Genomic DNA, 56268 nt, shown 5'->3' on the forward strand with positions numbered 1-56268 from the left:
GCAACTCTCGGGGAACTGCCGGTCCGGCCGATTTGCCTCAGCCGCATTCCCTGCCGCCTAAGCCGGCAAGGGGTTCCTCCGGCGCGCAGCCGTGGCTCCAGCTAGAGCCTGGAGCCCGTGGAACAGTCAGGTGGATTCATGTCTCCCTCCTGGTTTCCTTGCGCGTTGCACCGAAGAGACATTGGCGATCCCTGGGGATTCTACCTGTTTCTCCCGATGCGCAGCTAATGTGCGCAGTCTCGATCCGGCCGTCAAGATGTGGGCCTGGCCGTTCATCAAAAGTGATCGAAGCGCCGGGCTGGAGCTCGAATTGTCAGGAGACCGTTCGGCCTTTGTTCTTTTTCGCTTGCAGGCGCGGCCCAAAAGCATAAAACGGACCTTGCGCGGATGCGGCTGCGCCATCGACAATGTCGCGTGGTTTCCTACATGTAGCCGAGCCGGCCCGCGCCGGACACTGGCACAGAGCAAGACAAGGCGGCGACGGGGCATGCCCGACCACAAATCCATTTCCATTCGCGGCGCCCGCGAACACAATCTCAAGAATGTCGATCTCGACCTCCCCCGCGAGAAGCTGATCGTCATGACCGGCCTGTCCGGCTCCGGCAAGTCGTCGCTCGCCTTCGACACCATCTACGCCGAGGGCCAGCGCCGCTATGTGGAAAGCCTGTCGGCCTATGCCCGGCAGTTCCTGGAGATGATGCAGAAGCCGGATGTCGACCAGATCGACGGGCTCTCGCCGGCGATCTCCATCGAGCAGAAGACGACGTCGAAGAACCCGCGCTCCACCGTCGGCACGGTCACCGAAATCTACGACTATATGCGCCTGCTGTTCGCCCGCGTCGGCGTGCCCTACTCGCCGGCCACGGGCCTTCCCATCGAGAGCCAGACGATCAGCCAGATGGTCGACCGCGTGCTGGCGCTTGAGGAAGGCACGCGCCTCTACATCCTGTCGCCCATCGTGCGCGGGCGTAAGGGCGAGTACCGCAAGGAACTGGCCGAACTGCAGAAGAAGGGCTTCCAGCGCGTCAAGATCGACGGCGCCTTCTACGAGATCGGCGACGCTCCCGCCCTCGACAAGAAATACAAGCACGACATCGATGTGGTGGTCGACCGCATCGTCGTGCGCCCGGACATGGCCACGCGTCTGGCCGATTCGCTGGAGACCTGCCTGGCGCTTTCGGAGGGCCTGGCCGTGGCCGAATTTGCCGACAGGCCCCTTCCCGAGCACGAAACGGCGGAAGGCGGTTCCGCCAACAAATCCAAGAACGAAACGCATGAGCGCATGCTGTTTTCGGAAAAATTCGCCTGCCCCGTGTCGGGCTTCACCATTTCCGAAATCGAGCCCCGGCTTTTCTCCTTCAACAACCCGGCCGGCGCCTGCCCCGCCTGCGACGGGCTGGGCAGCCAGCGCGCCATCGATCCCGATCTTGTCGTGCCGGACGAGAACATTGTCCTGCGCGAGGGGGCGATCGCGCCTTGGGCGAAATCGACCTCGCCTTATTATCTGCAGACGCTGGAAGCCCTCGGCCGCGAATACGGCTTCAAGGTCGGCCAGCGCTGGAGGGACCTCGGCCAGGAGGCGCGGGACGCGATCCTGCACGGCACCGGCACGAGGAAGATCGATTTCGACTATGACGACGGGCTGCGCAGCTACCGCACGACCAAGCCTTTCGAAGGCGTAGTGACGAACCTGCAGCGCCGCTGGAAGGAGACCGAATCGGCCTGGATGCGCGAGGAGATCGAGCGCTACATGTCGGCCCACCCCTGCCCCGCCTGCGGCGGCCACCGGCTGAAGCCGGAAGCGCTGGCGGTCAAGGTCGGCGGCCGGCATATCGGCGAAGTCACCGCCATGTCGATCAGGGCCGCCAATAGCTGGTTCGAAGCGCTCCCGCAGAGCCTGAACGACAAGCACAACGAGATCGCCGCGCGCATTCTCAAGGAGATCCGCGAGCGCCTGCGCTTCCTCAACGATGTCGGCCTCGACTATCTGACGCTGTCGCGCAATTCCGGCACGCTGTCGGGCGGCGAGAGCCAGCGCATCCGCCTCGCCTCGCAGATCGGCTCCGGTCTCACCGGGGTGCTTTACGTGCTGGACGAGCCGTCCATCGGCCTGCACCAGCGCGACAACGACCGGCTTCTGGCGACGCTGCGCCACTTGCGCGACTTGGGCAACACGGTGATCGTCGTCGAGCACGACGAGGATGCCATCCTGACGGCAGACTATGTGGTCGATATGGGCCCCGCCGCCGGCGTTCATGGCGGCAGGATCATCGCCGAGGGCGCGCCGGCCGACATCATGGCCAATCCCGCCTCGCTCACCGGCCGCTATCTGACCGGCGACATGGCCATCCCGATGCCCTCCGCCACCCGCGAGATCTCAAAAAAACGGCGGGTCCGGGTCGTCGGCGCCCGCGCCAACAATCTGAAGAACGTCACCGCCGACATCCCGCTCGGCACATTCACCTGCGTCACCGGCGTTTCCGGCGGCGGCAAGTCGACATTCCTCATCGAAACGCTCTACAAGGCGGCCTCGCGCCGCATCATGGGCTCGCGCGAGCATCCTGCCGAGCACGACCGGGTCGAAGGGCTGGAGCATCTGGACAAGGTCATCGACATCGACCAGTCCCCCATCGGCCGCACGCCGCGCTCCAACCCCGCCACCTATACGGGCGCCTTCACGCCGATCCGCGACTGGTTCGCCGGCCTGCCGGAGGCCAAGGCGCGCGGCTACCAGCCCGGCCGCTTCTCCTTCAACGTCAAGGGCGGCCGCTGCGAGGCCTGCCAGGGCGACGGCGTCATAAAGATCGAGATGCACTTCCTGCCCGACGTCTATGTCACCTGCGACGTCTGCCACGGCAAGCGCTACAACCGCGAGACCCTGGACGTCACCTTCAAGGGCAAGTCCATCGCCGATGTCCTCGAAATGACCGTCGACGAAGGCGTCGAGTTCTTCTCCGCCGTCCCCGCCGTGCGCGACAAGCTCGTAACGCTCGCCCGCGTCGGCCTCGGCTACATCCACATCGGCCAGCAGGCCACCACGCTGTCGGGCGGCGAGGCCCAGCGCATCAAGCTTTCCAAGGAACTCTCCAAACGCGCCACCGGCAAGACGCTCTACATCCTCGACGAGCCGACGACAGGCTTGCATTTCCACGACGTAGCAAAACTTCTTGAAGTCCTCCACGAGCTCGTCGACCAGGGCAACACGGTCGTCGTCATCGAGCACAATCTCGAAGTCATCAAGACCGCCGACTGGATCCTCGACCTCGGCCCCGAAGGCGGCGACGGCGGCGGCGAACTCGTGGCGGAGGGCTCCATCGACGACGTGATGGCCGAGGAGCGCAGCTATACGGGGCAGTTCCTGCGCGAGCTCCTGGAGCGCCGGCCGGGGCGGAAAAGAGAGGCGGCGGAGTAGGTTTTCCTGCACAACGGCAGCGGGGCGTTATGGCAAAGAAACTCGGACTTTGCGAGTGTGGCTCAGGTAAAGCCTTTACGAGTTGCCACGGGCACTATCTGGCGAATATCGACCTTATGTCGCCAAGCAAACGGTCATTAGAAAGAATCGCCAACAACGAGAGCTTTCAGCAAGCAATAGCAGCCGGTCGGCGGCGTGAGTACGGATGCGGCAGCCCGATGCATACTTGGGTACGGGATGGCGTGCGGCATGTTGGAGTTGGACGAACCGTGTTCAAATCAAGTGGATGGGCGAGTTTTGGCGACTTCCTCCTTTCATATGTGTGGCTGAAGTTCGGAAAAGAGTTCTGGGCGGAACAACAGGCGCTTCCCCGCAAGGGGGGAGATAGGGGCTGCGCTGTCCGTGCCAAACTTGAGCACGGGAGGTTGGCGGGGAGGGTGATGCAGGGCCTATCTCCCCCCTTTGCGGGGGAGATAGCAAAATCATCTTAGCGGAGCTAAGTGTTAGATTTTGCAAGAGGGGGGATCGGGCGCGGGCCGTCGCGACCAACGGTCATCACCGCTTCCCCGCAGCCGCCAGGATCTCCATGCACACGCCATCAAGATTGCGCACCACGTCGTCGTTCCAGAACCGCAGCACCGTAAATCCGCTGCGGCGGAAATGCGCGTCGCGCCTTGCATCCGACGCCGATTGCGCATGCTGCCCGCCATCCACCTCGACGATCAGCTTCAGGCTGAAGCAGACGAAATCGAGGATGTAGCCATCGAGCGGATATTGCCTGCGAAAGGTCAGCCCCTCGAGCCGGTCGCGGCGCAGCGCCTGCCAGAGCAGGTTTTCCGCTTTGGTTGCGTCCTTGCGCATAGTCCGGGCGCGGCTGCGGTGGATGTCCGGCGGTTGGTAGCGCATCGGTTTCCAAGGTCCCCCTCAATCCCCCCTCTGGCGATTTCTAACACTTAGCCTCCGCTTTGCTCCAGCTAAGATGTTGAAATCGCTTTCTCCCCCGCAATGGGGGGAGATATCGCCGGCATCGGCCTCGCTGCTAGTCGCCAAGGTCCGCGATTTGCGGAGACGACGGCGCAAGGCGCCTATCTCCCCCTTTGCGGGGGAGAAAGCAAAATCAACATCTTGGCGAAGCCAAGTGTTAGATTTTGCCAGAGGGGGGATCAGCGCTGCCTTGAATCCATGAGAGGGAATCGCCCGCAACCGCGTGGATTGAATCCGCGACCTCCAAAAGAACTTGGCCTCCTATCTGATTGTCTTCACTGCACTTGGAATCTTTTCTCAAAAATTTCTCGCCCATTTTATCCACCCCCTCCCCGCCCCGAGCGATAATCCCCGCCACCTGCACGAAAGGAGGCGGCCATGGACGGAACTGCGGCAATCGAGCGAAATCGCGTGGCGCTGAAGCGCATCGTCGCATCGCTCGTCGCCATGGCCGGGCCGGTCGTGGGGCCTCATTCCGAAGCGCGAGCCGGTCCTGAGCTTGTCGAAGGGGAGCCTCGGACCCTGCCCCGCCATCTCTGGCGCGCCATATTGCGCCTGCTGCGTCCGGCCGAAGCCGCCGCCCGGCGGCTGATCATCGCGGCCGCGCGGGGTCTTGTCGTCTCCCTGCCGCCCCCGCGCAAGGCGAAGCCGAAGCCCGCGAGCTCGGCGCCGCTGCTGCGCAGTCTCGGCCTCGCCGTAATGATGTCGCCCGCCGATCGCGCCCGCGCCGCCGCGGCAGCCAGGCGGGCGGCCGCTCCCGCCCGTCAGCGCGCCTTGAGCCTGCCGCTCTTCGACCCGCTGCGCCATCGACCGCGCCCTGAGCTTGTCGAAGGGGCCAAAGGATCGAAGGGCCAGAATGCGCCCGCGCGCGCCGTCCCGCGCATCCTGTTTCCCGGCCTCGCCGAGCCCTCTCCCCTCCCGCCGCCGCCATCCCGCGACGATCCGGTAAGCGCTGCGCGTCTCGGCCGGCGCCTGGCGGCAATTGCCGCGGCCCTCGACGATCTGCCGGGCCAGGCCGCGCGCTTCGCCCGCTGGAAGGCGCGCCGCGATCTGGGGCTCACGCGCCGCATCTCGCCGCTCAGGCCCGGCCGCCCGACCGGTCGCCGGCTACCCCGCTTCGACCCCTCCGCCCGCCGCCCGCGCAAAATCCGCGAGGTCGACGAAATCCTGGCGCACGCCCATTCGCTGGCCCTCTACGCACTGGAGAGCCCCGACACGTCATGAGGCGGGCAGCGCGAACGCGCAGGATCATCCCCCCTCTGGCAAATTCCAAGGACTTAGCGTTGCTAAGCCCAGGAATTTGCTTTCTCCCCCGCAGCGGGGGGAGATAAAGCCGGCATCGACCTCGCCGCCAATCTCCCACGTTCGAGTTTGGCGCGGAAGGATCAGCGCGCGCTATCTCCCCCCTTTGCGGGGGAGAAAGCAAAATCAACATCTTGGCGAAGCCAAGTGGTAGATTTTGCAAGAGGGGATCGGGCCGTGCGCCCCACGGCGACCGCTGCTGTCAGGAGCCGACGCGTCCCGGGTGGACAAAGCACTGCGGCGGCCGCATCTTCGGCGCGTAATTTTGAGGAGCGATGACATGCAATCTGGCACCATCCGCGCCGGCATCGGCGGCTGGACCTTCGAGCCCTGGGAAGGCACCTTCTATCCCGACGACCTGCCGAAGAAGCGGCAGCTCGAATATGCCAGCAGGCAGATGCCGACGATCGAGGTGAACGGGACCTATTATGGCTCGCAGAAGCCTGCCGTCTATGCCAAATGGGCAAGCGAGACGCCCGACGATTTCGTTTTCTCGCTGAAGGGAAACCGCTTCGTCACCAACCGCAAGGTCCTTTCGGAGGCTGCCGAATCGCTGGAGAAGTTCCTGGGCTCCGGCATCACCGAAATGGGTCGGAAGCTGGGCCCGCTGGTCTGGCAGTTCGCGCCCACCAAGAAGTTCGACCCGGAGGATTTCGAGGGTTTTCTCAAGCTTCTGCCTTCGAGCCGGGATGGCATCGCCCTGCGGCACGTGCTGGAGGTCCGCCACTCTTCCTTCGTCGTGCCGGAATTCGCCGCGCTTGCCCGCAAGTACCGGGCCGCGATCTGTTACGCGCATCACTTCGAATATCCCGAGATCGCCGACGTCACGGCCGATTTCGTCTATGCGCGGCTGCAGCGCGGCCAGGACGACATACCCACGGCCTATACGCCGGCGGACATGGACGCCTGGGCCGACCGTGCCAGAACATGGGCACAGGGCGGCATGCCGGGCGATCTGCCGCTGGCGGACGAGACCACCGGGATCGAAAAGCGCCCGCGCGATGTCTTCGTCTATTTCATTCACGAAGGAAAGATCCGCGCGCCCCACGCCGCGCGCGCCTTCATGGAGCGCGTCACAAGCGCCTGAGGCTTACCTTGCCGCCTTGCGCTTGCCTTGATGGATCGTGGCGAGCACGGCATCGGCGGCCAGTTCGCCGGAGGGCTTCGGCGTTGCGAGCGCGGCGGCAACCTGGGCGAAGCCCTCGCGCTGCGCAGCCCGCATCGGCGTGTCCTCCCACAATTGCCCGATCTGCCGTGCCAGGTAGGATGGCCGCACGAACTGGTCGAAATATTCCGGCACCACCGGCCAGCCGGCGATCAGATTGGGCAGCGAGGCGGACCAGACCGTGATCATCGATATCAGCATGCGTGCGAGCGGATCGGTCTTGTAGCAGCTGATGAAGGGCACGCGCGCCAGCGCCAGCTCCAGCGCGACCGTTCCCGAACAGGCAAGCGCTGCGTCCGCGCCGGCAAAGGCGCGCCATTTGCGTTCCGGCTCCAGGATGATCTCCGGCCTGACCGCCCAGTCTTCGGTCGCCTTCTCGACGATGGACGCGACATGCGGCACCGTCGGCAGGAGAACGTCGAAGCGGTGGCCGGCCCCGTGCAGTTCGGCAACGGCCTTGCCGAATGGCTCGATCAGCCGCTGGACCTCTCCCCGGCGCGAGCCGGGCAGCACCAGCAGCGTCTTGCGGCTGGGCGACGGCTTTTCCTTGCGCGTGAGCTGCTCATGGGCGGCGGCCAGTATGTTTTCGTCGGCGTTCAGCCGATGTCCGACATAGCTTCCTGCCGGCCCGCCCAGCCGTTCGAGCTCCGCCGGCTCGAAAGGCAGCAGGCACAGGACATGGTCCACATGGGGCCGCATCTGCGCCGCCCGGCCCGGCCGCCACGCCCACACGCTGGGGCACACATAATGCACGATCGGTATCGAAGGATCGGCCGCCCGCACCTTGCGGGCCACGCGCAGGCCGAATTCGGGGCTGTCTATGGTCACGAGACAGTCGGGCTTTTCGGAGACAACGGTCCTTGCGGTCTGGCCGATACGGCGCCAGAGGCGCGGCAGATCGCGAAGGACTGCCGATATCCCCATCAGCGCGATCTCGTCGGCATCGAACAGGGACACCAGACCCAGCGAGCGCAAATTGCGCCCTCCGACGCCGGTCAGGACCACGTCCCGGCCCGTCTTCCGCGCCAGCGCCGCCACGAGATCGGCGCCCAGCAGGTCGCCCGATTCTTCGCCGGCCACGACGGTGATGCGCAGGGGCTTCTTGGCGCTCATGCCGCGGGCTCGCCTTCCAGACCGACCAGGTAGAGCCCCAGCTCGTCGGCAAGCCGGATCGTCTCGGCCATGTCGAGGATCAGGCTGCGGCCGGCTTCCACGGCAACGCCTCCAAGCCCGGCCGCCCTGGCGGCGGTCATCGTGCGGGGGCCGATGGAGGGCAGGTCGGCCCGTTCCTCCTGCCCCGGCTTAGCGCACTTGACCAGCGCGCCGCGCGCCTTGCCGGCCAGCCGGCCGTGTCCGCGCAAATCCTTCATGCGCTCCAGCAGCCCGTCCGTTCCCTCGATGCCCTCGAGCGCCACAGCGCGCCCGCCGATGGCGATGGCCGCCTGGCCGATATCGAGCGCGCCGATGGCGCGCGCCGCCGCAAAGGCGGCCGCGATATCCTTCCGGTCGCCGCTTCCGGGCTTGATCTTGCCGAGTGTCCCGGCCGGCGCCAGCAGGTCCGGCACCACCTCATGCGCCCCCACGACCTGGATGCCACTGCTTTCGATATAGCCGATGGTGGCGCGCAGCAGGCCGTCGTCGCCCCGCGCATAAGCGGCGATGAGCCGGGGTATCTGCAGAAGCACGGATGGCGGGAACCGCAGGCGCGAGAGCGGCGGGCGCTTGGCCACGCCGCCAGCCATCACCAGATGCGTCACGCCGCGCTTGCGCAATTCGGGCAGGACGAAGCCCAGCCTGTCGACCGCCGCAGTGAGAAGATCGTAGCGCGCCGGCGCATCGGCGATGTCGGCCTCGCCGGCGATCGCCACCACCACAGGCCGATGGCCGGCCGAAGCAAGGGCATCAATCACATAGGCGGGTAGAAGCCCGCTGCCGGCCACCACGGCGACGCGGCCACCCGTGCCGAAACTTGCCTTGCTAGTCCTCGCCGTCATCGTCATCGTCGATGGCCCTTCCGCGCGGCGGCACCGTGAAGTGGCGCTTTTCCTTGCCCTCCACGAAGTGCAGCATGTCTGCCACGACCGCAGAGCCAGGGAAAGCGGCCGCGACGCGGCCGATATTGGCGGCAAGCGGCTGATCCGGATCGAACAGCATCCGGTAGGCCTTGCGCAATTGCACCAGCTCGGAGCGCGGCATGCCCGACCGCTTCATGCCGATCACGTTGAGCCCGCGCAGCTTGGCCCGGTCGCCGACAGCCATGCCGTAGGGGATGACGTCGCCGACCACCGCCGCATAGCCGCCCAGGAAAGCGTGATGGCCAACGCGCACGAACTGGTGGACCGCCGCATAGCCGGACAGGATAACGGCGTCCCCGATCTCGGCATGTCCGCCCAGGCCCGCATAGTTCGCCATCGTCACCTTGTTGCCGACAATGCAGTCATGGGCGATGTGGGTATAGGCCATGAGATAGCAATCGTCGCCCACCGCCGTGTGGCCGCGCCCGGTTTCCGTACCCCGGTGGATCGTCATGCCTTCGCGGACGATGCAGTTGCGGCCCACCGACAATGTCGTGCGGCCGCCCTTGTACTTGAGGTCCTGCGGCGGGCCGCCCAACACGGCGGTGGGATAGACCCGGCACCCCTGCCCGAGCGTCGTCTCGCCCAGGATGGTGACGTGGCTGACAAGCTCCACCTGATCGCCGATGACGGCCTGCGGCCCGACATGGCAGAACGGCCCGATGCGCACTCCGGCACCGAGCTCGGCGCCCTTTTCGATCACCGCGCTTGGATGAATGACGGTTTCCAGTGGCATGGCGTCTAGTCAGCTCGGCTCTTTCGCCGACATCATGGCCGAGATCACGGCCTCTGCGACCTTGCCGCCATCGACCTTCGCCTCACAGGCGAACCGCCAGATGTTGCCGCGCTGCTTCTGCTTGACGACATGGATTTCGAGCCGGTCGCCCGGAACCACGGGCTTGCGGAACTTGGCATTGTCGATGGTCATGAAATAGACCACCGAAGGCTGGCTGTCGCCGGAATTGTTGATGCAGATCGCCCCGGCGGTCTGCGCCATGGCCTCGACGATCAGGACGCCAGGCATGACCGGCTGGCCGGGGAAGTGCCCCTGGAAATGCGGCTCGTTGAAGGTGACGTTCTTGACGCCGATGGCGGAACGGTCGCCGTCGACCTCGATGATGCGGTCGACCAGCAGAAACGGATAGCGATGCGGCAGCAGGCGCAGCAGATCCAGAATTTCAAGACTATCGAGCGTCGAGCCATCGGCCATTGTGCTACTTTCCCTTCCTGGTTCCCTCGGCGAGCCGGCGCAGCGCCGTCAGTTCGCGAAATGCCTGCCGCATGGGCTGCGCAGGCGATCCTGCCCAGCGCTCGCCCGCCGGAATGTCGTTCATGACGCCGCTGGAGGCGGCAAGCTGCGCGCCGTCTCCGACCGACAGATGGTCGGCAATGCCGACACGGCCCCCAGCATCACGTAATTGCCGAGCTTCACCGAGCCGGAAAGCCCGCACTGGCCGGCCACGACGCAGGCCCTGCCAATGCGCACATTGTGCGCGATCTGCACCAGATTATCGATCTTGCTGCCTTCGCCGATCACGGTATCCGTCAAAGCGCCGCGATCAACGGTCGTGTTCGCGCCGATCTCGACATCGTTCTGGATGATCACGCGGCCGAGCTGGGGGTTTTTCTCCAGCCCCGCCGCCCCGGGCAGAAAACCGAACCCGTCCTGACCGATCTGCACACCGGGATGGATGATCACGCCGTCGCCGATCACGGCGAACTGGACGGTGGCGTTGGGGCCTATATAGCTGCCGCGGCCGATCTTGCAGCCGGCGCCGATGACGGCATGCGGCGCGATGATGGTCCCGGTGCCGATCTCGGCGCCTGCCCCGATCACCGCCCCGGCCTCGATGATGGCGCCCTCCTCGATGAGGGCATCGGCGGCAATTGCCGCACGGTCGGAGACGCCTGTTTCGCCGGTCATCGGCTGCGGCCTGCTGGCGGCGGGAAAGAGAAGCCGGGCCACCGCCGCGAACGCATGCTGCGGCCTCGGCGAAGCAAGCACCGCCACGCCGTCCGGCGCCCTATCGGCGAATTCTTCCGGGCAGATGACGGCGGCCGCGATCAGGCCGGGGATGATATTGGCGTTGCGCTTGCCTTCCACGAAGACCAGCGCGCCCTGTCCGCCTTCCGTGGCGGCCGCCAGATGGGTGATTTCAACGTCCGAAAGCTCCGGCCTGGCAAGAGTTGCGCCGGTCAATGCCGCGATCTCGCCCACGTTGATGCGGCGCGCGGGGACAAAAAAGTCGGGTTCTTTCATGAACGCCTTCTCGTCCGGGCTGCATCGAGCTGCCCGGACAGTCTGCTATGCCTTAGCGGGCCCAGGGCCTAGAACCGCGTGGAAATACCGAAGTTCCAATGCTGAACCCGGTCCGTGTCTTCCTTCACGACGGGATGCGCATAGTCGACGCGCAACGGACCGAAGGGCGAAGCCCAGATCAGGCTGGCGCCAACCGATGCACGCCATTCCATATCTGTGCCCCCGACATTAGGGCTGGTATAGTCCGAGCCGTAGAGTGTTGCTGCGTCAGCAAAAAAAGCGCCGCGCATGCCGAAGCTCTCCGGAATGATCGGCATGGGGAACTGTGCTTCAGCCGAAGCATGGAAATACGTCGTTCCGCCGAGATAGTCACGGCTGCTCCCGGCAGTCTCATACGGGCCTATGCCGTTATACTTGAAGCCGCGGATCATCCTGTCGTTGCTGTTGAACTGGTCGAAAACCCGGAGCGGATCATCGCCGAAGCCAACGATATGTCCGCCACCGACGGTGACGAGACCGACGAGGTCGATCTCCTCCGAGATCATCTGATAGTAGTTCGCACGCGCCGTGAGCTTGACCCATTTGGCATCGCCGCCCAGGCCGGCGACTTCCGTCGTGAAGTTGGCGTAGATGCCTTCGCGCGGCAACTTCATGTCATCGATCGTGTTGTAGATCAACGACCCGCTGACAGACGACTTCTTCCAGGTCCCCTGCCCGATCGCCTGCTGGATCGCCGTGGAAACCGTCGTGCCGGCGAAATCGCTGCCCTTCGTATATTCTTCCTGCGAATAATTATACGCAAGCTGCGCCGTCAGGGCCTCCGTGATCGGTAGACCGAAACGCACCGTGGCGCCCGTTGCCTCGCGATCATAGATGTTCTTCCCGTCGGAATTGTCCACGCTGCGCGTATTGCGGAAGATGTCGAAGCCGGCTGCGATACGGCGTCCCAGGAAGTAGGGTTCGGTAAAGGAGAAGGTATAGTCGCGCGAGTCCTTGCCGCCGGCGGCGGCGACGCGGATGAACTGCCCGCGCCCCAGGAAGTTGCGCTCGGTGACCGACCCTTCGACCGAGAAGCCGCCATTGCTGGAGGACGAAGCGCCCGTAGCGTAACCCGCGCCGATGGAGAACTCACCGGTCGACTTCTCCACCACGTCGACGACCAGGACGACCTGGTCAGGCTGGGACCCCGGCACTGTGGTGATGTTGACGGTCTGGAAGAAGTTCAGATTGTCGAGCCTGCGCTTGGCGCGCTGGATCAGCACCTGATTGAAGGCATCGCCTTCACTGACGTCGAATTCGCGCCGGATGACATAGTCGCGGGTACGGTCGTTGCCGCGAATCTCGATCCGCTCGATATAGGCGCGCGGCCCCTCGTCGATCGAATAGACCACGGAGATCGTGCGGTTCTCGAAATCGCGGCTGCCGCGCGGCGTGACCTGCGCGAAGGCGTAGCCGCGCCCGGCGACTTCCTCGGTAAGGCCGATGATCGTGTCTTCGATGTCCTCGGCGCTGTAGAGGTCGCCGCTGCGCGTCTCGATACGGCCCTGGAGAGTGGTCGCATCAATGCCCTCGATGGTCGAATCGACCGACACGTCGCTGAACCTGTAGCGCTCACCCTCTTCGATGGTGAATCTGACCGTGTATTTGTTGTCGGCCTCGTTGAGATCGGCCGATGACGAGATGACGCGGAAATCCGCGAAACCGCGATTGTAATAGAAGCGGCGAAGCGCTTCTTCGTCGGCACGCAGACGGTTGTCGTCATAGATGTCGTTGCGCATCAGGAACGACAGGAAATTCGACTGCTTGGTCGAGATCACGTCCCTCAGCCGGCGGTCGCCAAAGGCCTCGTTGCCGATGAACTCGATGGAACCGATCTTGGTGCGGTCGCCTTCCTGGATATCGAAGACGACGTTCACGCGCCCGTCGCTCAGCTCCTGGATGCGCCCGGTGACGGTCGCCGCGTCACGGCCAATGCGCTGGTAAGCTGCGCGAATGGCCTCTTCGTCGGCCTGCAGAAGCTGGTTGGAGAAGGCTTTGCGCGGCTCCAACTGCACGGCCCGTGCAAGATTGGCGTCCTTGATCTTCTTGTTGCCCTGGAACAGCACCTGGTTGACGATCGCATATTCGTCGACCGTCACGACCAGCGTGTTTCCGGACTGGGTAATCGACACATCGGCGAAGAGGCCGGTGCCGAAAAGGCGCTTCACTGCCTCGTTCACGTCGGCATTGCTGAAGGACTGGCCTGGCGAGATGCCGACCTGGCTGCGAATCGTATCGGCATCGACACGGCGGTTGCCGCGGACTTCAATTCGGCTGACCGTCGCCGCCTCGGCGACCGATACGGATGCAAGCTGGACAGCGATCGCCCCCGATACCGCTAGACCGGCCGTCAGCGCCACCGCCGAAACGGCGCACATCAATCTGGAAGCTGCCTTCATTGGGCTTTAAAACCTTCTATTCTCGTTGTCCCCACGGCGAGAAATCCGGACAAACGGGCAATGGCTACCGTAATAGCCGGATTTTCTCTACACGCAAGGCTTCTGGTTAATTTGCGTTTACGAAACATCCATCCGTGACTTTCACGTCACGCCAATCGTCGAACGTGGTAAACACCGCCTCAACGACCGGCCCCGGATGCCCCCTCACGCAGTCCCCTGTCCGCCACACATTATCTCCTCAGCATCCAAACAGATCGTTCCAGAAAACGAAACCCATGAACGCGAGGACTACAAGCATTCCAACACGATAAACCGCCTCCATCACCACTTCCGGCACCGGCCGGCGCATCACCGCCTCCATGGCGTAGAACAACAGGTGCCCGCCATCAAGCGGGGGGATGGGTAAAAGATTGAGAATTCCGATGCCCACGGACAGAAGCGCGACGAGCTGGATCAGCCACCCGAAGCCCAGGCTCGCTGCCTTGCCCGCCATGTCGGCAATCTTCACCGGACCGCCAAGCTGGCAGCGGTCCTCGCGCCCAACGACAAAGCGCTTGAGGAACTGGCCGGTGCGGGCGATCACGTGGCCGGTCTCCTCGACCCCCGCCACAAGGGCGCCCACCGGACCGAACTCGTCGACACGCCTGGCGCTTTCTCCCTCGTCATTGATGACGCCTATGACGCCGACCTTGATCGTATTGCCGAGCGCGTCTTCCTGCTCGGTCACCCGCGGCACGGCGACAAGCTCGACCTCGCGGCCATCGCGCATCATCACGAAGGTCAGCGGATCGCCTGCCCGGCCGGATACGATGCGCTGGACGTCGCGGAAGGTCTCGACCTGCGTCCCGTCGACCGAGACGAACCGGTCCCCCGGCAGGATACCGGCCTCCTCGGCGGCACTTCCAGGCTGGACCTGGGAGACCGTCGGCTCGATCACCACGCGGCCATAGAGGCCGAACATGACGGCGAACACGGCTATCGTCAGCAGAAAATTGAAAAAGGGCCCGGCAAACACCGTCGCGGCGCGTTTCCACACCGGTTGCGTGTGGAAGGCGATGCGCCGCTCCTCATCGGGAAGCGCAGCGGCGGCATCGGCGTCCGGCTTGCTCGTCGCCGACATGTCGCCGACGAACTTGACATAGCCGCCGAGCGGGATCGCCGACAGTTTCCAGCGCGCACCGCGCCGGTCGTTGAAGCCGAACAGTTCCGGCCCGAAGCCGATGGAGAACGCCCGCACACCGATCCCGCACCAGCGCCCCACGAGGTAGTGGCCCATCTCGTGCACGAAGATGACAACGGTAAGAACGAACAGGAACGGCACGATGGTGCCGAGAAGGAATCCGCCGGTGCCGGCAAGGAATTCGGAAATGTCGGTCAATGCGTTTCCGTTCTCCCGGAGTCTATCGTTGCCGCGTCAGCTTTCCCGCCAATCCGGGCAAATCCAAGGCCGGGCCTGGTGCCATACGGGAGACTGCCGGGAGCACGCCCGAATCCGGCGCGCGGGAGGGATGTAGCATCTTATCGCACCGGTAGAAACCGGTTAGAACGGCGATAGCGGCTCAACGGCCGGCCCCAGCACAAGCGTTGCGGCGTAAAGGAGGACCGCGGCGGGAACCAGCCCGTCCACGCGGTCCATCACCCCGCCATGCCCGGGAATGATCGCGCCCGAATCTTTCACCCCGTTCCTGCGCTTCACGGCCGATTCGAACAGATCCCCAGCCTGCGAAACGACCGACAAGGCGAGCGACACAAGTCCCCCCGCCACGAGGGCGCCCAGGCTCGCCCCGGCAACGGACGCCGCCACGGCCAGCCCGCCGGCAAGGCCGAAAGCCGCGCCGCCTATCGCCCCGCTCCACGTCTTGCCCGGCGAGATCGAGGGCGCGAGTTTCGGCCCGCCCAGCGAGCGGCCCGTGAAATAGGCCATGATGTCGGTCGCCCACACGACCACGAAAAGCAGGATCACGAGAACCAGCCCCTCCTCCCTGAGGAAGGACAGGGCGATGGCCGGCAGTCCCGCATAGAGCAGACCCCAGAGCGGCCAGAACGTCGCGCGGGAGAGCGCCCGGGCGACGAGGAGCCAGGCAAGGCCGGCCCCGAGAGCCGCGATCGTGATCCCCAGCGGCGCCCCGGTCAGCAGAACCACCGCAACAATTGCAAAGGCCGGCCAGCCATAGAACTCACCGCTGGCATCGTCCTTGCGCATATCGAGCCATTCATGGAATATTCCGGCGCCCATGGCGACGGCGAAAACACGAAACCAGAAGCCGCCGAACCACGTCGCCGCCAGAACCACGACGATCAGGACGATGGCCGAAAGGACGCGCAGTTGGAGATTGCTGCGCTTTCCGGCCCCGCCAGCGCCGGTCATGACACCGCTTCTTGCGCGGCCACACCGCCAAAACGCCGGTCGCGCTCCTCGAAGACCGCAATCGCCGCGGCAAGGTCCTCGCGGCTGAAGTCCGGCCAGTAGAGCGGCAGGAATACGAATTCGGCGTAAGCGGCCTGCCACAGCAGGAAATTGGAAAGCCGCTGCTCGCCGCTCGTGCGGATGATGAGATCGGGATCGGGAATGCCTGCGGTATCGAGGCGGGCCGAGAACGATTCGGCCGTCACGCTCTCGGGATCGATCTGCCCGTCGCGCGCCTCGCGGGCGATCTCCCGGGCGGCGCGCAGGATCTCGTCGCGCGCCCCGTAATTGAACGCGACCACCAGGTTCATGTTGGTGTTCCGCTCGGTCAGGCTCTCGGCCTCGGTAAGCAGGGCCGCGATGTCGGGCTCCAGATCCGCGCGGCTGCCCACGATGCGCACCCGCACGCCGTTCTGGTGCAGTTCGGCCAGGTCACGGCGAATGAAACGCTTCAGCAAGCCCATGAGATCGTTGATCTCGGACTTCGGGCGCGACCAGTTCTCGGATGAGAAGGCGTAGACCGTCAACCAGCCGACACCCAGTTCTCCGGCAGACCGCACGGCCTTGCGCAGCGCCTCGACGCCGGCACGATGGCCGGCCGCGCGCGGCAGACCGCGAGCTCGTGCCCAACGGCCGTTGCCGTCCATGATGATGGCCACATGTGCCGGCTTCACTGGACTTGGCTCCCTCTACCCCGCAGAAACGGCGCCCGAACGTTCGACGACGCCGTTGCGCGCCGCACCGGCGTCGCGCATGGCGAACTTGCGACCCTCAGACCTGAAGGATCTCCGCTTCCTTGTCGACCAGAAGCTTGTCGATGGCAGCAATGGTATCATCCGTCAGTTTCTGCACGCGGTCGGACTGTACGTGCAGGTCGTCTTGACTGATCTCGCCGTCTTTCTCGGCCTTTTTAAGGTGCTCCATCCCGTCGCGCCGCACATGACGGACGGCGATGCGGGCGTTTTCGGCATATTGGTGCGCGATTTTCACCAGTTCCCTGCGCCGTTCCTCGTTGAGTTCGGGCAAGGGAATGCGCAGCGTTGCGCCGTCCACGATCGGATTGAAGCCGAGATTGGACTCGCGGATGGCCTTGTCGACCGCCTGGACCATGCTCTTGTCCCAGACGGAAACAGAGATCATTCGCGGTTCGGGGACCGAAACCGTCGCCACCTGATTGATGGGCATCGATGCGCCGTAGGCTTCCACATTGATCGGATCGAGAAGGTTTGCGGAAGCACGCCCTGTCCTCAGCGAGGCCAGATCGTGCTGAAATGCGCTGACCGCGCCTTCCATGCGCCGGCTCAGATCCTTGAAATCAACCCCTTCAGACATTGCTGCCTCCCTTACGCTTTGGCCTTTTGAAGATCCGCAAGATCGTCATCGACGACAGTACAATGTCCCGCGCCCCGCAAAATGGCTCCAAACCCACCTTCCTCGTGGATCGAGAAGACGATTATCGGAATGTTGTTCTCACGCGCAAGCGCAATCGCCGCCGTGTCCATGATCGACAGGCCGTCCCGCATAACACGCTCGTGGGAGATGCGTTCGTAACGGGTGGCCTGCGGGTCCTTCTTCGGGTCGGCGGTATAGACGCCGTCGACCTGCGTCCCCTTGAAAAGCGCCTCCGCCCCGATCTCCGCCGCGCGCAGCGCAGCCGCGGAATCCGTGGTGAAGAAGGGATTGCCTGTGCCGCCGGCGAAGATGACGACCTTGCCCTGGTTCATGTAGCTGGTGGCCTGACGCTGGGAGAAGCTCTCGCAGAGCTCCGGCATGGCGATGGCCGAAAGCACCACCGCCTCGACACCGATCTTGACCAGCGAGGTCCGCAGCGCCAGCGAGTTGATGACCGTGGCCAGCATGCCCATGTGGTCGCCCGTCACCCGATCGCCACCCTTGGACGCAACGGCGACGCCGCGGAAGATATTGCCGCCGCCGATCACCACGCCGACCTCGACGCCGAGCGACCGCGCATCGGCGATGTCCCTGGCGATGCGGTCGACGACCGAGACATCGATGCCGAAGCCCTGCTCACCCATCAGGGCTTCGCCGGAAGCTTTCAGTACGACGCGCCGAAATCGTGGTTCCACTCTACCCTCGTCTCCGTTGACCGTCCGTCCCGGGACGCGCCCGCGCATCCCGGCTTCCTTCGTCGCCTACACGAAGGGCACCGCGTTGTCACGCGGTGCCCCTTGATATGCCCCGACAAGCGGCGCTTACGACTTTGCGGCAGCGGCCACTTCGGCGGCGAAATCAGACGCGGCGCGCTCGATGCCCTCGCCGAGCGCGAATCGGACGAAGCCGGTGACCTTCGCCGGCGCGCCGATCTCCTTCTCGGCTTCCTTCAACGCCTGCTCGACGGTCACGTCGGGGTTGACGACGAATGCCTGCTTGAGAAGCACGACTTCCTCGAAGAACTTGCGCATCCGGCCCTCGACCATCTTCTCGATGATGTTTTCCGGCTTACCCGACTGGCGCGCCTGATCGGAGAAAATCTCCTTCTCACGGGCAACGGCCGCCGGGTCGACATCGGTGTCGTTGAGCGCAAGCGGGTTCACCGCCGCAACATGCATCGCAACCTGGCGGCCGAAAGCGGCGGCAGCTTCCGCGCTGCCTTCCGTTTCGACGGCGACCAGCACGCCGATCTTGCCGAGATTGTCGGCGACCGCGTTGTGCACATAGCTCGCCACGGCGCCCTTGCTCACCGAAAGCTTGGCCGAACGACGCAGGGCCATGTTCTCGCCGATCGTGGCGATGGCGTCCTTGACGGTCTCCTCGACGGTCTTGCCGCTGCCGGGATAAGAAGCGGCCGAGACCGCCTCCACCGAACCGTCCGTCGACAGGGCAACGGTGGCGATGTTGCGCACCAGGTCCTGGAAGGCATCGTTGCGTGCGACGAAATCGGTCTCCGAATTCACCTCGACGACGACAGCGCTGTCGGTGCCGGTCGCAACGCCGATCAGGCCTTCGGCCGCCGTGCGGCCGGCCTTCTTGTCGGCCTTGGACATGCCCTTCTTGCGCAGCCAGTCGACGGCCGCTTCGATATCGCCGCCGGTCTCGGCCAGCGCGGTCTTGCAGTCCATCATGCCCGCGCCAGTCATCTCGCGCAGTTGTTTGACCTGTGCTGCTGAAATGCTCATCGTCGCCTCTTCATATCCGATTGGTCAGCGGCCGGGTGACAGCACCACGGCCGCTTTTCATTTGGCGGGGCCGTGCGGCCCCGGAATGGAGGGAAAGGTCGAAAGACCGTTCCCGCTAAGCCTTGCTCGCGTCCTCGGCCGGCGTCTCGGAAGCCGCCTGTTCCGCCGGGACAGCTTCCTCGGCGGGCGCTTCAATGGCCGTCTCGACCGGAGCTTCCTCGGAAGCGCCTACATCCATGCCCAGCGAGCCCTGCTGGCGCTCGATGCCGTCGATGGCCGCCCTGGCGAACAGGTCGCAATAGAGCGAGATAGCGCGCGACGCATCGTCATTGCCGGGGATCGGGAAGTCGACGACCTCCGGATCGCAGTTCGAATCGGAGATCGCGATCACCGGGATGCCCAGACGGCGGGCTTCCTGCACTGCGATGGCTTCCTTGTTGGTGTCGATCACGAACATCATGTCCGGCGTCGAGCCCATGTCGCGGATACCGCCCAGCGCGCGCTCCAGCTTGTCGCGCTCGCGCTCGAGGTTGAGCCGCTCCTTCTTGGTGAATCCCGAGGCGTCGCCCTGAAGAAGCTCGTCCAGCTTGCGCAGGCGCTGGATCGAATTGGAGATCGTCTTCCAGTTGGTCAGCATGCCGCCGAGCCAGCGCGAGTTCACATAATACTGGGCCGACCGCTTGGCCGCATCGGCAACGATGTCGGAAGCCTGGCGCTTGGTGCCGACGAACAGAACGCGGCCGCCCTTGGCCACGGTGTCGGAAACCGCCTTCAGCGCCTGGTGCAGCAGCGGAACGGTCTGGCTGAGGTCGATGATGTGGATGTTGTTGCGGGCGCCGAAGATATAGGGCGCCATCTTCGGGTTCCAGCGGTGGGTCTGGTGGCCGAAGTGAACACCAGCTTCAAGGAGCTGGCGCATGCTGAAATCAGGCAATGCCATTGTCGTTTTCCTTTCCGGTTAAGCCTCCGCGGATCACAGGCGGTCTTGCCGCCACCGGAGGATCCGGCCGGATGTCTCCCGACAGAACCCAAAAATCCGCGTGTGGAATGGGCGCGCATATAGAGGCTATTTCCGATCAATGCAAGCAAAGCCCGCCGACAGCGCCCGATTGCCGCGCCTGCCCGCGCAGATGGCCTATTGCGGCGGGCAGCTGTCGTCCGTGTCGAACAGCGCCAGGTCCGCCAGCTTGGCCGTCATGGAATACTCGTCGTAGCGTATCAGCATGTCCCGCTGCACGCCGCTTTCATGCAGCTTGAAGCTCACGATGTAGTCGCTGACCTCTTCTCCGCCCGATGTCTCGCCGTCGAAATAGGCCGCCGTCACCGCTCTGAACTCTTCCTCGGCCAGCTTCCCAAGCGCCTCGGCCTCGGGATCGTTTTCTGCGACAGGCTTGGGCTTTCCCACCACGACGGAGGTCATGATGGCGCTGTCGGTAAACTCGGTCCCGTCGAATATAGGGCTTTGAAAGAAGTTCTCGCCCTTCTCCGCCTTGTCCAGCAGCCTGTTGAGAAATGCCGTGGGGAAAAGCGTCGGCCCGAAACTGTGCTCGACCTTCTCGGGCTGTTCATAGGCGACGGTCGTTCCGCCCTCGCCCAGCGTCGCCGTCCCCTTGACCTCGCTCTCCAGCGCCTTGTCGATGAACGATTTCGTGACGAAGCGGAATGTCCGGCCGTCGGCGTCCTCGAAGCTGGTCACCTGCTGGTCGATGAGGCGTTCGCCCTCGCTCATGCCGATATTCATGACGATGCGCGACTTGAGCGTGTAGCCCGAGCACTGCGAACCGGAGAACTCGAACACCCAGCGGCCGGATAAATGCTCGATTTCCGAATCGTCATTGGTCTCGGCGAGCGCGAGATTGTAGACTGCCCGATGGGCCTGCAGCTCGCGCGCCCCGGCATCCAGCGGAACGAAAACCGTACACACGGGTGCGAGCAAGGCAATGGCAAGGCGCGGTGGACGCATGTATGGACTCCCGTTGCTGGACGGATAAACCGGATCAGGCGTGCATCTTCCCACGCGCATTATCTGTCGTGAAGAAAGTGCCGCGATCTTGCAAGGTCAAACACGAGGAAAATTCCATGGGCAATGCCATTGAAAAGAGGCTTCTGGAACTCGGCGTCGAACTTCCCTCGCCCGCCGCGCCGGCCGCCAACTACGTGCCGTTCGCCGAAAGCGGCAAGTTTCTGTTCACCTCCGGCCAATTGCCCATCAAGGATGGCAAGCTGATGGCGATGGGGCTGCTCGGCCGCGAACTGGGCACGGAAGCCGGCAAGCTCGCCGCCAAATGGTGCGCCGTCAACGTGCTGGCACAAGCCAGGGAAGCCCTCGGCGACCTGCAGCGCATAAAGCGGATTGTGAAGATCACCGTCTTCATAGCCTCGACGCCCGACTATACCGAACAGCATCTGGTCGCCAACGGAGCATCGGATTTCCTGGTCGCCGCCCTTGGCGACAAGGGCCGCCATGCGCGCTCCGCCGTCGGCACCGCTTCGCTGCCCATGAACGCACCGGTGGAAATCGAAGCCGTCGTCGAGGTGGAATAGCCATGGCGGCTCCCGACTGGCTGACCGCGCGGCCGATTGCCCATCGCGGTTTCCACGACCTCAATCGCGAGCGCTGGGAGAACACCCTGCCGGCCTTTCAGGCGGCCGTCGATCGCAGCTATGCCATCGAGTGCGACGTGCACCTGAGCAAGGACGGCGTTCCGGTTGTCTTCCACGACGGGGAACTTCAGCGCCTGACCGGCCAGCCCGGCCATGTATGGGACAAGACCGCCGCCGAACTGCGGCAAATGCGGATCGGCGGCACCAGCGACACCACTCCCAGCCTCGACGACATGCTCGACCTCGTTTCAGGACGCGTGCCCGTGATCGTCGAGCTCAAGGGCTCGCAGCACAGCGAAGGCCTCGCCGCCGCCGTGGCCGCCCGGTTGAACGCATATCGCGGGCCCGCCGCCATCATGTCGTTTGACCATCGCCTGGTGCGGCGCTTCCCGTTGGAGGCGCCCGGCATCGTCGCCGGACTGACCGCCGAAGGACGCGGCGCAAGGGACATGGAGGCCTATTTTTCCATGCTTGCCAACGGCCTTTCCTTCGTTTCCTATAGTGTCGATGATCTGCCGAACCCGTTTGTCACTTTCGTGCGGGAACGCTTGGCGATGCCCGTCATCACCTGGACCGTGCGGGACGAGGCAGGGGTGGAAATCACCAGACGGTACGCCGACCAGATCACCTTCGAAGGCTTTGCCCCCTGAGGCGAATGTCGAAACACACGGCAACGGACAGGAAGCACGATGAACTCGCACGAGCGCGAAGCGACCTTGCGTGTCGCCACCAGTCTCGACGCATTCACGCCCGATGAATGGGCGCTCCTGGAGGGTGCTTCGAAGGCGCGGGGCGCAAACTACAACCCGTTCCTTTCCCACGCCTTCCTGAAGTCGCTGGAGGAAAGCGGCTGCGCGTGCGCCGCCACCGGCTGGCAGCCGCAGTTCCTGCGCCTCGACGACGCGTGCGGACAACTGCTGGGCGCCGCGCCCGCCTATCTGAAGTCCCACAGCCAGGGCGAATATGTGTTCGATCACGGCTGGGCCGACGCCTTCGAGCGCGCCGGCGGGCGCTATTATCCGAAGCTGCAGGTGTCCATCCCCTTTACGCCGGCGACCGGACCGCGCCTTCTGGCCCGCCGCGACGGCGATGCGTCTTCCATAAAGCATGCCCTGGCGGCCGGCCTGAAGACGCTCGCTCAGCGCCTTGGCATCTCGTCCGTCCATGCGACCTTTGCCGAAGAAGCCGACATGGAAGCGCTGCAGGCCGCCGGCTATCTGACGCGGACGGACCAGCAGTTCCACTTCTTCAATCGGGGCTACGCATCCTATGACGACTTCCTGGCAAGCCTTGCCTCGCGCAAACGAAAAGCCGTGCGCAAGGAACGGCGCGCTGCGGTGGAAGCCGGTATCGAGATCGACCGTCTCACCGGCTCCGACATCACTGAGGCGGCCTGGGACGATTTTTACGCTTTTTATATGGACACCGGCAGCCGCAAATGGGGCCGCCCCTATCTCAACCGGCGCTTCTTTTCCCTCGTCGGCGAGCGCATGGCCGACGACATCCTGCTGGTAATGGCCCGCCGCAACGGCCGCTATATCGCCGGCGCCATCAACTTCATCGGCAGCGATGCGCTCTACGGCCGCAACTGGGGCTGCATCGAGCACCACCCCTTCCTGCATTTCGAGGTCTGCTATCACCAAGCCATCGAGTTCGCCATCGAGCGCGGCCTGGCCCGCGTCGAGGCGGGCGCGCAGGGCGAACACAAGCTGGCGCGCGGCTATCTGCCCGTCGTCACGCGCTCGGCCCATTTCATCGCGCATCCCGGCCTGCGCCGCGCCGTCGCCGACTATCTCGAGAACGAGCGACAGGATGTCGAGATGATCGGCGAAATCCTCGCCGGCCATGCCCCTTTTCGCAAGGACGGCTAGCCTTTGGCCTTGACCGCGACGCGCGCGGCCACCAAAACAACGCGCGCAAGATGTATTTGCCTAGGGGATGACGATGAGCGGCAGCGCATACGATCAGGACAACGTTTTCGCCAAGATCCTCCGCGGCGAGCTACCGGCCCAGAAATTGTACGAGGACGACAAGACGCTCGCCTTCATGGATATCATGCCGCGCGGTGACGGGCACTGCCTGGCAATTCCCAAGCAGCCGGCCCGCAATCTTCTGGACGCGGACACCGACAGCCTCGCCGCCCTGATGGCCACCGTCCAGAAGGTCGGCCGCGCCGCGATGACCGCTTTGGAGGCCGACGGCCTGACCATCCAGCAGTTCAACGAAGAAGCCGGCGGGCAGATCGTCTTCCATCTCCATGTCCACATCATCCCCCGTTTCACCGGCGTGGCGCTGCGGCCCCATTCCGGCGAGATGGCCGACCAGGACAAGCTGGCGGAACAGGCGGCGAAGATCAAGGCGGCCCTCGCCACCTCTGACGCGTAGTGCTCCTTCAACCTCTGACACGCCGGCGGTCCATGAACCTTCCCACAACCAACCGCTTCTTCACGCTGGCGTGCGTTTCGGTGGCGCCGGCCCTCGGCTCCGTCGTAAGCTTCATCTGGCATGGCGGCGCCCTGTGGTGCTTCAGCCAGATCGCGCTTGGCCGCCGCCGGTTCAGCCCCGACCGTGCCATGTGGGTCGTCGCAGCGCTGCTCAGCGTTTATGTTGCTGCGAGCCTTGCCTCGTTTGCCGTCAACGATCCGCGGATGGACGATATCGGCTCGCTCGCATCGCTGGCCACCTTCCTGCTAGTCCCTTTCTCCTATTCCGTCTGGAGCGTCTCCGACAAGACGGCCATCGCCCGCGCGGCGGCTCTCGGCGGGATGATTGCGGGCTACAGCGCCTGCGCCGTCGCCATCGTCGAATATGGGCTGACGGGCCTGCGCGCCGAGGGCGGGGCCGGCAACGCACTGGTCTTCGCAACCGCCACGGCCATGCTTGGCCCGCTGAGCCTTGGCGGCATGCTCGCCTTCGAGTGGCGTTGGCGGTGGGTCATGGGCGGCGGCTATGTCGCCAGTCTGGCCGCGCTGGTCCTTTCGGGCTCGCGCCTCGCATGGGTCAGCGCTGCGCTGATCCTGCTGGCGATGCTCGTCGTCTGGCGCAAGGAGATCTGGCGCCTGGCGCGCGGTCAGTTGCTGGCCATGGCGGCGGTTCTGGCCCTTATCGGTGTGCTGTCGTCCGGCATAGTGCTGGAGCGGGCAGAGAACGTCGCCGCGGATTGGGAGCAGCTACAGGAAGGCAGCGACTATCAGTCCTCGCTCGGGCTGCGGCTGGCCCTCTGGCAGATCGGGCTGCAGTCATTCGCGGAGAGGCCGCTGCTCGGATCCGGTATGCACAATACGGAAGAGATCATTCGCGAGGGCTTGCGGGAAGGGTTCGGCATCGACCGCGGCTTCACTCATTTCCACAACGGCCTCCTCACGCTTCTCGTGGAATCGGGCCTAATCGGCGGTGGCGCCATTGCCGCGACCCTATTCTACCTCGCTTATCTCGCCTTTCGCGGCCTGCGCGCATCCGGTGAGCCGCTGGTCCGCTTCGGATCCTTCACGCTCATCATACTCGTCGTATCGAGCCTTGCCGGCGGTAGCCTCAACATCGTCATCGGCCACGACATACTCGACACGCTGTTCGTGATGTTCATCATCATGGGCGTCTATCTCAGCGCCGGCACGTCCCTGATGCCGGAGGCGTCGCGGCTCGCGGCGGCGCCAAGCGCATCATAGGAGCATTCCGCCGGCGAGGACCAGTTCGCCGGCTATGATGCCGACGATCACGCGTTTGCCGGCCGCCAGATAGGCGGCGAAGCCCGCAAGGCCCGCCCCAACGCGCAGCCAGAGCGGCGTGGCCGCCAGCGCGCCGCTGGGAAAGATCACCAGATTGGCGATGACGGCGGCAACGAGCGCCGTGGCGATGCAGCGCACCATCACCAGAAGCTCCGAATCCTCGGCGAGCTTGCCGCCGAAATAGACACCCACGAAACGCCACATATCCGTGGCGAGCCAGCCGCCGACAATGATGAAGAGGTAAGGCCACCACCAGGCGTCTATCGCGTGGAAGCTCATGCCTTGCGCCTCCGCTTGCCGATCAGATGGACGCCATAGGCTGCGACACCGGCAGACAAGCCGGCCGCCAGCAGGTCGAAATCCGGTGTCAGGAGGTGGAACACCGGACCAAGGACCAATCCGAAGACCATCGCCACCTGCCCTGCCCGCTCCCGCGCGGAGCCCCAGAGCGACGTCAGGAAATACATCGGGGTCAGGAAGAACAGGGCCGCCGAGACCGGCGGCGGCAGCCGTCCCGCGACGATGAAGACAACCGCCACGACCAGCATGTTGCCGAGCACCAGCGTCCCGCCCAGCCCGGCATAGAAGGTGGTCCGCATCGGCCTCGGCACCAGGCGGAACTGCTCCATGGCCAGCACCCACGACGTGACGGCGACGAAATGCGACAGCAGGTAGAGCACCCAGGCCGGCGTCTTTGGCGTCCGCATTTCCGGCGTGAGCGCCACCACCATCGGTGCCAGCCGTACCGACGAGAGCGCAACGGCGAAGGCGGCGGCCGGCAGGCTGTTTCCGGCGATCACCGCGCCCACCAGGACCACCTTGGCCGGCAGCGCCCAGACGATGCCCGTCATGAAGACGGTTTGCGCCAGGGTCAGCCCGGCGTCACGGGCAAGCCCGGCAAAGCCGACAAAGGCGCTGGCCAGGATAAGCCCGGGAATGGAGAAGGCCGACCGTACGCCGCGCAGCAGCCAGTAGCGGCGGGATCCGGTCGTTTCAGCGGTGTTGCCGTCGGTTGCGTCCATGGGTTTTGCTGCATAGCACAATGGCTGCCGCCGCGCGATAAAGGCGCCGGCGCTGCCTTGGCGCACTCAGCCGCTATCCTGTGGTCCAGAAACGACAAAGCGCGCGGAAGATCCGCGCGCTTTGTGGACATAACGGGCTCAGGCCGGGGCAGATCGGGGCCCCGGTCTACCCCTTGCGTGGCAGTTGCGGCACGAGGCTGCGCTTGGGCGGCTCCTTCGGCTCCGGCGGCTTCTTCGCCTTGGCCGGCTTGGCTTTCGCGGCAGCGCCACGCTTCGAGGCCGCCTTCTTGACAGACTCCGACTCGCGCTTTGGCTTCACCGGCGTTTCGTCGGGAATGGTGTCCAGCTTGAGGCCGGTCGTGCCGTCCTCCCTGCGATCCACCGTAACCCGCACCGTGCCGCCGCGCTTGAGCTTGCCAAAGAGCACTTCCTCGGCCAGCGGCTTCTTGATGTGCTCCTGGATCACCCGTCCGAGCGGCCGGGCGCCCATGCGTTCGTCGTAGCCCTTCTCCGCAAGCCAGGCGACCGCCTCGTCCGAAAGATCGAAGGTGACGCGGCGCTCGGCAAGCTGGGCTTCCAGCTGCATGACGAATTTCTGAACGACCTGATGCACCACCGGCACCGGCAGGGCGCCGAACGGGATGATGGCGTCGAGGCGGTTGCGGAACTCCGGCGTGAACAGCCGGTTGATCGCCTCCATGTCGTCGCCCTCGCGCTTGGTCGAGCCGAAGCCGATCGCCGGCTTCGCCATGTCCGACGCGCCCGCATTGGTGGTCATGATCAGAACCACGTTGCGGAAGTCGATGCGCTTGCCGTTATGGTCGGTCAGCTTGCCGTGATCCATGACCTGAAGCAGGATGTTGAACAGGTCCGGATGCGCCTTCTCGATCTCGTCGAGCAGAAGCACGCAATGGGGATGCTGGTCGACACCGTCGGTGAGCAGTCCGCCCTGGTCGAAGCCGACATATCCGGGCGGGGCGCCGATCAGGCGCGAGACCGTGTGACGCTCCATGTATTCCGACATGTCGAAACGCAGGAGCTCCACCCCGAGCGAGGACGCCAGTTGCTTGGCGACTTCCGTCTTGCCGACGCCGGTCGGGCCGGAGAACAGGTAGGCGCCGATCGGCTTTTCGGGTTCGCGCAGCCCTGCCCGCGCCAGCTTTATCGACGAGGCAAGCGCCTCGATGGCGTTTTCCTGGCCGTAGACCACCCGCTTGAGCTCGATCTCCAGCCCCGCAAGCACCTTCTCGTCGTCGGCCGAGACGGTCTTGGGCGGAATGCGCGCCATCGTGGCGATGGTGTTCTCGATCTCCTTGACGCTGATCGTCTTGCGGCGCTTGGATTCCGGCAACAGCTTCTGCGAGGCGCCCGTCTCGTCGATCACGTCGATCGCCTTGTCGGGCAGCTTGCGGTCGTTGATATAGCGGGCGGAAAGCTCCACCGCGGCCTTGACCGCCTCATTGGTGTATTTGACCTTGTGGAAGTCCTCGAAGTAAGGCTTGAGCCCCTTCATGATCTCAATGGCATCTTCCACCGTCGGCTCGTTCACGTCGATCTTCTGGAACCGGCGGACCAGCGCCCGGTCCTTCTCGAAGAACTGACGGAATTCCTTGTAGGTGGTCGAACCGATGCAGCGGATCGCGCCGGAGGAAAGCGCCGGCTTCAACAGGTTCGAGGCATCCATCGCCCCGCCCGAGGTGGCGCCCGCGCCGATCACCGTGTGGATCTCGTCGATGAAAAGCACCGCGCCGGGAAAATCCTCCAGCTCCTTGACCACCTGCTTCAGCCGCTCCTCGAAGTCGCCGCGATAGCGGGTGCCGGCCAGCAGCGTGCCCATGTCGAGGGCGAAGATGGTGGCGTCGAGCAGCACGTCGGGCACGTCGCCCTCGACCACCCGCTTGGCCAGTCCCTCGGCGATCGCCGTCTTGCCCACGCCCGGATCGCCCACATAGAGCGGGTTGTTCTTGGAGCGGCGGCACAGGACCTGGATCGTCCGGTTGATCTCCGACTGGCGCCCGATGAGCGGATCGATGCGGCCGGAACGCGCCTTCTCGTTGAGGTTCACGCAATAGGCCGACAGCGCATCCTGCTGCTGCTTCTTCTTCGCGCCTTCCTCGGCCTCGGCGCCGGGACCGGTGGCCTGGTCCTCGTCGGCGCCGCGCGGTGTGCGGGTTTCCGAGCCGCCGGGCCGCTTGGCGATGCCGTGGCTGATATAGTTGACCGCGTCATAGCGGGTCATCTGCTGTTCCTGGAGGAAGTAGGCGGCGTGGCTTTCGCGCTCGGCAAAGATCGCGACAAGCACATTGGCGCCCGAAACCTCCTCCCGGCCCGAGGATTGCACATGGATGACGGCGCGCTGGATGACGCGCTGGAACCCGGCGGTCGGCTTGGAGTCCTCGTCATATCCGGTGACCAGATTATCGAGTTCACCATCGACATAGTCGAGCACCGTGCGCCGCAACTCGTCGAGATCCACGTTGCAGGCGCGCATGACGGCAGCAGCGTCCGTATCGTCGATCAGCGCGAGAAGCAGATGCTCCAGCGTCGCGTATTCGTGGTGACGTTCATTGGCATAGGTCAGCGCCTGGTGCAGCGCACGTTCTAGACCCTGCGAGAATGCCGGCATTCAAGACCTCACTTCTTCTCCATCACGCACTGCAGCGGATGCTGGTGCTGACGGGCAAAATCCATGACCTGAGTCACTTTGGTCTCGGCCACTTCGAATGTATAGACGCCGCACTCCCCGACGCCGTGATTGTGTACGTGCAGCATGATCCTGGTGGCGGCTTCCCTGTCTTTTTGAAAGAACCGCTCCAGAACATGGATGACGAACTCCATGGGCGTGTAGTCGTCATTCAACAGCAGCACGCGATAAAGGCTCGGCTTCTTCGTCTTCGTGCGGGTACGCGTGATAACCGCCGTGCCGCGTCCGGCGTTGTTGCCCTCGTCGTCCCCACGGTTCATCCGCAAAGCGTCGCCTGGCATTTTGGTCTCGCCGATCGTCAATCGTCCCATGTTTCCCGCCGCGCCTCACCATGAGTGCAGCATGTAGGTGTTTGTCTGGTGATTTTAAGGCCTTCTTGCGCGCTGACAATACGCATTAGCCCTTGTAGGCCGCAATTTTACGGCCAGCGCGGGCCATTGAACGCGGCCCGGTCATGGATGAAAAATTTTGAGGCAACGAAAAACCCGGCCGCGCAGCGCGGCCGGGCCGGATTCGGGCGCAGAGTATGCCGGCCGCCTGTGCGGCGGCGGGCCTATTTGAGGTTCTTGAACGTCGCCTCGAACGGCTTGCAGGCATCCTTTGCGATGGTGGCGTAAAGGTCCGTCATCCGCGTAGCCTGGGCGACGAAGCCCTCATAGCTCTGCTTGAGATAATCGGCCTGGATCTCGAACGCCTTCTCCATCGATTTGGCGGAAGCCAGCTTCTCGGCGGCGGCGGTGCCGGTTTCCATGGCCTTCTTGGAATAATCGGCAGCTTCGACCGTAAGCTCCTGCAGGCCCTTGGACACGACCGAGGCGCTCTGGAGGCTGCTGTCCATCCACTCCTGTCCGAACTTGTCGATATTTTCGAATGACTGTGCCATTGCGCTGCATCCTTCCGTCAATTGGGTTCCGCACACTGCTCCGCATCGTTTTGTGCACTGCACAATATCATAGTGTGCGACGCACCATTCCGCAAGGGGCTGCGCGTGTGCCGGAAGGCATCCGCGCGATGAAACGACACATCGTTAAAACTCGCCTCGATTCCGGCGGATTCTGGAAAGAATTAAATCACCATAAACGGATTGGTAACGAGACGCGCACTAGCCTCTCTCCAAAGGGCCAGGAAGCCGTTCAGGCTGGCCCGTGTAAAACACGGTTCCAATGGGTGTGGTTGTGCGTCAGGCATTTGCAGGTATCGCAAGGCTCGTTCGTAATTGTTCCAGGTTCTCGGCAACCGCCGTCGTCGCGACGGCCCTCCTGGCCGCCTCGGCCGGCGCCGCCGATGCCAACGCCAAATATGCGGGCATTGTCGTCGATGCGAAGACTGGTGCTGTCCTTTACGAAGACAGTGCGGATGCCTACCGGTATCCGGCATCGCTGACCAAGATGATGACCTTGTACATGGTCTTCGAGGCTCTGGCTTCGAACCGCATCTCCAAGAACTCGCGCATCACCGTATCGCGCAACGCGGCCGCCGAGCCGCCGACCAAGCTTGGCGTGCCGGCCGGCAAGAGCATCACGGTGGAGCAGGCGATCCATGCGCTGGTAACCAGATCGGCGAACGACGTCGCCACCGCCGTGGCTGAGTTCCTCGGCGGCTCCGAGAGCAATTTCGCCAAGCTCACGACGGCCAAGGCGCGTCAGCTCGGTATGTCCAAAACCACCTTCCGCAATGCGCACGGCCTGCCCAACAGCGAGCAGAAGACGACGGCGCGCGACATGGCGCGGCTGGGTATCGCGCTGCGCGAGCACTTCCCGCAATATTACGACTATTTCTCGACCCGCTCGTTCACCTATGCCGGCCGCCGCATCAACAGCCACAACAACCTGCTCGGCCGGGTGAAAGGCGTCGACGGCATCAAGACCGGCTATATTCGCGCCTCCGGCTTCAATCTGGTCTCCTCCGTATCGACCGGCAACCGGCAGATCGTCGCCGTCGTCATGGGCGGCCGCACGGCCCGGACCCGCGACGCGCACATGGCCGACCTCATCAAGCGCTATCTGCCGAAGGCATCCACGGGCAGCGACCGCAACCTGATCGCCCGCGGCCCGGCCACCCAACCGGTCGTGGCGGCGATGGTCCCGCCCGCCAATGTTCCGGTGCCGAGCGATCGTCCCGATGTCGCACCGGTGACTGCTTACGCCGAAGAACGTCCGGCCTCGGCCAAGGAGACCTTTGCCAAGGCCATCTCGGACAAAGCCGATATCGACCCGGTCCGCACGGCCTCCACGAAAGTCTCCGGTTGGGTCATCCAGGTCGCCTCCATGCCGACGGAGGACGAGGCCCGCCGCTATCTGGCCGAGACGGCAAGCGAAGCAGAGACGATACTGGCCGATGCCACGCCCTTCACCGAAACCTTCGAGATGAAAGGCCGCACCTACTACCGCGCCCGTTTCGGCGGCTTCACGGACAAGTCCGATGCCTGGGGCGCGTGCGCTACGCTGAAGAAAAAGAACGTCGCCTGCTACGCGGTTCAGAACTAGACGGCTCCGGAAGGCCCGGATGGAAAATGCGAATCCCTGAAGCAAACCCCGCCAGTATCGCGTAAGGAGGGTTTATCTGTGATTGGACAAGAGCAAGTCCCGAGCTTCGTTGATGCGGGCAGCAAGAAAAGGCGAACCGCCCAGATCGGGATGCAGACGCTGCATCAGGCGGCGATGAGCCTTTCGGATTTCCGCCGCGGACGCTCCCGGTTCAAGACCAAGGATCTCGTAAGCCTCCTCCTTGGTCATGGGGCCCGCAGCTTGCGCGCGTCCCTCCCTGTCGCCGTCGTGCGCGTCCGCGCTTTCGCGCCAGACGGGAAACCGGCTGTCAAGATAGGTCTCCAGTAGCTGCAGGCTTTCCTCGTCGCCGGCAAGCTCGGCCCTTAACTCCAGCAGTTCCTCCTGCGACAGCTTGGCCAGTTCCCTGCCCTCGAAACGCCCCGCCAGCACCGTGCCCTCGAGATCGCCGCTGTCGTGGTCGAGCACCATTTCGAGCGCCGCCGAACGCACCGTCGATCGCTGGCCCGGCTGCGGCCTGCTCATCCGCCGCACCATGCGCGAGGAACCAAACCAGGCGGCGGCTCCCGACAAGAGCATGCCGCCAAGCCCCGCCCTGCCCGTGAAAAGCAGAACGAGGCCGACCAGGCCGAGCAGAACGGGTCCGACGAGCCGCAGCGCTCCGGCAATGGCCGCGGGGCTCGCTCGGGTAAAGGCAATGGCGCCCAGCGCCAGCAGCAGCACCAGCCCGAAAAAGAAAAACGGAACGGTCATCCGCGCTTGCCGCTCAGATGTTCGATCATCATGCGGTCCTCAGGCCGCGCCCGGGATTCGAGCGCCCGCAACCCGCCGCTGGCATAGACCGCGACCGAGGACAGGAGCTTGGCCAGCGTGTCCGCCGAGTTCCGGTCGAACCGGAACCAGGCGCCCTTCGACAGCCTGGCGATTTCCCGAAAGGCGTTGGTGGCGACCGGATCGTGTCCTTCCTGGAACATGAACACCGGCACGCCCTTCAGGCCCAGCTCTCCCGCCTTGTGCGCGAGATGGTCGACACTTTCCTCCATGGCATCGCCGATGAAGACCAATGCGTTGACCTTCTTGCGGGCATTCTCCTTCAGACCGTGGGAAAGCACCTTGCCGATCTGCGTCTGGCCACCCCGGCAATCGATCCGCGTCATCAGGTTCTTCAGGCTGGCCGTATCGGAGACGAAACGCGAAGCGCGGCACTCGCCGAACCCGCGATAATAGACGAGCTGCACGTTGAGCGAGCCCACCTTGCCGACAGCGTCGAACATCTCGGCCTGGATGTCGCAGGCCAGATCCCATGTGGGCTGACGGCTCATCGTCGCATCGAGCGCCAGGACGAGACGGCCCGCCGCCCCCTCCTCCCGCGGCACGGCCATCGCGCGCGCTTGCCGGACGAACGCCTCCACCGCGCTCTTTGCCGAAGGCGCCTTCTGGACATCGGATTTGATGTCGGGCCGGGCCGGTGTTTTCCGATTATCGCTCATGGGCAAAAGATGTGGTGTTGCGGCGCTGCTGGCAAGAGCGGATAATCCGCCTCACATCAATCCGAGTTCCGTCAATTCGCGCCTGAGGTGATCCGGCAGTTCTTCCGACCGGCTTGCGCCCCTGTCCGCCGGCGCATCCTCGATTTTCAGATAGCGCCAGCCCTGGAACGGGCGCCGTGGCTGCCATTCGGTCAGCACGAGTTCGGGCTCCAGCACCAGATGGCATCGCGAGATCCCCTCGCCGTCGGTGAACGGGCGCACCTCCAGGAGCCGCTGCCGGCACTGCACCATTCCCTTGATCACCCAATAGAGCGAGCCTCCCGAAAGGTCGTCCAGACGCTTGGGCACCATCCGCGTGGTGTGGAAGTGCTCCTGCGGCTGTCCCATGCGCGCCTTGTCGGCAAGCCGACGGGCGATCCATTCCTCGAGCTGTTGCGGGCTTTCACAGCCCACGCAGAGTTTTATCAGATTGAGCGCCATGGCCTAATCTTGGGGCGATGAGCCGTCAGGTCAATCGCGGATGTACCATGTCCACAACGCAGCCCCGGCCCACGGCCGGGATCCGCAATTGCCGCGCCATCCCGCCTCGGGAAGGATCAGCATTCCACCACGTTGACCGCAAGCCCGCCGAGGCTCGTTTCCTTGTAGCGCTCGTTCATGTCGACCCCCGTCTGGCGCATGGTCTCGATGGCCGCGTCAAGCGACACGAAATGCGTCCCGTCGCCCTTCACGGCAAGCGAGGCCGCCGTCACCGCCTTCACCGCTCCCAGAGCATTGCGCTCGATGCAGGGCACCTGAACGAGCCCTCCGACAGGATCGCAGGTCATGCCCAGATGATGCTCCAGCGCGATCTCGGCCGCATTCTCGACCTGTTCGGGCGTGCCGCCCAGCACCGCCGCCAGGCCCGCCGCGGCCATCGCCGATGCCGAACCCACCTCGCCCTGGCAGCCGACTTCGGCGCCCGATATCGAGGCGTTGTGCTTGACGATGCCACCCACCGCCGCCGCCGTCAGCAGGAAATCGTGTATCCCCTTCCGGTCGGCATCCACATGGAAGCGCAGCCAATAGCGCATCACCGCCGGCACCACGCCGGCCGCCCCGTTGGTCGGGGCCGTAACGACGCGCCCGCCGGCCGCATTCTCCTCGTTCACCGCCATCGCGTAGACCGACAGCCAGTCATTGGCCAGCAGCGGGTTGGGCCGGTTCTGGCGCCATTCCTCGTCGAGCCTGCCATGCAGGTATCGCGCCCTGCGCCGCACATTGAGGCCGCCCGGCATAACGCCTTCCTGGGACAGGCCGCGCTCGATGCAGCTCTTCATCGCCTCCCATATGCGGTCGAGCCCCTCGTCCAACTCGTCGGTGCTCAGCCGCGTTTCCTCGTTCGCCCGCTTCATCTCGGCGATCGACAGGCCGGATTCGGCCGCCATGGCCAGCATCTCGCGGGCATTGGCGAAGGGGTAAGGCACGTTCTTGTCGACCGGCGGCTTGCCCTGCGCCTTCAGCTTCTGCAATTCCTCCTCGGAAGCCACGAAGCCGCCGCCAACGGAATAATAGACGCGCCGCAGGAGCAGGCGGTCATCGGCATCGAAGGCGCTGAAAGCCATGCCGTTGGCATGCCCCGGCAGCGGCGTCTTCTTGTCGAGCACGAGATCGGTGTCAGGATCGAAGGCATATTCGGGGTGCCCCGGCGGGCTGACGCGCCGTTTCGCCCTTATGTCCGCAAGGATGGCTTCCGACTTGTCGGGATCGACGCCGTCCGGCGTCAGCCCCTGCAGGCCGAGCATGACCGCGCGGTCGCTGGCATGGCCCACGCCCGTATGTGCCAGCGAGCCGTGCAGGCTCGCCGAAAGGCGCGCCACGGCGACACCTGCCGGGCGCGGCCACTCGCCGTCTGCGATTTCCCGCAGAAACCGATCGGCAGCCGTCATAGGCCCCATCGTGTGCGAACTCGATGGGCCGATCCCGATCTTGAAGAGATCGAACACGGAAAGAAACATGCGTATCTACCTCGTCGGCCGGCCCGACGCTCGGCCAGAATTCATAAGAACCCGGATTGCATGTGCCGGCTTGTCTGACAACGACATAGAAACTCCGGCCATAAACAACAAGGCGCGACCTTTCAGCCGCGCCTCGTCATGAATGATAAGATTTGGTTCTCAGCTCGCCGCGACAACCGCGATCGTTTCGCTTCCGGCAAAGAGCCATGCCAACAGGATGACGCCGGCGAGGCCAATCACTGCCTTGGCGGTTACGCCCCAGCAGGATTTCTGAACGGTTTCGTCCATCAACTTCCCGTCTTTGTGTTCGAATTCGCGAGCGGCCAATAAGCCCCCGACCACCCGCATAAGCCGGGAGATACTCCCTGATGCGATCTTAAGCAATAGCAAAAGCGGCGACACCGCGGCGCCGCCAACCCGGCAATGTTAATAATTGAAACTAAAGTGCATAATATTCAACAGGTTATGAACCAAGGTCGGTTAGCTTGTTTTCAACAGATGGGGCAAAAACAAGGCAGCCTGCAACCGGAGCCGCCAGGATGGCGGAGCGGCGCATCTCATTCTTCCGGAAGGAGCGTGGGCGTCCGGCCCGCCAGGCGATAGGCGGCAAGCGCGATCCATTCGCGAATCGCAATGCTCGCATTGCGCAGCGAATCGAGCGCGTTGTCCTCGGCCGGCCCCGGCCGCTCGCGGCCCGACGTCTTGTAGTCGACCGGCCATGGCACGACGGGAAAACCCGCCTGACGGAACGCGCCGACAGCGCGGGGCATGTGGAATGCCGAGGTCACCAGCAGCCATGTCTCACCCGACTGCGGATCCACCAGAAGCCGGGAATAGCGGGCATTTTCGAAGGTATCGCGGGATCTGTTCTCGATCTCGATGCGCTCCCGCGCCACGCCCAGCGCGGTCAGAAGCCGCGGCGCGGTGGCAGCGTCCCCCTCGCCGGCCAGGAAGACCGAGCCCGAGCCGCCCGACACGACGACGCGGGCCCGCGGGAAGCGCCGCGCCAGGATGGCCGCCTCCACGAAGCGGTCGCCGCTGGAATTGAGCTCATAGCCGCCACGCGCCAGATTGATCGCGCCCTCGAAGCCGCCGCCCAGGACCACGATTCCGTCGACGCGCGAAGGCATTTCCGCCGGCTTCGTGAAACGTGCCTCCAGCGGGTGCAGAAGCAGCGCGCCTGCCGTCGTCCAGGCCGAAACCATCAGGATCAGAAGCGACATGAACCCCGCGGCAACCGCCAGCCGGCGCCGATTGACGATCTGCAATATGAGAGACAGGACAATCAGCAGCGCCGCCAGGCTCAACGGCTGCGCCAGCGCCCAGAATATTGCCGAGAACAGGTGAAACACGAAGCGCCCGCCTCCCTTCCGTCAAGGCAGGCGGCCGGTTCCGCCTACCACCAGCGCTTGGGCGAGAACCGCCCCGCCGCCTGCTCGATCACATGGCCCGTGCGGAACAGCGTCTCCTCGTCGAAGGGACGGCCGATGAGCTGCAACCCGAGCGGCAGGCCCCTGGCGTCGAGGCCGGCCGGCACGGCGATGCCGGGCAGGCCCGCCATGTTCACCGTCACGGTAAAGATGTCGTTCAGATACATCTTCACCGGATCGGCCGCCATGTCCTGATCGGCCACGCCGAACGCCGCCGATGGCGTCGCCGGCGTCAGGATCGCATCGACCCCCTTCTCGAATACCTGCTCGAAATCGCGCTTGATGAGCGTCCGCACCTTCTGCGCCCGCAGATAATAGGCGTCGTAATAGCCGGCCGACAGCACATAGGTGCCGATCATGATGCGCCGCTTGACCTCGTCGCCGAAACCGGCGGCGCGGGTCTTTTCATACATGTCGGTGATGTCCTTGCCCGTCATCCGCAGGCCGTAGCGCACGCCGTCATAGCGGGCCAGGTTGGAGGAAGCCTCGGCGGGAGCCACGATATAATAGGCCGGCAGCGCGTATTTCGTGTGCGGCAGCGATATCTCCACGATCTCCGCCCCCGCATCGCGCATCCAGTCGACGCCCTTCTGCCAAAGCGCCTCGATCTCCTGCGGCATGCCGTCGACGCGATACTCCCTCGGTATGCCGATCTTGAGACCCTTGATGGACTGTCCGACCGCCGCCTCATAGTCCGGCACGGGCCGGTCGACGGAGGTCGTGTCCTTGGGGTCCACGGAAGCCATGGATTTCAGCAGGATCGCCGCGTCGCGAACGTCGCGTGCGATCGGCCCCGCCTGGTCCAGCGAGGAGGCGAAGGCGACGGTGCCCCAGCGTGAGCAGCGCCCGTAGGTCGGCTTGATGCCGACCGTGCCCGTGAAGGCCGCCGGCTGGCGGATCGAGCCGCCCGTATCGGTGGCCGTGGCGCCGGCGCACAGCCAGGCCGCCACCGCGGCGGCCGATCCGCCCGAAGAGCCGCCGGGCACTAGGTCGGCATTGCTGCCTTCCGCCCGCCACGGATTGACGACCGGCCCGTAATAGGAGGTCTCGTTGGACGAGCCCATGGCGAACTCGTCCATGTTCAGCTTGCCGAGCATGACCGCGCCGTCGGCCCACAGGTTGGCGGTGACGGTGGATTCATAGCGCGGCTTGAAGCCGTCGAGGATGTGGCTCGCCGCCTGGGTGTGCACGCCCTCTGTCGCGAACAGATCCTTGATGCCGAGCGGAATGCCCTCCAGCGCCCCGGCTTCGCCCTTTGCGATCCTCGCGTCGGAGGCACCCGCCATTTGGCGCGCCTTGTCCGCCGTCACGGCCACATAGGCGTTCAGCTTTTCATTGGCCGCATCGATGGCCGCCAGATAGGCATCGGTCAGTTCGACGGCGGAAACCTCCCTGGCGCGGAGCTTCGCGCGGGCATCGGCGATCGTCAGTTCGGTCAGGCTCAGATCGGTCATGAGGCCGCTTCTTCTTGTGCAAGGAGTTTTTCGTAGAACCGGGAATAGTCGGTGTCGGGATAGTCCAGAATGACGCCGCAGCGGCGGAAGCCACCGGCTTCGTAAAACCGCCATACGGGCGCGAAGGGCGGCGTCCCGCCCGTCTCCAGCACGAGGCGGGCGATGCCTGTCCGGCGGGCCTGCGCTTCGACAGCGGCAAGAAGCTGCCGGCCGACGCCCGTGCCGCGCACGGCAGGCCGCGTCCACATGCGCTTCACCTCGCCCTGCTTTTCCCCGTGCGTCTTCAGAGCTCCCATGCCCAGCGCCGCCCCGGCGCCGCTCCGGGCGATGAAAACGGTGGTATCGGCACCGGCCATCTGCTCAGCGGTCATCTGAAACTGGAATTCGGGCGGCGACAGCGGACGAAGGTGGCCGTTCAGTTCCACGACCATGGCCCGCACATCGTCCTGCAGCGGCGTTTCGACAGCGATGGAGATTCCCACGGTGCGCTACTCCACGACCTTGGGAACCAGAAAGAAATTGTCCACCGTCTGCGGGGCATTGGCGACGACATCGTCCGCCTTTCCGCCATCGGTCACCTTGTCTTCCCGCATGCGGATATGGGTCGGGATGACCGAAGTCATTGGCTCGACATTCCCGACATCGACTTCGCTCAATTGCTCGACAAAGCCCAAGATCGCGTTGAGTTCGCCGCTCATCCGGCGCGCCGCCTCGTCGTCGACGGCGATCCTGGCCAGCCGGGCGACGCGCTTAACGGTATCGATATCGACGGACATGGTGATCTTCCTGTCACTGAAACAATGCCACCGGGCTATAGTCGTGCCCGGCGGCCCGCGCAACACGCGGCGCGTAAAAACACGCTCTCAGATCTCCGTCGCCTCGCCCTTTTCCGGAACGAGGACCTGCGTGTCGCTGCCTTTCATTCCCTCGACGAATTTGTCGGCCGACTGGTCGACGATGGGGAAGGAGGCATAGTGGCAGGGAACGACCGTCTGGAACTTGAAATAGCGCCGGCAGGCCAGTGCCGCCACGGCCCCGCCCATCGTGAAGCGGTCGCCCACCGGCACCAGGCCGATTTCCGGCTGATGCAGTTCCTGAATCAGCGCCATGTCCCCGAAAATGTCGGTATCGCCCATATGATAGAGCGTCTTGTCGTCGGGGAAGTGCAGGACCAACCCGGCCGGATTGCCCAGATAGACGTTCTTGCCGCCATCCATGCCGAAGGACGAAGAATGCAGGGCATTGACGAAGGTGGTGGTGAAGCCGCCGCAATCGACCGTGCCGCCGTGATTGCCGGGATTGATCTTGCCCTCGCCGACGCCCTGGCCGACCAGATGCATGCATATCTCGAAATTGGCGACCAGCATGGCGCCGGTTTTCTTCAGTATGTCGAGGGCATCGCCCACATGATCGTTGTGCCCATGGGTCAGGAGCACATGGGTCACGCCGTCCGCCGGTCCTTCCCAGCCGCCGTCCCAGGCGGGATTGCCGGTGAGAAACGGGTCGATGATGATCGTCGCGCCGCCCGCCTCGATGCGGAAACAGGAATGGCCGTACCAGGTGAGTTTCATATCGAACACTCCTCGATTGTTGCGCGCAGGGAAGATAGAACCCGTGGCGGATGTGTCAAAGAAAGGCTGGGCCGGTGGCGCTGATTTCCATGGAAGAACTCGCGGGGATGGCGCAACCAGGCCAGCCGCTCGGCGGCCTCGATCTGGGCACGAAGACCATCGGCCTGGCCGTTTCCGACCTCGGCCAGCGTTTCGCCTCGCCCCGCCCCGTGATCATGCGCAAGAAGTTCACGCAGGACGCCGAAGCGCTGCTTCGCGCCCTGACGAAGGAGAAGGTCGCCGCGGTGATCATCGGTCTGCCCATAAATATGGACGGCACGGAAGGACCCCGCGCCCAATCCACCCGCGCCTTCGTGCGCAACATGGAGCGGCTTTGCGAGCTTCCTTTCGTCTTCTGGGACGAAAGGCTTTCCACCGTGGCCGCCGAGCGGACGCTCATCGAGATGGATGTGTCGCGGGCCAAGCGGGCCGGCCGCATCGATTCGGCTGCCGCCGCCTTCATCCTGCAGGGTGCGCTCGACCGCCTTCAGACGTTGCGCGCGACGTCGGCGCGGCGGCCATAGCCCCGTTCCGCCAGCCATGCGCGGATCTCGCGCCGGCGGCGAAAGGCAAAGATCGCCAGCAGGATCAGCGTGTCGACGACGCAGGCGCGCGCCACCAGCGGCCCGATGGTGGCCGGGTCGATGCCCAGAATGTCGCCGTAGAACCCGAAGGCGAAATCGTGCGCGCGCCGGCTGAACATGGCCAGGCCGAAATTGATGTCGTGGTACGAAAGCAGGAACCAGGCCCAGAAACCGCCCATCGGCAACACCCAGAACAGCAGGATATACCGCATCAGTTGTCTCCGCCTTTGGGCCAGTAGTCCTTGGGAATTGCGGTGCGCAGCAGGATCGAATCACGCGCAGCGCCCAGTGCAACCAGCCGCGCGACGCCCTGCCCCTCGCCCTCATGGGCACTGTCAGCCTCTCCGTCATCGAGCAGCGCCTCGATCTGGAACGCCATGTAGCACGCAATGAGCGCGGCGAGCGCCATGCCGCCGGTCCCCGTCGCATTGGGCACGAGAAGGCCGATGATGGACACGCCAAGGGCGCCCGCGAACGCCAGCCGCGCGATCTGCCAGTTGGCCTGAGAGCGGACGCCGTCGGAAAGTAAGTTGGCGAACAGCCACAGGAACAGCGTGCTGACCAGGCCCGCGAGCAGGCAGAGGGAAAGGTCGAGCGGCAACTGCCAGGCCGCCGCCTTCCCGCCCGCGGACACCCGGAAGCCCGCCACGTGAATGCCGTTCAGGTGCGCACCCGCCTGGAGGGCGAAATACGCCGTCCAGTAAACCGATATGAGCAGTGAAATGATGCGCGCCATGGTCCCGTCCGTTTCGAGTCGGAGACTGGCCCCCGCGCGGTCCCGGCGCAACGGTTACTCTTTGTTAAGGTTAATGCCCGTTCACGAATCCGCCTGCCGCGCCCACGCGGCTTGAGAGGAAGACGTCGCCGTCACACCGCTTGGGGATAAAGCATCTCTATGATCGCCGAGGCGTCATGGCGGGCGTCCAGCATGCCGTAGGTGCCGCGCCACTGTCCGGCGAGCCGCGTTTCCACGAAGGCGTCCGCCACCTGCCCCGCCCCCAGGCGCCGCAGTTCGGCCGCCGCCGCCGCCAGGGCAAGCTGCTCCGTCAGGATCCGCGCCGAGCCTTCGTCGCTCTGGCAAACGCTGATTGCCGCCTGCAGGACATCGACCGTTCCCTTGCCCTTTTCCCCCAGATCCCGGTGGATGCCGGCCAGGACCTCGTCGAAAAGGCCCGCGCTTCGCGAGACGACGCGCAGGACGTCCAGCGCCATGACGTTGCCCGAGCCTTCCCAGATCGCGTTGACCGGAGCTTCGCGATAGTGGCGGGCCAGCGGCGTTTCCTCCACATAGCCGTTGCCGCCAAGGCACTCCATCGCCTCATAGGTGACGGAAGGCGCCATCTTGCAGACCCAGTATTTGACCACCGGCGTCATCGCGCGGGCGAATGCCGCCTCGGCGCGGTTGCCGGCGGCCTCGTCGAAGGAGCGCGCCAGCCGGAACGAGAGCGCGGTGGCCCCGGCGACATCGAGAGCCACGTCTGCCAGCACGCGCAGCATCAGCGGCTGTTGGATCAATGTCTTGCCGAATACCTTGCGGTGGCGCGCGTGGTGCACCGCTTCCGCCAGGCTCGCCCGCATCAGGCCGGCTGAGCCGAGCGCGCAATCGAGCCGCGTCAGCGTGACCATGTCCATGATGGTGCGGATGCCCGCGCCGGCCTCGCCGACGAGATAGGCAAAGGCATTGTCGAACTCGACCTCGGATGAAGCGTTCGACCGGTTGCCGAGCTTGTCCTTCAGCCGCTGAAAACGCAGCCCGTTGCTCGTCCCGTCGTCGCGCAGACGGGGCAGAAGGAAGCAGCTAAGCCCTTCCTTGGCCTGAGCAAGCACCAGGAAGGCATCGCTCATGGGCGCGGACATGAACCATTTGTGGCCGTTCAGCCGGTACAGATTGTTTCCGGCGGGCTCGGCGGTCGTGGTGTTGGCGCGCACATCGGTGCCGCCCTGCTTCTCGGTCATGCCCATGCCGAGCGTGATGCCCTGCTTCTGGCTGACCGGCCGGTTGGAATGGTCGTATTTGCGCGAGACGATGCGCGGTGCCCATACCTTGAAAAGGTCGGGCGCGTTCATCAGTGCGGCGAGCGAGGCGCTGGTCATGGTGAGCGGGCACAGATGGCCCGATTCGAGCTGCCCGGTCAGGTAAAACCGCGCGGCGCGAACCTGGTGCCGAAGGCCCTTTTCGTCGGCATTGTCTTCCCACACCGAGCAATGGAGCCCCGCCCCCACCGAGCGCCGCATCAGGGCCTGATAGGCCGGATGGTAGTCCACGACGTCGGCCCGGCGCCCGTAGCGGTCGTGGGTCCTGAGCACGGGCGGCTGCTCGTTGGCAAGCCGCGCGAGGTCGAGCGCTTCGGGCGTGCGCACGAAGCGGCCGAGAACCTCCAGCTCCTTGCGCACCGGCTCGGAAAAGCCTTCGCAAGCCTCCACGGCCAGCGGGTCCGAGCGCCAGGCATTGCTGCCGCTTAGAGGGGGCGGCTGATTTGTCACTTCGTGATTCACGCCAAACGTCCTGTAATTCCTGACCGGGTCGCGGCAGCCTAGCACAAGCTACCGCATGTTTCTTAGCCATTGAAAATGGCGGGGAGAACACGCGCACAGCATAATCTGTCGCTTGCGGCAAGCGCCCCACCCGCCTATAGCACCCTCTTGAGATGACAGACACGCCCCCGTTTCCCGTTTATCCCCATCGCCACCTGCTTGGCATCAAGGGCCTGTCCCCTCTCGACATAGAGATGCTTCTGGACCGTGCCGACGAGGCGGTCGCCATCTCGCGGCAACCGGAAAAGAAGTCGGCGCGCCTGCGCGGCCGCACCCAGATCAACCTCTTCTACGAGGCCTCCACCCGCACGCAGTCATCCTTCGAATTGGCCGGAAAGCGCATGGGCGCCGACGTCATGAACATGTCGGTGGCCAGTTCCTCGACCAAGAAGGGCGAAACCCTGCTCGACACGGCGGTCACGCTCAATGCGATGCGGCCGGACATCCTCATCATCCGCCACGCGGCCGCCGGCGCCGCGGCCCTGCTGGCCCAGAAGGTCGGCTGCTCGGTGGTCAATGCCGGCGACGGCGCCCACGAGCACCCGACCCAGGCGCTCCTCGACGCCCTGACCATCCGCCGGGCCCGGGGCCGGATCGGCGGGCTGACGGTGACGATCTGCGGCGACGTGCTGCATTCGCGCGTCGCCCGTTCCAACATCGTGCTGCTCAACGCGATGGGCGCGCGGGTGCGGGTCGCCGCGCCTTCCACGCTCCTTCCTTCCGGCATCGAACGCATGGGGGTCGAGGTCTTCACCCGCATGGAGGACGCGCTGAAGGGCGCCGACGTCGTGATGATGCTGCGGCTCCAGCGCGAGCGCATGGCCGGCAGTTTCGTGCCGTCGGTCCGCGAATATTTCCGCTATTTCGGCCTTGACGGGCAAAAGCTCAAACTGGCGAAGGAAGACGCCCTTGTCATGCATCCCGGCCCGATGAACCGCGGCGTCGAGATCGCCTCGGAAGTGGCGGACGGCCCGCAAAGCGTCATCCAGGAACAGGTGGAGATGGGCGTGGCAGTCCGCATGGCCGTCATGGACGCCCTCCTCGACCCGCGCCGCAACGGCTCGCAGGCGCCGGCATGAGCGCCACGCTCTTCCAGAACGCGCGCATCCTCGATCCCTCGCGCGGCCTCGACGAGGCGGGGAGCGTTCTCGTTGTCGGCGGCAAGATCGCCGCATCGGGGGCGTCCGCCCACAATCAGGGCGCCCCGGAGGGCGCCAAGATCGTCGACTGCCGCGGCGCGGCGATCCTGCCCGGGCTGGTGGACGCGCGCGTCTTCATCGGCGAGCCCGGCGCCGAGCACCGCGAGACCATCGCCTCGGCCAGCCGGGCCGCCGCCGCCGGCGGCGTCACCTCAATCATCATGATGCCAGACACCCAGCCGGTCATCGACGACGTCGCGCTGGTCGAGTTCGTGCTGCGCACCGCGCGCGAGACGGCGAGCGTCAACGTATTTCCCGCCGCCGCCATCACCAAGGATCTGGCCGGACGCGAGCTGAGCGAGTTCGGCCTGCTGCGCGATGCCGGCGCGGTCGCGCTCGCAGACGGCCGCCACACCATCGCCAGCGCGCTCACCATGCGCCGCGCCCTCACCTATGCGCGCGACATGGATCTTGTGGTCTGCCACAGCACCCAGGATCCCGAACTTGCCTCCTCGGGCGTCATGAACGAGGGCCTTCTGGCAAGCTGGCTCGGCCTGCCCGGCATCCCGCGTGAAGCCGAGGCCATGCCGCTGTCGCGCGACCTCATGCTGGCGGCCCTGACCGGCGGGCACTATCACGCCGCCGAAATCTCGACCGCCATGTCCGCCGCCGCCATCGGGCGCGCCAAGCAGGAAGGCCATTCGGTGACGGCCGGGGTGAGCATCAACCATCTGAGCCTGAACGAGAACGACGTCGGCGAATACCGAACCTTCTTCCGCCTGTCGCCGCCCCTGCGCGCCGAGGAGGACCGGCTGGCCATGGTCGAGGCCCTGCGCGACGGCACGCTCGACATGATCGTCTCCAGCCACGACCCGCAGGACGTCGACACGAAGCGGCTGCCCTTCGCCGAGGCCGCCGCCGGCGCCATCGGCCTGGAGACGCTGCTTTCGGCCGCGCTCAGGCTCCACCATTCCGGCGACGTGCCGCTGCTTCGGCTGGTCGAGGCCCTGTCCACGGCGCCGGCAAGGCGCTTCGGCCTGCCCGGAGGCACGCTTGCCCCCGGGGCACCGGCGGACCTTATCCTGGTCGATCTGGACGCGCCGTGGCTGGTGCGCGAGGCCGATATCCGCTCGCTCTCGAAAAATACCTGTTTCGAAGGCGCGCGCATGCAGGGCCGGGTATTGAAAACGCTGGTTGCGGGCCGCACAGTGTTTTCCACCTGAACTGGGAGGAACATACCGACCATGCCGGACCCGATCAGCTGGCAGATCGCCCTGCCCTATCTCATCGGCGCGTTGCTGTTCGGCTACCTGCTGGGCTCCATTCCGTTTGGCCTCATCCTTACCCGCATGGCCGGGCTGGGCGACGTGCGCAAGATCGGCTCCGGAAATATCGGCGCCACCAACGTGTTGCGCACCGGCAACCGAAAGCTCGCTGCCCTCACATTGCTGCTCGACGCGCTGAAAGGCACGGCGGCGGTGCTGCTCGCCGGCATGTACGGTCCGGATCAGGCCGTGGCGGCGGGGCTCGGCGCATTCCTCGGCCACCTTTTTCCCATCTGGCTGGGTTTCAAGGGCGGCAAGGGCGTCGCCACCTATCTCGGCATCCTTGTTGGCCTGGCCTGGCAGGGCGCGCTTGTCTTCGCGATCGTCTGGCTGAGCACCGCGGCGATCACGCGCTTTTCCTCGCTGGCCGCACTGTTGGCTGCCATATGCGTGCCCGCCACTCTCTATTTTCTGGGCTTCGTGCAGATCGCCCAGCTTTTCCTCCTGCTCAGCCTGCTCGTTTTCATCAAGCACCGGGCCAATATCGTGCGGCTTATGACGGGTAAGGAGACGCAAATCGGTGCCAAGGGATGAGCGGCCAGACCGGCCGCCGCCTTGACGACGGGCAGCGCCGCGCCTGGCTTCGTCTCATCCGCACGGAAAATGTCGGCCCCGCGACCTTCCGCGATCTCATCAACCGGTTCGGTTCCGCTGGAAAGGCGCTGGAAGCATTGCCCGATCTGGCCCGCCGCGGCGGCGCCGCCGGCATCAGGCTCGCCTCAGAGGATATGATCGATGCCGAGTTGGAAGCGGCCGCCCGCATGGGCGCCGATTTCATCGCCATCGGCGAACCCTGCTATCCGCCTCTCCTGATGCGCGTGGACCATCCGCCGCCATTGATCGCGGCGCGCGGCAATCTCGACCTTCTGCGCAATCCCATGATCGCCATCGTGGGCGCCCGCAACGCTTCACTGGCCGGCGCCAAGATGGCCGCCCGGCTCTCGGCGGAGCTTGGCCGCCAAGGTTATGTGATCGCATCCGGCCTTGCGCGCGGCATCGATGCGGCTGCCCATGGCGGAGCGCTCGACACGGGAACGGTGGCGGTGCTTGCCGGCGGCCTGGACCGCCCCTACCCGCCGGAAAACGACGGGCTCCACACGGAGATCGCCGAGCGTGGCGTGGTCCTGACGGAAATGCCGTTCGGTTGGACCCCGCGGGCCCGCGATTTCCCACGCCGCAACCGCATCGTCGCGGGCGTTGCCTATGGCCTTCTGGTCGTGGAGGCGGCCACCCGCTCGGGCTCGCTCATCAGCGCCCGCCTCGCCAATGAGATGGGCAGGCTCGTCTTCGCCATTCCCGGCTCGCCGCTCGATCCGCGCTCGGCCGGGACCAACAGGCTTTTGAAGGACGGCGCGATCCTCGTCACCGAAGCGGCCGACGTCTCGGACGCCATTGCGCCGCTGATCGGGCGCGAGCTACAGCCCACCCTCGACATGGAGGAGCCGTCGGGCCTCGAAATGGCGGAGCCGCCTGGCGACGACGAACGCCAACGCATCCTCGAGGCGCTGGGGCCCACCCCCATCCATGTCGATGAGATCATCGCCCACACGGGCCTGGCGCCGGCGCAGGTCTTCCTGGCGATCCTGGAACTGGACCTGGCCGGCCGGATCGAACGCCACCCGGGCGGCGCCGTTTCACTGCTGATGGGCGACCTCTAGTGGCGGTGAAATCTCGTCGAGGAGCGCCGCGCGCTCCTCGCGCAGCAGGTCGTTCGCCTCGACATAGGCCATCTCCAGAAAGTAGACCAACATCTCGCAGCCCTCGGCCGCGGCCATCGCCCGAAACTGCCTCAGTATGGATTGCAAATAGTCGAGCGTTTCCGCCCTTTGATATGGGTCGCGTCTGCCCAAGCCCATGGCTTCCCGTCCTATGAAGCACCGTCGCCCCGCCATTTCACGCTGATTGTGTGCGACCTCCTTCCATTCTGCCCATTGCCTCTGTTTCCGCTCCCGAATTAGCCCGTTCTCGTTTGGGACCCAGCCTTCGATGAGGCTACTGTTATATACAAATAAATGTAAAAATTTGGCAATACAACTTTTAAGGGCATATCGGCCCGGCGAGCGATTTGCCCGCTGCACCCTTGACCGCGAGCCAATCCACGGCCATGTGACGTGCTGCCGGGTGTCCCGGAAGGCGGAATTACAGGTGCCGGCAAGATCGGCACCCACGAGGTATTGCCAGATTATGGAAGTCGTTATCGTCGAGTCGCCAGCCAAGGCGAAAACAATCAACAAGTATTTGGGTAAGGATTACAAGGTCCTGGCTTCGTTCGGCCATGTCCGGGATTTGCCCCCCAAGGACGGCTCCGTGCGGCCCGACGAGGATTTCGCCATGTCCTGGGCGGTCGATACCCCCTCCTCCAAACGCCTGGGCGACATCACCAAGGCCGTCAAGGATGCCGACGGCGTCATCCTGGCGACGGACCCCGACCGCGAGGGCGAGGCCATTTCCTGGCATGTGCTGGAGGTGCTGCGCCAGAAGCGCGCGCTCAAGGACAAGCCGGTGCGGCGCGTCGTCTTCAACGCCATCACCAAGAAGGCGGTGCTCAATGCGATGGCCGCCCCGCGCGAGATCGACGCGGCGCTCGTCGACGCCTATCTGGCCCGGCGCGCGCTCGACTATCTCGTCGGCTTCAACCTGTCCCCCGTGCTCTGGCGCAAGCTGCCGGGCGCACGCTCGGCCGGCCGCGTCCAGTCCGTGGCGCTGCGTCTGGTCTGCGACCGGGAACTGGAGATCGAGCGTTTTGTCCGCGAGGATTACTGGCAGATCGCGGCCCTGCTCGACACCCCGCGCGGCGAAGGCTTCGAGGCCAGGCTGACCGAGTTCGGCGGCAAGAAGCTGCAGAAACTATCGATAAAGAGCCAGGAAGAAGCCGACAGCATCAAGGCGATGCTCGACGGCGCCAGCTACAAGGTCCTGTCGGTCGAGGCCAAGCCGACAAGGCGTAATCCCGGCCCGCCCTTCACCACCTCCACCCTTCAACAGGCGGCATCCTCCCGCCTCGGCTTCGGCGCGACGCGCACCATGCAGGTGGCCCAGCGCCTTTATGAAGGCATCGAGATCGGCGGCGAAACGACCGGTCTCATTACCTATATGCGTACCGACGGCGTACAGATGGCGCCCGAGGCGCTCGATCAGGCCCGCGCCGCGATCGCCGACACCTTCGGAGAGCGCTACCTGCCCGAAAAGGCGCGCTTTTATTCCGTCAAGGCGAAGAATGCCCAGGAGGCGCACGAGGCGATCCGCCCGACCGATTTCGCGCGCAGTCCCGACAAGGTGCGCAAATATCTCGATGCTGACCAGTTCCGGCTTTATGACATGATCTGGAAGCGCGCCATCGCCAGCCAGATGCAGCCGGCGGAGATAGAGCGCACGACGGTCGAGATCGAAGCCGCCGGCGACGGGCGCAAGGCCGGCCTGCGCGCCGTCGGCTCCGTCGTCCGCTTCGACGGCTTCCTTGCCGCCTATACGGATGTGAAGGACGAGGACAAGGAAGACGAGAACGAGAACCGCCTGCCGGAAATCCGCGACGGCGAGACCCTGGCGCGCGAGGCGGTCAACGTCACCAAGCACACTACGGAGCCGCCGCCACGCTACACCGAAGCCTCGCTCATCAAGAAGATGGAGGAATTAGGCATCGGGCGCCCTTCCACCTACGCTTCGACGCTGAAGACGCTGGAAGAACGTGACTATGTCACCGTCGACAGGCGCCGCCTCGTGCCCCAGGCCAAGGGGCGCATCGTCACCGGCTTCCTCGAAAACTTCTTCCGCCGCTACGTGGAGTACGACTTCACCGCCGGCCTCGAGGAAAAGCTCGACCGCATCTCGGACGGCCAGCTTTCGTGGAAGGACGTGCTTAGGGACTTCTGGAAGGACTTTTCCGGCGCCGTCGACGACATCAAGGAGCTGCGCGTCACCGACGTGCTGGACGCACTCAACGAAGAACTGGCGCCGCTGGTCTTCCCGCCCCGCGAGGACGGCTCCAATCCGCGCATCTGTCCCAAATGCGGAACCGGCAACCTGTCGCTGAAGCTCGGCCGCTACGGAGCCTTCGTCGGCTGCTCCAACTATCCCGAATGCGGCTTCACCCGCCAACTCGGCGACAATGGCGAGAACGGCGATGCCGCGCTCGACGGCAACAAGGAGCTGGGTGTCGATCCCGTCACCGGGGAGGAAATCACCCTGCGCTCGGGCCGCTTCGGCCCCTATGTCCAGCGCGGAGAAGGCAAGGAGGCCAAACGCGCGAGCCTGCCCAAGGGCTGGTCCGTCGAAAGCATGGACTATGAGAAGGCCATGGCGCTGCTGTCGCTGCCCCGCGATATCGGCCAGCATCCCGAAACCGGCAAGCTGATCTCCGCCGGCATCGGCCGCTACGGCCCCTTCCTGCTGCATGACGGCAGCTACGCCAACCTTGAAAGCGTCGAGGATGTCTTCTCCATCGGCCTCAACCGCGCGGTGTCGGTGATCGCGGACAAGAAGGCCAAGGGACCGGGCCGCGGCGGGCGCGCCGCGCCGGCGGCGCTGAAGGATCTCGGCGAGCATCCCGACGGCGGCGCCATTACGGTGCGCGACGGCCGTTACGGGCCCTATGTGAACCATGGCAGGGTGAACGCCACGCTGCCCAAGGGCAAGGATCCCGCCGACGTGACGCGGGAAGAAGCGCTGGAACTTATCGCCGCCAAAGCCGGTAAGGGAGGCGCCGGCAAGGCCGGCAGGGCGAAGAAGCCGGCCAAGAAGGCTGCCGCCAAGAAACCGGCAGCGAAGGCGAAGACGGGAGTCGAATGATTGGCGCGCAGGATGTCCGGCTCTAAATCTTCCAAGCCCAGATCTTCCGGGCAAGATGCGGGCGCTGCCGGTCGCAGCGACAATCCGCACCTGCCTTCGCGCGAGGATGTGCTGCGGTACATCACCGAAAACCCCGATGAATCGGGCAAGCGCGAACTGGCCAAGGCCTTCGGTCTGAAGGGCAGCGACCGCATCTGGCTGAAGGATATTCTGCGCGACCTCCAGGATGAGGGACTGATAAGGAAGCGGCGCAGAAAAGTGCTGGCGCCGGGTGCCCTGCCCCATGTCGTGGTGCTCGACATCTTCTCCCGCGACGCCGAAGGCGGGCTGCTTGCCCGGCCGGCCGAGCAGGACGAGATTGGCGGTCCCGTGCCCATGGTGGCTATCCGCAGCCAGAAATCGGGCCAGAAACCGGGCAAGCCCGCCGCCGGTGTTGGCGACCGCGTGCTGGCGCGCGTTTTCCCGAGCGAAGACGAGGCCGGCCCAGCCTATACAGGCCGTATCATGAAGGTCTTCGAGCGCAAGCGCCGCGCCGCGCTCGGCGTCTTCCGCGTCCTCAAGGACGGCGGCTTCCGCATCGAGCCGGTCGAGCGCCGCCAGCCTGAAATGCAGGTCAGCGAGGAGGATCGCGCCGACGCGAAGGACGGCGACCTCGTCGAGGCCGAGATCGTGTCGCGCAACCGCCACGGCCTTCAGCAGGCGAAGGTGCTGGAGGTGATCGGCTCGCTCAAGAGCGAAAAGGCGGTCTCGATGATCGCCATCCACGCTCACGAAATACCCCATATCTTCCCCCAGGCCGTGCTCGACGAGGCCGAGGAGGCGAAGCCGGCAACCCTCGAAAGCCGCGAGGACTGGCGCAAGCTGCCGCTCCTCACCATCGACCCTGCCGACGCCAAGGACCATGACGACGCCGTCTATGCCGAGCCCGACCCCGCCGGCGACAATCGCGGCGGCCACATCGTCACGGTCGCCATCGCCGATGTCGCGCACTATGTGCGGATAGGTTCGGCCCTCGATCGCGAGGCGCTGAAGCGGGGCAACTCCGTCTATTTCCCCGACCGGGTGGTACCCATGCTGCCCGAGCGCATCTCCAACGATCTGTGCTCGCTGCGCGAGGGCGAGGCGCGGCCGGCGCTGGCCGTCCGCATGCGCTTCAACCACCAAGGCCGCAAGCTTGGCCACAGCTTCCACCGGGTGATGATGCGCTCGGCAGCGCGGCTTTCCTACCAGCAGGCCCAGGCGGCGATCGACGGCGAGCCCGACGACAAGACCGGACCGCTCCTCGAACCCGTCCTCAAGCCGCTGTGGGACGCCTATGCCGTGCTCCAGCGGGGCCGCGCCGCGCGCGAGCCGCTGGAGCTCGACCTGCCGGAAAGAAAGCTGATCCTCAAGGAGGACGGCACGGTCGACCGCGTGACCATCCCCCCGCGCCTCGATGCCCACAAGCTCATCGAGGAGTTCATGATTCAGGCCAATGTCTGCGCCGCCGAAACGCTGGAGACGGCGCGCCAGCCGCTGGTCTACCGCGTCCATGACGCGCCCTCGCTCGCCAAGCAGGAGAGCCTGCGCGAGTTTCTGGCCACGCTCGACATCTCGCTGGCACGCGGGCCCCAGCTTCGCCCGGCCCTGTTTAACACGATCCTCGCCCGCGTCGAAGGCGCCGACCACGAGCAGCTCGTCAACGAGGTCGTGCTGCGCTCGCAGAGCCAGGCCGTCTACGCCACGGAGAATCTCGGTCACTTCGGCCTCAATCTGCGGCGCTACGCCCATTTCACCTCGCCCATCCGCCGCTATGCCGACCTCATGGTTCACCGCGCCCTGATCACGTCCCAGGGCTTCGGCAAGGACGGGTTGCGCAAGGAGGACGAGGAGCGGCTGGAGGAAATTTCGGCCCTCATCTCCGCCACCGAGCGCCGCGCCATGGCCGCCGAGCGCGAGACCGTCGACCGCCTGATCGCCGAGCATCTGGCCGATCGCACCGGCGAGGAGTTTTCGGCCCGCATCGCCGGCATTGCCGGCGCCGGGCTCTTCGTGCAGCTGCCGGAATTTGGCGCAGACGGCTTTGTACCCGTGTCATCGCTGGGCGATGAGTACTATATCTACGACGAGGCCCGCCACGCCATGATCGGCGAGAAGAGCGGCAAGGGTTTTCAGCTCGGCGACCGCGTCCAGGTTCGCCTGATCGAAGTCGCACCGCTCGCGGGCGCGATGCGGTTTGAAATGCTGAGCGAGCCGGTGAAACTGCCCGGCTCCACGAAGTCCTTCCACAAGGCCCGCCGTGGACGCGGAAGGGCCGGCGGCAACAAGGCAAAGGCCTCGTCCGGAGGCAGGAGACGATGATGGAAGAGCAGGTTTTCGGCGCCGGCGGTAAGAGCCGCCGCACGCGCTCCGTCTGGGAGGCGATGAAGCGCGGCTTTGCCGGCCGCTGTCCGCATTGCGGGCAAGGCCGGCTTTTCCGCGCCTATCTGAAGACGGTGGAAAACTGCGACGAGTGCGGCGAGGTGATCAGCCACCACCGCGCCGACGACCTGCCCGCCTACCTCGTGATCGTCGTGGTCGGACACATCGTCGTCGGCGGCTTCATGGGCCTCGAGGCGATGACCGACTGGCCGAGCTGGCTGCATCTGGCGATCTGGCTTCCGGTCACGCTCTTGATGTCGCTCTGGCTGATCGGCCCGGTCAAGGGGGCCGTGGTCGGCCTGCAATGGGCCCAGCACATGCACGGGTTCGGCGGCGAACCCGACACGGCCGAAACCCATCCAGAGCTGCGATAGATGACGCGGCGCATGGACGGCCTGACCCGCAAGGAGGTCGACAAGGCCGAATCGAAGGACTTCGCCCTCGGCGGCAAGCCGATGCGCCCCAAGGATGCCGCCACGCTGATCCTGCTGGACAAGCGCGGCGGCCAGCATTTCGTGCTGATGGGCCGCCGCCACATGCGCCATGCATTTATGCCGGGCCGCTTCGTCTTTCCCGGCGGCCGCACCGATCCGACCGACAGCCGCATCCCGGTCCACGCCGACCTGCACCCGGCCGTTGCGGAAAAGCTGGCGGCGCCGACCCGCATCACCCGGGCGCGCGCCAAGGCGATCGCCATGTCGGCCGTCCGCGAGACCTGCGAAGAGGCGGGCCTGCTCATCGGCGTGCGCGCGCCCTTTTCGACCCGCAGTCCGCACTGGCGCGAGTTTGCCGAGAACGGCATCCGGCCCTCGCTCGACGGGCTGCGCTATGTAGCCCGCGCCATAACGCCGCCGGGCCGCGTGCGCCGCTACGACACCCGCTTCCTGGCCGCATGGCGCGACGACGTCGCCTGCGAACTGCCGGATGGCGGCTCGACCGACGAACTGGAGGAGATCGTGTGGCTTCCCATCGCCGACGCCATGCAGGCCGAAATCCCCGCCATCACGCGAACCATTCTCGACGACCTCCAGTACCGCCTTACCCATGACCCCGAGCTGAACCCGGGCGGCCCCGTGCCCTTCTATTCGCTGCGCGGCGACCGGTTCGTCAAGCTGCTGACTTGAACAGTGGCGCGCCCTCCTTGCTCAGGATCAGGCGCGGCTTCGCCGTGCCGAGCGGGCTTGACTTTTGAGCGCCGGTCTATATGTCTCCGGCGAGCTTTTAGCGAGCACCGTGGCATCTGCCGGTTGGGGCCGCATCATTCACCACGAAAAACGGATTAGTGACATGGCCAAGGCCACGACCATCAAGATCAAACTCCTGTCGACGGCCGATACCGGCTTCTTTTATGTCGCCAAGAAGAACAGCCGCACGATGACCGAGAAGATGACCAAGCGCAAATACGACCCGGTCGTGCGCAAGCATGTCGAGTTCAAGGAAGCGAAGATCAAGTAGCTTTCCCGAATGCTGGGATTTGCCGACGGCGCCGCAAGGCGCCGTTTTTCGTTGGCGCGTGTCCCGCTGAAGCGGCAGCAGAGCCCATCAGGATTTCAAGATGAGGGCTGGAGCCCGCCTTTTCCGTCGCGAGCGGAAAAGGGGGCCGGCCGGCGATTGGCAGCGGTACGAGGAGGCCACTTAACGCCAGCGCCGGCCGGCCGACCCCACGGACCCAGGAGATGCGGCGGACCTGAGCATCATGGGGTATTGACAAAATGGGTATCCGCAAGGAGCCCCATTCCCTTGGCCGCGACACTCGCGCAATAACGCAGGAAAATCAACACTTACTTAACCATTATAGCGATTCGGCTTACGTTAGGGTAAACACGTAACCATACGAAGGCCGTGGCCCGTCGGCGGCCGGCCGGAAAGCGGTGTCGGGCTGCGCCTTTCCTCAGGCCGCGGGCGCCACGACCTTGTTGCGCCCGCCCGCCTTCGCCTCGTAGAGGGCGACGTCGGCGCGCTTGAAAAGCGCCTCGACGCTGTCCTCGGGCTTCATGGCGGCCACGCCGAGGCTGGCGGTCACGGGCACCGCCGGCTTTCCCTCGCCCGTTCCGAACGGTCCGCTGGCGATCTCGGCGCGAATGCGCTCGGCCACCTTCTCGGCGACGAACAGTTCCGTATCCGGCATCACGATGACGAACTCCTCGCCGCCATAGCGGCAGACGAGGTCGATGCCGCGCAGATTGCGCCGCAGCCGGGCGGCGAATTCGCGCAGGATGGCGTCGCCGCCGTCATGGCCCCATTTGTCGTTGATCGCCTTGAAGCGGTCGATGTCGGTGATCATGATCGACAACGGCCTGCGGCGGGCCACGGCCCGGTCGAACAGGCGGTGCAGGTGGCTGTCCAGATAGCGCCGATTGTGGAGTCCCGTCAGCGGGTCGGTCACGGCCATTTCCACGGTCTCGGCGACGCTGGAGCGCAGGCCGTCATTGTAGCGCTTGCGCCTGATCTGCGTGCGCAGCCGTGCGATGAGTTCCTGCTTTTCGACCGGCGTGAGGATGTAGTCGTTGACGGCAAGCTCCAGGCCGCGAATGATGAAGTCGTCCTCGCCGGGGTCGGCCATCAGGATGATCGGCACCAGCCGGGTGTGCTCCAGCGCCCTGAGCTGCGAACACAGGCGCAGCGGATCGTAATCGGCGTGCGCGGTGGCCACGATGACGCATTCGAAGGCGCCTTCTGCCGCCCTTGCAAGCCCCGCAGGTCCGTCGGCCGCGACCGCCAGATCGAACTGGCCGTCGAGCATGCCCACGAGCCGCCCGGCGGATGCCTCGTTCTGGTCGACCAGCAGGACACGCGGCGCCGTATCCGGCGCGCTCTTGCTGGCAAGCAGTTCCTCGATGCCGATGTCGCGCGTCGTCGAGGCGCGCAGCCGCAATTCGTCGGTCAGCGCCTTCAGGCGCACAAGGCTCTTCACGCGGGTCAGCAATTGCAGGTCGTTGACAGGCTTGGTCAGGAAATCATCCGCGCCGGCCTCCAGCCCGCGCACCCGGTCCGCCGACTGGTCCAGCGCCGTGACCATCACCACCGGAATATGCGTGGTCGCCGGATCGGCCTTGAGCCGGCGGCAGACCTCGAAGCCGTCCATGCCCGGCATCATGATGTCGAGCAGAACCACGTCCACCTTGCTTGCCTCGCAAATCTCGATGGCATCAGGCCCCGAGCGCGCGGTCACGACATCGTAATACTCCGCCAGCAGCCGCGCCTCCAGCAGCTTGAGATTGGCCGGCACGTCGTCGACGACAAGGATCCTGGCAGTCATAGCCCCCGCTAACTCCTCTGCTCCAACCGGACGGACACCATCATGCGTCTCCGAGATATGATTTGATCGTCTCGATGAAGCTGGGCACCGAAATCGGCTTGGAGATGTAGGCCTCGCAGCCGCCCTGCCGGATGCGTTCCTCATCGCCCTTCATGGCGAACGCCGTCACCGCAATGACCGGGATCGTATGAAGATCGTCGTCTTCCTTGAGCCATTTGGTGACCTCCAGCCCCGAAACCTCCGGCAGCTGTATGTCCATCAGGATGAGGTCGGGGCGGTGGGCGCGCGCCAGCTCGAGCGCCTGCAGCCCATTGCGCGTGCGCACGGTCTCATAGCCGCTGGCCTCGATCAGGTCGCGGAAGAGCTTCATGTTGAGCTCGTTGTCTTCGACGATCATGACCTTCTTCGGCATCGATCCCCCGCTTGTCCAGCATTGTCCGGCTTCGGCCTTGTCCCGGCCCGCCGGAACCCGGCTGCTCCTGCGCCAGGTAGGCAGCCTGGCCGGGCGCCGGTTGCCGTTA

Annotated in this window: 54 protein-coding genes and 1 pseudogene; 19 read left to right on the forward strand and 36 right to left on the reverse strand. The window is 64.9% G+C overall.

Going from position 1 to position 56268, the window contains the following annotated elements:
• The first annotated feature begins 487 nt into the window (after nt 1–487).
• A complete protein-coding gene (gene uvrA, locus NTH_RS01085) occupies nt 488–3412 on the forward strand; it encodes an excinuclease ABC subunit UvrA (RefSeq protein ID WP_338528269.1) in 2925 nt (974 codons plus the stop codon).
• A 555-nt stretch (nt 3413–3967) separates the two neighbouring features.
• Here the strand turns inward: uvrA and NTH_RS01090 are convergent.
• Nucleotides 3968–4318, reverse strand: a complete 351-nt coding sequence (locus NTH_RS01090; protein WP_338528270.1) for an endonuclease domain-containing protein — start codon at nt 4316–4318, stop codon at nt 3968–3970.
• A gap of 456 nt (nt 4319–4774) precedes the next feature.
• On the opposite strand from NTH_RS01090, the gene NTH_RS01095 reads away from it, so the two are divergent.
• Nucleotides 4775–5620, forward strand: coding sequence for a hypothetical protein (locus tag NTH_RS01095; RefSeq protein WP_338528271.1), 846 nt, complete (start codon nt 4775–4777; stop codon nt 5618–5620).
• 358 nt (nt 5621–5978) lie between these two features.
• A complete protein-coding gene (locus tag NTH_RS01100; RefSeq protein ID WP_338528272.1) occupies nt 5979–6785 on the forward strand; it encodes a DUF72 domain-containing protein in 807 nt (268 codons plus the stop codon).
• Between the two features lie 3 nt (nt 6786–6788).
• Here the strand turns inward: NTH_RS01100 and lpxB are convergent, their stop codons facing one another.
• The 14 genes and pseudogenes from lpxB to NTH_RS01170 all read right to left on the reverse strand — a co-directional run bounded on the left by lpxB (nt 6789) and on the right by NTH_RS01170 (nt 21143).
• Nucleotides 6789–7976, reverse strand: a complete 1188-nt coding sequence (lpxB, locus tag NTH_RS01105; protein ID WP_338528273.1) for a lipid-A-disaccharide synthase — start codon at nt 7974–7976, stop codon at nt 6789–6791.
• The gene (locus tag NTH_RS01110; protein ID WP_422392332.1) at nt 7973–8863 is read right to left on the reverse strand and encodes an LpxI family protein; all 891 of its coding nucleotides are present in this window, start codon (nt 8861–8863) and stop codon (nt 7973–7975) included. Before NTH_RS01110 ends, lpxB begins: the two co-directional genes overlap by 4 nt.
• Nucleotides 8841–9674 (reverse strand): acyl-ACP--UDP-N-acetylglucosamine O-acyltransferase, encoded by an 834-nt coding sequence (lpxA, locus tag NTH_RS01115; RefSeq protein WP_338528275.1) that lies wholly within the window; start codon nt 9672–9674, stop codon nt 8841–8843. The genes NTH_RS01110 and lpxA overlap by 23 nt, the downstream gene beginning before the upstream one ends.
• 9 nt (nt 9675–9683) lie before the next feature.
• Nucleotides 9684–10148 (reverse strand): 3-hydroxyacyl-ACP dehydratase FabZ, encoded by a 465-nt coding sequence (gene fabZ / locus NTH_RS01120; RefSeq protein WP_338528276.1) that lies wholly within the window; start codon nt 10146–10148, stop codon nt 9684–9686.
• A 4-nt stretch (nt 10149–10152) separates the two neighbouring features.
• A pseudogene (gene lpxD / locus NTH_RS01125) lies at nt 10153–11198 on the reverse strand (UDP-3-O-(3-hydroxymyristoyl)glucosamine N-acyltransferase).
• A 68-nt stretch (nt 11199–11266) separates the two neighbouring features.
• Nucleotides 11267–13636: an outer membrane protein assembly factor BamA gene (gene bamA, locus NTH_RS01130; RefSeq protein WP_338528277.1), complete on the reverse strand. Its 2370-nt coding sequence runs from the start codon at nt 13634–13636 to the stop codon at nt 11267–11269.
• A 238-nt stretch (nt 13637–13874) separates the two neighbouring features.
• Nucleotides 13875–15014, reverse strand: a complete 1140-nt coding sequence (gene rseP, locus NTH_RS01135; protein WP_338528278.1) for an RIP metalloprotease RseP — start codon at nt 15012–15014, stop codon at nt 13875–13877.
• A 162-nt stretch (nt 15015–15176) separates the two neighbouring features.
• The gene (locus NTH_RS01140; RefSeq protein ID WP_338528279.1) at nt 15177–16004 is read right to left on the reverse strand and encodes a phosphatidate cytidylyltransferase; all 828 of its coding nucleotides are present in this window, start codon (nt 16002–16004) and stop codon (nt 15177–15179) included.
• The gene (locus NTH_RS01145; protein WP_338528280.1) at nt 16001–16717 is read right to left on the reverse strand and encodes an isoprenyl transferase; all 717 of its coding nucleotides are present in this window, start codon (nt 16715–16717) and stop codon (nt 16001–16003) included. Before NTH_RS01145 ends, NTH_RS01140 begins: the two co-directional genes overlap by 4 nt.
• Nucleotides 16718–16814: 97 nt before the next feature.
• Nucleotides 16815–17375 carry a ribosome recycling factor gene (frr, locus tag NTH_RS01150; protein ID WP_338528281.1) on the reverse strand — a complete coding sequence of 187 codons (561 nt, stop codon included), beginning with the start codon at nt 17373–17375 and terminating at the stop codon, nt 16815–16817.
• An 11-nt stretch (nt 17376–17386) separates the two neighbouring features.
• Nucleotides 17387–18130: a UMP kinase gene (gene pyrH, locus NTH_RS01155; RefSeq protein ID WP_422392333.1), complete on the reverse strand. Its 744-nt coding sequence runs from the start codon at nt 18128–18130 to the stop codon at nt 17387–17389.
• Between the two features lie 126 nt (nt 18131–18256).
• Nucleotides 18257–19180 (reverse strand): translation elongation factor Ts, encoded by a 924-nt coding sequence (gene tsf, locus NTH_RS01160; protein WP_338528283.1) that lies wholly within the window; start codon nt 19178–19180, stop codon nt 18257–18259.
• Between the two features lie 115 nt (nt 19181–19295).
• On the reverse strand, nt 19296–20120 hold the full coding sequence (rpsB, locus tag NTH_RS01165) for a 30S ribosomal protein S2 (RefSeq protein ID WP_338528284.1): 825 nt from the start codon (nt 20118–20120) through the stop codon (nt 19296–19298).
• A gap of 195 nt (nt 20121–20315) precedes the next feature.
• Nucleotides 20316–21143 carry a cell envelope integrity EipB family protein gene (locus tag NTH_RS01170; protein ID WP_338528285.1) on the reverse strand — a complete coding sequence of 276 codons (828 nt, stop codon included), beginning with the start codon at nt 21141–21143 and terminating at the stop codon, nt 20316–20318.
• Nucleotides 21144–21259: 116 nt separating this feature from the next.
• On the opposite strand from NTH_RS01170, the gene NTH_RS01175 reads away from it, so the two are divergent.
• The 5 genes from NTH_RS01175 (at nt 21260) to NTH_RS01195 (ending at nt 25449) form a co-directional block, all read left to right on the forward strand.
• Nucleotides 21260–21724 carry a RidA family protein gene (locus NTH_RS01175; protein WP_338528286.1) on the forward strand — a complete coding sequence of 155 codons (465 nt, stop codon included), beginning with the start codon at nt 21260–21262 and terminating at the stop codon, nt 21722–21724.
• 2 nt (nt 21725–21726) lie between these two features.
• A complete protein-coding gene (locus NTH_RS01180; RefSeq protein WP_338528287.1) occupies nt 21727–22434 on the forward strand; it encodes a glycerophosphodiester phosphodiesterase in 708 nt (235 codons plus the stop codon).
• Between the two features lie 39 nt (nt 22435–22473).
• The gene (locus tag NTH_RS01185) at nt 22474–23655 is read left to right on the forward strand and encodes a GNAT family N-acetyltransferase (protein WP_338528288.1); all 1182 of its coding nucleotides are present in this window, start codon (nt 22474–22476) and stop codon (nt 23653–23655) included.
• A 73-nt stretch (nt 23656–23728) separates the two neighbouring features.
• Nucleotides 23729–24169: an HIT family protein gene (locus NTH_RS01190; RefSeq protein ID WP_338528289.1), complete on the forward strand. Its 441-nt coding sequence runs from the start codon at nt 23729–23731 to the stop codon at nt 24167–24169.
• A gap of 32 nt (nt 24170–24201) precedes the next feature.
• A complete protein-coding gene (locus NTH_RS01195; RefSeq protein WP_338528290.1) occupies nt 24202–25449 on the forward strand; it encodes an O-antigen ligase family protein in 1248 nt (415 codons plus the stop codon).
• Here NTH_RS01195 and NTH_RS01200 read toward each other — a convergent pair.
• The 5 genes from NTH_RS01200 to NTH_RS01220 all read right to left on the reverse strand — a co-directional run bounded on the left by NTH_RS01200 (nt 25444) and on the right by NTH_RS01220 (nt 30118).
• Nucleotides 25444–25788 (reverse strand): AzlD domain-containing protein, encoded by a 345-nt coding sequence (locus NTH_RS01200; protein ID WP_338528291.1) that lies wholly within the window; start codon nt 25786–25788, stop codon nt 25444–25446. The genes NTH_RS01195 and NTH_RS01200 overlap by 6 nt on opposite strands.
• Nucleotides 25785–26531, reverse strand: coding sequence for an AzlC family ABC transporter permease (locus NTH_RS01205; protein ID WP_338528292.1), 747 nt, complete (start codon nt 26529–26531; stop codon nt 25785–25787). The genes NTH_RS01200 and NTH_RS01205 overlap by 4 nt, the downstream gene beginning before the upstream one ends.
• A 166-nt stretch (nt 26532–26697) precedes the next feature.
• On the reverse strand, nt 26698–29157 hold the full coding sequence (gene clpA, locus NTH_RS01210; RefSeq protein WP_338528293.1) for an ATP-dependent Clp protease ATP-binding subunit ClpA: 2460 nt from the start codon (nt 29155–29157) through the stop codon (nt 26698–26700).
• Between the two features lie 8 nt (nt 29158–29165).
• Nucleotides 29166–29495, reverse strand: coding sequence for an ATP-dependent Clp protease adapter ClpS (gene clpS / locus NTH_RS01215; protein WP_338531765.1), 330 nt, complete (start codon nt 29493–29495; stop codon nt 29166–29168).
• Between the two features lie 293 nt (nt 29496–29788).
• Nucleotides 29789–30118 carry a phasin family protein gene (locus tag NTH_RS01220; protein WP_338528294.1) on the reverse strand — a complete coding sequence of 110 codons (330 nt, stop codon included), beginning with the start codon at nt 30116–30118 and terminating at the stop codon, nt 29789–29791.
• 280 nt (nt 30119–30398) lie between these two features.
• On the opposite strand from NTH_RS01220, the gene NTH_RS01225 reads away from it, so the two are divergent.
• Entirely contained in the window at nt 30399–31721 is a 1323-nt protein-coding gene (locus tag NTH_RS01225; protein ID WP_338528295.1) for a D-alanyl-D-alanine carboxypeptidase family protein, read from the forward strand.
• Between the two features lie 72 nt (nt 31722–31793).
• Here NTH_RS01225 and NTH_RS01230 read toward each other — a convergent pair whose 3' ends face one another.
• The 10 genes from NTH_RS01230 to NTH_RS01275 form a co-directional block, all read right to left on the reverse strand.
• Complete coding sequence (locus NTH_RS01230; RefSeq protein WP_338528296.1) at nt 31794–32492, reverse strand: DnaJ domain-containing protein; 699 nt, start codon at nt 32490–32492, stop codon at nt 31794–31796.
• Complete coding sequence (locus tag NTH_RS01235; RefSeq protein WP_338528297.1) at nt 32489–33229, reverse strand: VWA domain-containing protein; 741 nt, start codon at nt 33227–33229, stop codon at nt 32489–32491. Before NTH_RS01235 ends, NTH_RS01230 begins: the two co-directional genes overlap by 4 nt.
• Nucleotides 33230–33280: 51 nt before the next feature.
• Entirely contained in the window at nt 33281–33709 is a 429-nt protein-coding gene (locus NTH_RS01240) for a DUF1489 family protein (protein WP_338528298.1), read from the reverse strand.
• 116 nt (nt 33710–33825) lie between these two features.
• The gene (locus tag NTH_RS01245) at nt 33826–35226 is read right to left on the reverse strand and encodes an L-serine ammonia-lyase (RefSeq protein WP_338528299.1); all 1401 of its coding nucleotides are present in this window, start codon (nt 35224–35226) and stop codon (nt 33826–33828) included.
• A gap of 159 nt (nt 35227–35385) precedes the next feature.
• Nucleotides 35386–35514: a hypothetical protein gene (locus tag NTH_RS01250; RefSeq protein WP_338531974.1), complete on the reverse strand. Its 129-nt coding sequence runs from the start codon at nt 35512–35514 to the stop codon at nt 35386–35388.
• Between the two features lie 269 nt (nt 35515–35783).
• The gene (locus NTH_RS01255) at nt 35784–36578 is read right to left on the reverse strand and encodes a YdcF family protein (RefSeq protein ID WP_338528300.1); all 795 of its coding nucleotides are present in this window, start codon (nt 36576–36578) and stop codon (nt 35784–35786) included.
• 44 nt (nt 36579–36622) lie between these two features.
• Nucleotides 36623–38110: an Asp-tRNA(Asn)/Glu-tRNA(Gln) amidotransferase subunit GatA gene (gene gatA / locus NTH_RS01260; protein WP_338528301.1), complete on the reverse strand. Its 1488-nt coding sequence runs from the start codon at nt 38108–38110 to the stop codon at nt 36623–36625.
• Nucleotides 38107–38592 (reverse strand): GNAT family N-acetyltransferase, encoded by a 486-nt coding sequence (locus NTH_RS01265; protein ID WP_338528302.1) that lies wholly within the window; start codon nt 38590–38592, stop codon nt 38107–38109. The genes gatA and NTH_RS01265 overlap by 4 nt, the downstream gene beginning before the upstream one ends.
• Before the next feature lie 6 nt (nt 38593–38598).
• Nucleotides 38599–38886, reverse strand: a complete 288-nt coding sequence (gene gatC / locus NTH_RS01270) for an Asp-tRNA(Asn)/Glu-tRNA(Gln) amidotransferase subunit GatC (protein WP_338528303.1) — start codon at nt 38884–38886, stop codon at nt 38599–38601.
• An 87-nt stretch (nt 38887–38973) separates the two neighbouring features.
• The gene (locus NTH_RS01275; RefSeq protein WP_338528304.1) at nt 38974–39681 is read right to left on the reverse strand and encodes a metal-dependent hydrolase; all 708 of its coding nucleotides are present in this window, start codon (nt 39679–39681) and stop codon (nt 38974–38976) included.
• Nucleotides 39682–39770: 89 nt separating this feature from the next.
• Between NTH_RS01275 and ruvX the strand changes: the two genes are divergently transcribed.
• Complete coding sequence (gene ruvX, locus NTH_RS01280) at nt 39771–40244, forward strand: Holliday junction resolvase RuvX (RefSeq protein WP_422392419.1); 474 nt, start codon at nt 39771–39773, stop codon at nt 40242–40244.
• Here ruvX and NTH_RS01285 read toward each other — a convergent pair.
• The 3 genes from NTH_RS01285 to NTH_RS01295 form a co-directional block, all read right to left on the reverse strand.
• Nucleotides 40208–40516 (reverse strand): DUF6105 family protein, encoded by a 309-nt coding sequence (locus NTH_RS01285; RefSeq protein ID WP_338528306.1) that lies wholly within the window; start codon nt 40514–40516, stop codon nt 40208–40210. The two genes, ruvX and NTH_RS01285, sit on opposite strands and share 37 nt — an antisense overlap.
• The gene (locus NTH_RS01290; protein WP_338528307.1) at nt 40516–41040 is read right to left on the reverse strand and encodes a hypothetical protein; all 525 of its coding nucleotides are present in this window, start codon (nt 41038–41040) and stop codon (nt 40516–40518) included. The genes NTH_RS01285 and NTH_RS01290 overlap by 1 nt, the downstream gene beginning before the upstream one ends.
• Before the next feature lie 131 nt (nt 41041–41171).
• Entirely contained in the window at nt 41172–42800 is a 1629-nt protein-coding gene (locus tag NTH_RS01295) for an acyl-CoA dehydrogenase family protein (protein ID WP_338528308.1), read from the reverse strand.
• Nucleotides 42801–42952: 152 nt separating this feature from the next.
• Between NTH_RS01295 and NTH_RS01300 the strand changes: the two genes are divergently transcribed.
• From NTH_RS01300 to dprA, 4 genes are read left to right on the forward strand one after another with little or no spacing between them, the layout of a single operon-like run.
• The gene (locus NTH_RS01300; RefSeq protein WP_338528309.1) at nt 42953–43918 is read left to right on the forward strand and encodes an aspartate carbamoyltransferase catalytic subunit; all 966 of its coding nucleotides are present in this window, start codon (nt 42953–42955) and stop codon (nt 43916–43918) included.
• Nucleotides 43915–45201 carry a dihydroorotase gene (locus NTH_RS01305; protein WP_338528310.1) on the forward strand — a complete coding sequence of 429 codons (1287 nt, stop codon included), beginning with the start codon at nt 43915–43917 and terminating at the stop codon, nt 45199–45201. Before NTH_RS01300 ends, NTH_RS01305 begins: the two co-directional genes overlap by 4 nt.
• A gap of 21 nt (nt 45202–45222) precedes the next feature.
• A complete protein-coding gene (plsY, locus tag NTH_RS01310; protein ID WP_338528311.1) occupies nt 45223–45837 on the forward strand; it encodes a glycerol-3-phosphate 1-O-acyltransferase PlsY in 615 nt (204 codons plus the stop codon).
• The gene (gene dprA / locus NTH_RS01315; RefSeq protein WP_338528312.1) at nt 45834–46961 is read left to right on the forward strand and encodes a DNA-processing protein DprA; all 1128 of its coding nucleotides are present in this window, start codon (nt 45834–45836) and stop codon (nt 46959–46961) included. Before plsY ends, dprA begins: the two co-directional genes overlap by 4 nt.
• Here dprA and NTH_RS01320 read toward each other — a convergent pair.
• Nucleotides 46938–47159, reverse strand: a complete 222-nt coding sequence (locus NTH_RS01320; RefSeq protein WP_338528313.1) for a hypothetical protein — start codon at nt 47157–47159, stop codon at nt 46938–46940. The genes dprA and NTH_RS01320 overlap by 24 nt on opposite strands.
• 328 nt (nt 47160–47487) lie before the next feature.
• Between NTH_RS01320 and topA the strand changes: the two genes are divergently transcribed.
• The 5 genes from topA to rpmG all read left to right on the forward strand — a co-directional run bounded on the left by topA (nt 47488) and on the right by rpmG (nt 53943).
• The gene (gene topA, locus NTH_RS01325; protein ID WP_338528314.1) at nt 47488–50088 is read left to right on the forward strand and encodes a type I DNA topoisomerase; all 2601 of its coding nucleotides are present in this window, start codon (nt 47488–47490) and stop codon (nt 50086–50088) included.
• Nucleotides 50089–52428: a ribonuclease R gene (gene rnr, locus NTH_RS01330; RefSeq protein WP_338528315.1), complete on the forward strand. Its 2340-nt coding sequence runs from the start codon at nt 50089–50091 to the stop codon at nt 52426–52428. It abuts the gene before it with no gap.
• Nucleotides 52428–52862: a DUF983 domain-containing protein gene (locus NTH_RS01335; RefSeq protein WP_338528316.1), complete on the forward strand. Its 435-nt coding sequence runs from the start codon at nt 52428–52430 to the stop codon at nt 52860–52862. The genes rnr and NTH_RS01335 overlap by 1 nt, the downstream gene beginning before the upstream one ends.
• A gap of 12 nt (nt 52863–52874) precedes the next feature.
• Entirely contained in the window at nt 52875–53612 is a 738-nt protein-coding gene (locus NTH_RS01340) for an NUDIX hydrolase (RefSeq protein WP_338531766.1), read from the forward strand.
• 163 nt (nt 53613–53775) lie between these two features.
• Nucleotides 53776–53943 carry a 50S ribosomal protein L33 gene (gene rpmG / locus NTH_RS01345; protein WP_338528317.1) on the forward strand — a complete coding sequence of 56 codons (168 nt, stop codon included), beginning with the start codon at nt 53776–53778 and terminating at the stop codon, nt 53941–53943.
• Between the two features lie 436 nt (nt 53944–54379).
• Here the strand turns inward: rpmG and NTH_RS01350 are convergent, their stop codons facing one another.
• The gene (locus NTH_RS01350; protein ID WP_338528318.1) at nt 54380–55747 is read right to left on the reverse strand and encodes a PleD family two-component system response regulator; all 1368 of its coding nucleotides are present in this window, start codon (nt 55745–55747) and stop codon (nt 54380–54382) included.
• Between the two features lie 40 nt (nt 55748–55787).
• Entirely contained in the window at nt 55788–56159 is a 372-nt protein-coding gene (locus NTH_RS01355) for a response regulator (protein ID WP_338528319.1), read from the reverse strand.
• Nucleotides 56160–56268 lie beyond the last annotated feature (109 nt).

It is taken from the genome of Nitratireductor thuwali (assembly GCF_036621415.1).
GTDB classification, from domain to species: Bacteria; Pseudomonadota; Alphaproteobacteria; order Rhizobiales; family Rhizobiaceae; genus Chelativorans; species Chelativorans thuwali.

Excerpts from the sequence above, each read along its gene's own strand:
- NTH_RS01340 (WP_338531766.1), top strand. The coding sequence starts at position 52,875 with ATGGACGGCCTGACCCGCAAGGAGGTCGACAAGGCCGAATCGAAGGAC.
- NTH_RS01095 (WP_338528271.1), top strand. The coding sequence starts at position 4,775 with ATGGACGGAACTGCGGCAATCGAGCGAAATCGCGTGGCGCTGAAGCGC.
- NTH_RS01185 (WP_338528288.1), top strand. The coding sequence starts at position 22,474 with ATGAACTCGCACGAGCGCGAAGCGACCTTGCGTGTCGCCACCAGTCTC.
- NTH_RS01180 (WP_338528287.1), top strand. The coding sequence starts at position 21,727 with ATGGCGGCTCCCGACTGGCTGACCGCGCGGCCGATTGCCCATCGCGGT.
- ruvX (WP_422392419.1), top strand. The coding sequence starts at position 39,771 with ATGGAAGAACTCGCGGGGATGGCGCAACCAGGCCAGCCGCTCGGCGGC.
- NTH_RS01190 (WP_338528289.1), top strand. The coding sequence starts at position 23,729 with ATGAGCGGCAGCGCATACGATCAGGACAACGTTTTCGCCAAGATCCTC.
- rpmG (WP_338528317.1), top strand. The coding sequence starts at position 53,776 with ATGGCCAAGGCCACGACCATCAAGATCAAACTCCTGTCGACGGCCGAT.
- fabZ (WP_338528276.1), bottom strand. The coding sequence starts at position 10,148 with ATGGCCGATGGCTCGACGCTCGATAGTCTTGAAATTCTGGATCTGCTG.
- NTH_RS01225 (WP_338528295.1), top strand. The coding sequence starts at position 30,399 with ATGGGTGTGGTTGTGCGTCAGGCATTTGCAGGTATCGCAAGGCTCGTT.
- NTH_RS01290 (WP_338528307.1), bottom strand. The coding sequence starts at position 41,040 with ATGGCGCGCATCATTTCACTGCTCATATCGGTTTACTGGACGGCGTAT.
- NTH_RS01350 (WP_338528318.1), bottom strand. The coding sequence starts at position 55,747 with ATGACTGCCAGGATCCTTGTCGTCGACGACGTGCCGGCCAATCTCAAG.
- plsY (WP_338528311.1), top strand. The coding sequence starts at position 45,223 with ATGCCGGACCCGATCAGCTGGCAGATCGCCCTGCCCTATCTCATCGGC.
- NTH_RS01100 (WP_338528272.1), top strand. The coding sequence starts at position 5,979 with ATGCAATCTGGCACCATCCGCGCCGGCATCGGCGGCTGGACCTTCGAG.
- NTH_RS01230 (WP_338528296.1), bottom strand. The coding sequence starts at position 32,492 with ATGACCGTTCCGTTTTTCTTTTTCGGGCTGGTGCTGCTGCTGGCGCTG.
- uvrA (WP_338528269.1), top strand. The coding sequence starts at position 488 with ATGCCCGACCACAAATCCATTTCCATTCGCGGCGCCCGCGAACACAAT.
- rpsB (WP_338528284.1), bottom strand. The coding sequence starts at position 20,120 with ATGGCATTGCCTGATTTCAGCATGCGCCAGCTCCTTGAAGCTGGTGTT.
- NTH_RS01140 (WP_338528279.1), bottom strand. The coding sequence starts at position 16,004 with ATGACCGGCGCTGGCGGGGCCGGAAAGCGCAGCAATCTCCAACTGCGC.
- NTH_RS01090 (WP_338528270.1), bottom strand. The coding sequence starts at position 4,318 with ATGCGCTACCAACCGCCGGACATCCACCGCAGCCGCGCCCGGACTATG.
- NTH_RS01200 (WP_338528291.1), bottom strand. The coding sequence starts at position 25,788 with ATGAGCTTCCACGCGATAGACGCCTGGTGGTGGCCTTACCTCTTCATC.
- NTH_RS01300 (WP_338528309.1), top strand. The coding sequence starts at position 42,953 with ATGACAGACACGCCCCCGTTTCCCGTTTATCCCCATCGCCACCTGCTT.
- topA (WP_338528314.1), top strand. The coding sequence starts at position 47,488 with ATGGAAGTCGTTATCGTCGAGTCGCCAGCCAAGGCGAAAACAATCAAC.
- lpxB (WP_338528273.1), bottom strand. The coding sequence starts at position 7,976 with ATGAGCGCCAAGAAGCCCCTGCGCATCACCGTCGTGGCCGGCGAAGAA.
- dprA (WP_338528312.1), top strand. The coding sequence starts at position 45,834 with ATGAGCGGCCAGACCGGCCGCCGCCTTGACGACGGGCAGCGCCGCGCC.
- NTH_RS01220 (WP_338528294.1), bottom strand. The coding sequence starts at position 30,118 with ATGGCACAGTCATTCGAAAATATCGACAAGTTCGGACAGGAGTGGATG.
- NTH_RS01195 (WP_338528290.1), top strand. The coding sequence starts at position 24,202 with ATGAACCTTCCCACAACCAACCGCTTCTTCACGCTGGCGTGCGTTTCG.
- NTH_RS01320 (WP_338528313.1), bottom strand. The coding sequence starts at position 47,159 with ATGGGCTTGGGCAGACGCGACCCATATCAAAGGGCGGAAACGCTCGAC.
- NTH_RS01240 (WP_338528298.1), bottom strand. The coding sequence starts at position 33,709 with ATGGCGCTCAATCTGATAAAACTCTGCGTGGGCTGTGAAAGCCCGCAA.
- gatA (WP_338528301.1), bottom strand. The coding sequence starts at position 38,110 with ATGACCGATCTGAGCCTGACCGAACTGACGATCGCCGATGCCCGCGCG.
- NTH_RS01205 (WP_338528292.1), bottom strand. The coding sequence starts at position 26,531 with ATGGACGCAACCGACGGCAACACCGCTGAAACGACCGGATCCCGCCGC.
- NTH_RS01355 (WP_338528319.1), bottom strand. The coding sequence starts at position 56,159 with ATGCCGAAGAAGGTCATGATCGTCGAAGACAACGAGCTCAACATGAAG.
- lpxA (WP_338528275.1), bottom strand. The coding sequence starts at position 9,674 with ATGCCACTGGAAACCGTCATTCATCCAAGCGCGGTGATCGAAAAGGGC.
- gatC (WP_338528303.1), bottom strand. The coding sequence starts at position 38,886 with ATGTCCGTCGATATCGATACCGTTAAGCGCGTCGCCCGGCTGGCCAGG.
- NTH_RS01245 (WP_338528299.1), bottom strand. The coding sequence starts at position 35,226 with ATGTTTCTTTCCGTGTTCGATCTCTTCAAGATCGGGATCGGCCCATCG.
- NTH_RS01170 (WP_338528285.1), bottom strand. The coding sequence starts at position 21,143 with ATGCGTCCACCGCGCCTTGCCATTGCCTTGCTCGCACCCGTGTGTACG.
- bamA (WP_338528277.1), bottom strand. The coding sequence starts at position 13,636 with ATGAAGGCAGCTTCCAGATTGATGTGCGCCGTTTCGGCGGTGGCGCTG.
- clpA (WP_338528293.1), bottom strand. The coding sequence starts at position 29,157 with ATGCCGGCATTCTCGCAGGGTCTAGAACGTGCGCTGCACCAGGCGCTG.
- NTH_RS01285 (WP_338528306.1), bottom strand. The coding sequence starts at position 40,516 with ATGCGGTATATCCTGCTGTTCTGGGTGTTGCCGATGGGCGGTTTCTGG.
- NTH_RS01275 (WP_338528304.1), bottom strand. The coding sequence starts at position 39,681 with ATGAAACTCACCTGGTACGGCCATTCCTGTTTCCGCATCGAGGCGGGC.
- NTH_RS01250 (WP_338531974.1), bottom strand. The coding sequence starts at position 35,514 with ATGGACGAAACCGTTCAGAAATCCTGCTGGGGCGTAACCGCCAAGGCA.
- NTH_RS01110 (WP_422392332.1), bottom strand. The coding sequence starts at position 8,863 with ATGACGATGACGGCGAGGACTAGCAAGGCAAGTTTCGGCACGGGTGGC.
- NTH_RS01175 (WP_338528286.1), top strand. The coding sequence starts at position 21,260 with ATGGGCAATGCCATTGAAAAGAGGCTTCTGGAACTCGGCGTCGAACTT.
- clpS (WP_338531765.1), bottom strand. The coding sequence starts at position 29,495 with ATGAACCGTGGGGACGACGAGGGCAACAACGCCGGACGCGGCACGGCG.
- NTH_RS01335 (WP_338528316.1), top strand. The coding sequence starts at position 52,428 with ATGGAAGAGCAGGTTTTCGGCGCCGGCGGTAAGAGCCGCCGCACGCGC.
- tsf (WP_338528283.1), bottom strand. The coding sequence starts at position 19,180 with ATGAGCATTTCAGCAGCACAGGTCAAACAACTGCGCGAGATGACTGGC.
- NTH_RS01305 (WP_338528310.1), top strand. The coding sequence starts at position 43,915 with ATGAGCGCCACGCTCTTCCAGAACGCGCGCATCCTCGATCCCTCGCGC.
- frr (WP_338528281.1), bottom strand. The coding sequence starts at position 17,375 with ATGTCTGAAGGGGTTGATTTCAAGGATCTGAGCCGGCGCATGGAAGGC.
- NTH_RS01235 (WP_338528297.1), bottom strand. The coding sequence starts at position 33,229 with ATGAGCGATAATCGGAAAACACCGGCCCGGCCCGACATCAAATCCGAT.